We start from the raw sequence: 56,743 nt of genomic DNA on the forward strand, positions 1-56,743 counted from the left end.
AGAGATCGCGGGCATTGCCGTAGCGCAGCACATTGACGCCGCCCGCATTGGTCGACAGGGTGCCGCCGATGCGGGCGGTGCCCTCGGCGGCGAGTGACAGTGGGAACAGTCGGCCCGCTTCGGTGGCGGCGCGCTGCACGTCGGCCAAGATCATGCCCGCCTCAACCGCGATAACGTTCTCCTGCGGGTAAACTCCGCGCAGGGCGGTCATGCGCTCCAGCGAAATCACCAACGGCGCCGGCCCCCCGGCCCCCATGATCTGCCCGCCAACAAGCCCGGTGCCGCCGCCATAGGGCACCACCGGCACATGGGCTGCATGGGCTGCCCGCAGCAGCGTTGCGACCTCGTCGGTGCTGCGCGGCAGGGCGATGACCCCCGCCTGCCCGTGATAGCGGCCACGCGGCTCTTCCAGATAACGCGGTTCAGCCGGGCGCAGGGTATCGGCAGGCAGCACCGCGCGCAGATGGTCGACAAAACCGGTGTCCGCAGGGTTCAGGGTCATACGCATCTCTCCTAATGCCGTGCTGTGGGGTCGGCCCTCGCGTTGACCGCGCGCGCCGCGGCCTCAGGCCTGGCCGACCTGCGTGCGTCCGCGCCGGTCATGGCGCAGGGAAGCATATAGAACGTGGGTACGCCAGCGCCCGTTGATTTGCAGATAGGATTGCGCCACACCTTCATATTTGAAGCCCGCACTCTCCAACAGCCCGCGCGAGGCGGCGTTTTCCGGCAGACAGGCCGCCTCGATCCGGCTGAGGTCCAGCTTGGTAAAGGCGTGATGCACCACGGCCCCGATCGCCTCACGCATATAGCCGTGGCGGGCAAAGGGCTGACCGGTCCAATACCCCAATGTGCCCGCCTGCGCAGGCCCACGACGGATATTGTCGAGGGTGATTGCCCCGATCAGCAGCTGATCGCTGCGCCGGATCAGGAACAGCGGCAGCGCCGAACCGGAGCTGACCGCCCGGCGCGCCCAATAGACCCGATTGGTGAAGCTCTTGCGGCTCAGGTGATCCGCCGCCCAGCTCGGTTCCCACGGGGTGAGATAGCCCTGGCTGTGCTGGCGCAGCGCCGCCCAGTCGCGAAAATCCGCATGAACCGGCGGCCTGAGGGTCAGGCGTTCGGTCTCGATACGCACCTTGCGTCCGGTCAGCAACATCAGGCCGCGCGCCTCTCCTGCAGAGCGGCCAGCGGGGCGGCGTCGCCCACCGGACCATAGAGCGCCAAAGCCATCGAGGCGCGGTGGGCCATCTCTTCGGCCATGGCGCGCACATCGGCAGTGGTCACCGCGTCGATCCGCGCCACGGTCTCCTCAAGCGGCGGCACCTTGTCCCAGATCTGCACCAGACGGGCCAGCCGTTCGGCGCGGTTGGTGGGGCTTTCCAGCCCCATCAGCATCCCCGCCTTCATCTGCGCCCGCGCCCGGTCCACCTCGGCGTCGCTCATATCGCTGGCGGCGCGCTTCATCTCGTCGATGGTGATCTGGGCCAGTTCGTCCAGCTGATCGCCGGAGGTGCCTGCATAAAGCGTCAGCGTGCCGGTATCGGCATAGGCGCCGGTCTGGGCAAAGATGGTGTAGCACAGCCCGCGTTTTTCACGCACCTCCTGGAACAGGCGGCTCGACATGCCGCCCCCCAGTGCGCTGGAGTAGATCTGCGCGGTATAGATCGCATCGTCGCGGTAGCCCGGCCCCTCAAACGCCAGTGCGATATGGGCCTGTTCCAGCGCCTTTTCATGGCGCGCCTCACCGCCCGTGAAGCTGGCCGCTGCGGGCATAATCAACGTCTTGGGGGGCATTTTGCCAAACAGCTCTTCGGCCAGTTTGACAATGGCGTCGTGATCCACCGCACCGGAGGCTGCAAGGATCATCTGGCCGGGGCCATAATGTTCCGAGACAAAACGTTCCAGATCTTCGCGGCCAAAGGCCCGCACCCGCTCGGCGGGACCAAGGATGGTGCGGCCAATGGGCTGATCGTGATAGCTTTCTTCCTGAAGCCAGTCGAAAATCACATCATCGGGCGTATCCAGCGCCTGACCGATTTCCTGTAGGATCACGCCACGCTCAATCTCGATCTCGCGCGGGTCGAACACCGGGTTCAGAACGATGTCGGCCACGACATCCAGCGCCAGCGGTACATCCTCCTGCAACACGCGGGCGTAATAGGCGGTCACTTCGCGGCTGGTGTAGGCGTTGATATAGCCGCCAACATCCTCGATCGCCTCGGCAATCTCCAGCGCGCTGCGCCGCTTGGTGCCTTTGAACGCCATATGCTCAAGAAAATGAGCGATGCCGTTCTGCTCGATCCGCTCGTTCCGCCCGCCTGCGGTCACCCAGATGCCGATGGCGGCAGATTGCAGCCCCGGCATGGTTTCGGTGACGATCCTGAACCCGTTGGCGAGTTGGTGCTGTTGAACTGTCAATTCGCGATGTGCTTTCTGATATGTGTCTCAAGAGTGGTCAGATCATTGGCGATCCGCGTCACCCGCTCCGATCTGTCATACAGATCTGCCATGCGCGGGGGAAGAGGCGGATGAACGCCGCTGGCAGCCTCGACCGCAGCCGGGAATTTCGCCGGATGGGCGGTGGCCAGAGTCACCATCGGGACCGATGTGTCACGCTGTTCATTGGCGACTTTCACGCCGATGGCGCTATGCGGGCAGAGCAGCTCGCCCGAGGCGGCGCGTTCGGATTTGATGGTGGCGGAGGTTTCCTCCTCCGAGCAGCGACCGGACACGTAATGCTCCTGCAGGGCCTGCATGGCGCCCTGGCTCACCTCGAAACCGCCTGCCTTCAGCTCCTCCATCAGCTGAGCCACTGCCGCGCCATCTTGCCCGTAGGCATAGAACAGCGCGCGTTCAAAGTTAGACGAGACCTGGATATCCATCGACGGGGAGATCGACGGAATGGTTTCGCCCTTGTGGTAGCCCTGCCCGCTCAGGCAGCGATGCAGGATATCGTTCTGGTTGGTGGCGACCACCAGCTTGTCGATGGGCAGGCCCATCTGCTTGGCGATGAAACCTGCAAAGATGTCGCCGAAATTGCCGGTCGGCACGGTGAAGCTGATCTTGCGCTCCGGCGCGCCCAGCGACACGGCGGAGGTGAAGTAATAGACCACCTGTGCCAGCACGCGGGCAAAGTTGATCGAGTTCACGCCGGCCAGTTTCACCTCATCGCGGAAGTCGAAGTCGTTGAACATATCCTTCAGCGCGGCCTGGCAATCGTCGAAGTCACCATCCACGGCAAGCGCATGCACATTGGCATCGGTGGGCGTGGTCATCTGGCGGCGCTGCACCTCGGACACCCGGCCATGCGGATAGAGGATAAAGACATTGACCGCATCCAAGCCACCAAAGGCCTGGATCGCCGCCGACCCGGTATCGCCGGAGGTGGCGCCGACGATGGTCACGCTGTCGCCGCGCCGTTTCAGGGCGGTTTCAAACAGCTGGCCGATCAGCTGCATCGCGAAATCCTTGAACGCCAGCGTCGGACCGTGAAACAGCTCCAGCAGGAAATGGTTCGGCGCCAGCTGCACCAGCGGCGCGCGGGCGGCGTGGCCAAAGCCGTCATAGGCGCGGGCGATGATGCCGCGGAATTCCTCATCCGTGAAGCAATCCCCAAGGAAGGGGCGCATCACGCGAAAGGCGACCTCCTCGTAGGAGAGACCGGCAAGGGCCGCGATCTCATCCTTCGACATGGTCGGGATTTCCGCGGGCACGTAAAGACCGCCGTCACGGGCAAGCCCGGTCAGCATGGCGTCTTCAAAGGTCAGCTCGGGCGCCTGGCCCCGGGTCGAGATATATTTCATCGCTTCAGCCTTCGGATTTGGGGCGCGAGCGCCACAGGAAATAAGTGGTCATCGCGGCCCAGATAAGGGCCAGCGAAAACCAGGTGATCGCGTATTGCAAGTGATTGTTCTGAATGCCCGCCGTGGTCACCGGCTGTGGTGTCACCGCTGCATCTGGGGCGACGCTGCGGGCCACAATCAGCACCGGTTCAGTGTCGAGCCGCTCTGCCATATAGGCCAGATCGCGGGCATAGAGGATATTGGTGTCAACTTCGGGGGCCGGTGTGGTCCAGTCGCCTTCATCCGGCCACAGCAGGTTGCCGGTAACCGTGACCGGACCAAACGCGCGCGCGCGCTCCTTGGCGGCGGAGGCAATGAACCCGCGGTCCAGAAGCAGGCGGCGGCCCTCCTCCGTCACCAGAGGGGCGATGATGCGATAGCCGGTCTCTGCCGCCTTGGTCACCCAGAAGACATGAAGTTCGCCCGGCTCGATCCGACCGCCGACGGTGACGGCACGGTAACGGTCGTCTTCCTCGGTCGGGGTCAGCGGCAGCGCCGTCGGCGCAGCGGCGATGCGCGCCTCGATGGTCTGAAGCAGGTCTTCTTTCCACTCCAGTCTCTGGATCTGCCAGATCCCCAGCGACAGCAGCGCCATGAGGCCCAGACCGCCAACAAGGGAGAGAAAGATCAACCGTCGCATCGCGCCGTCCTTGCGAATGAGAAAGCGCGCGGAGCATGGCTCCGCGCGCTGCATGTCTTACGGGGTCAGGTCGGGATTCGAAACCTTAAACCTGTACCCGTTACAATTCGGGCGATGCCCTTAGTGGGCGAGACCGGCGGTGCCCCAGACGTAGACCGCCACGAAGAGGAACAGCCAGACCACGTCAACGAAGTGCCAGTACCAGGCGGCGGCTTCAAAACCCACGTGCTGCTCGGGGGTGAAATCCCCCTTCATCGCGCGGATGAGGCAGACGGTCAGGAAGATGGTGCCGATGATCACGTGGAAACCGTGGAAACCGGTCGCCATGAAGAAGTTCGAGTAGAACTCATCGCCGCCGAACTGCCAGCCTTCGTGCAGCAGGTGGGCATATTCATAGCCCTGCAGGAAGGTGAAGAAGATGCCCAGAACGATGCCGATGGCCAGACCCTGGATCAGCGCCTTGCGGTCGTTGTTGTGAACCAGCGCGTGGTGCGCCCAGGTCACCGCACAGCCCGACAGCAGCAGCACCAGCGTGTTGATCAGCGGCAGGTGGAAAGCATCGACCGGGTAGATCTCGGGCGCTGCATAGGCGGTGCCGACATAGGTCTCCATCGGGTAGATCGCATGTTTGAAGAACGACCAGAACCAGGCGAAGAAAAACATCACTTCGGACATCACAAAGAGGATGAAGCCATAGCGCAGGCCGATCCGCACCACCGGGGTGTGATCCCCCTGGCGTGCCTCGGCGACAACCTCTGCCCACCAGGCATAGGCGCTGTAGACCACCATGACAAAGCCGCCCCAGAACGCATAGGCGGTGATCCCGTGCATCCACAGAACCGCACCGAACAGCATGATGAACGTGCCAAGCGAGCTGAGCAGAGGCCAGATCGACGGCGGAAGAATATGATAGTCGTGATTTTTAGCGTGCGCCATTTAAGTGTCCCTCACCAAAGCGGCCTAGTTCGTGTTTGTGCCTGCCCCGGCTGTATCACCGGTTTCAAGGGCGGCATACCCTTCTGGCAGATCGATTTCATAGAATGTGTACGACAGCGTGATCGTATGCACGTATTTTCCGTCACGATCCTCGACAATTTCGGGATCGACAAAGAAGGTCACGGGCATTTCGACCCGCTCCCCCGGTTGCAACACCTGCTCCTCAAAGCAGAAGCAGGCAATTTTCTCAAAGAAGGCACCAGCCGAATAAGGCGTCACATTATAGGATGCCTGACCCGCGACCGGGCGGTCGGTGGGGTTGTAGGCCTCGTAGAAAGCCAGCCCTGTCTCGCCGATCTTGATCTTCATCTCACGCTCAACCGGGGTGAATTCCCACGGCATGTTGCGTTCCTTGGAGGCGTCAAAGCGTACGGTGATGGTCTGATCCAGAACGGTATCCGACCCCTTCTCGGCAACGCCCGTCACACCGCCAAAGCCGGTCACCCGGCAAAACCAGTCATAGAACGGCACCGATGCCCAGGCGAGGCCGCCCATCAGGACAACAACACCAACCAGCTGTACGACGGTTTTCTGTGGTCCCTGCAATGCCATCAGCCCTGCCCCTCACTCTGCTCTGCGGCGGAGGTGTTCGGGAATTTGAACCCCGCCGATGTGACCTTGACGATGGTCAGCGCCAGCACCAGCACCACAAAAGACCCCAGCAGAACGCCGACGCCGATATTGCGTCCCTTACGTCTCTGGTGCAGCTCATGTTCTTTGCGCAGGCTCATATTACCAGCCTCCCAATCCGTAGGGTTTCAGAACCGCCTCGGCCAGGATCGCGCCAAAATGCAGGAACAGGTAGAGCAGCGACAGCTTGAAGAAACTGCGCTCCACCTTGAAGTTGTCGGCCTCGCTGTCGTCTTCATCGCGGCGCGAGATCTTCCAGGCGCCATGCAGGAACAGCGCGTTCAGCACCAGCGCCACCACCAGATAGATCGGGCCACCAACGCCGGAGAAGGCGGTGCCAACAGCCAGCAGGGCCAGCAGGGCGGTGTAGATCAGAATATGTTTGCGGGTCGACCGGCGGCCATGGGTCACGGTCAGCATCGGCACGCCCGCATCGTCATAATCCGAGCGCATGAACAGCGCCAGCGCCCAGAAATGCGGCGGTGTCCACATGAAGGTCAGAGCAAACATCAGCCAGGGTTCAACGGCCATGCTGCCGGTCGCCGCAATCCAGCCGATCACCGGCGGGAAGGCCCCCGCGGCACCGCCGATGACGATATTCTGCGGCGTCGCCCGTTTCAGCCACATGGTGTAGATCACCACATAGAAGAAGATGGTGAAGGCGAGGAACGCCCCGGCAAACACGTTGGTCGCCAGCGCCAGCATGATCACCGACAGGCCCGACAGCGCCAGCCCCAACGCCAGTGCCTCGCCCGGTTCGACCTTGCCCGCAGGGATCGGGCGGCTCTTGGTGCGTTTCATCACCTGGTCGATATCAGCGTCCCACCACATGTTCAGCGCGCCGGAGGCACCGCCGCCGATGGCGATGAACAGGATGGCGCTGAAACCGATAACAGGGTGCACCCCGACCGGCGCGGCCAGCAGACCCACCAGCGCCGTGAACACCACCAGAGACATGACACGCGGTTTGAGCAGGGCAAAATAATCCCCGAACTCCGCGTCCCCCTGCTGGACGGTGCTGGCGTTGATGCTTGCGTCAGTCATGGTGCTCTCTTTTGATCGTGAACAATCTTTGCCAAAGCGGGCGCGCGACGTGGCGCGGCCCGATCCGATTTCACGTGATAGCTAGGCGGCGCCCGCCCGAAGGCAAGCGCCTGTCGTGTCGCTCAGTTGGAGGCGACCTGATAGGACTGGGGCAGACCGGCGTATTCTTCGATCGCGCCTTCCAGCCAGGCGTCATAGGCCTCCTGGCTCACCACTTTCACGGTGATCGGCATATAGGCGTGGTCCTTGCCGCAGAGTTCGGAGCACTGACCAAAGTAGATGCCTTCCTTGTCAGCCTTGAACCACAGTTCGGCCAGACGACCCGGAACCGCATCCTGCTTCACACCAAAGGCCGGGATGGTCCAGGAGTGGATCACGTCCGCGCCGGTCACCTGCATCACGACGGTCTTGCCAACTGGAACAACAACGGCGGTGTCGGTGGCCAGCAGATACTCGTCTTCGGCATAGCCGTTGGCAGCCAGATCTTCCTTGGCGAGCATGAAGCTTTCAAAGCCGAACTCGTGGTCGACATATTCATAACCCCAGTACCACTGGTAGCCGGTCACCTTGATGGTGATGTCACCCTCGGGGATTTCCTGCTGGCGGAACAGTTCCGGCAGCGAGAAGGACCCGATGAAGACCAGGATCAGGATCGGCACAACGGTCCAGGCGATTTCAATCGGCGTGTTGTGGGTGAACTGCGCCGCATTCGGGTTGGCGCGACGGTTAAAGCGCAAGATCGCATAGAGCAGCAGCCCGCCAACGAACACACAAACAGCGGTGATGATCACCAGAATCATGTAATCCAGAGAATGGATGCCTTCGGCAAGCTCGGTCGCCGCGGGCTGGAAGCCGAGGCCGCCGTCAACCGGCTTGCCAATGGTTTCCAGACCGTCTTGCGCGATAGCTGGAAGGCTCGAGAGGCCCGAAAAAAGGCCTGAAAGCATCAAAGCGTTCTTCATGTCATGTCCTGATCAGTTGATCGGTTGATCGAGTTATTCCTGCGCCGACGTCCTATGTCGGAAGTTTGATTCCACAAAACGCGCCGGACCCGTTGTCTTTGACGCTGCTAAAAATCATATTCCATCGTGCAGTTAAAGAGGAATGCTCGCGTCAAAGCGTCGCTTTCTTGATTTAGATCAAAAAAACCGAGGTCAAACCATGGATACCGCAGCCTTCCGCCCGTTTGAAACCACCCTGCCCGAGGACGAGGCCCTGGGGGTGCTGCGTCAGGCACTCGCGGGGGCCGATGATGGCGAGATTTTCGTCGAACGGCGCAAGTCGGAGGCGCTGGTGTTCGACGATGGGCGGCTGCGCAACGCCAGCTATGACGCTGCCGAGGGGTTCGGACTGCGCGCCGTCAATGGCGAGGTGGCCGGTTATGCCCATTCCACCGATGTCTCGATCTCCGGTCTGAAGCGCGCGGCCGAGACCGCACGGCTCGCCGTGGGCGATGGCGGCGGCACCATGGCCCCGCCGCCGGTGCGCACCAACACCAGACTTTATACTGAGGATGATCCGATTGGCGCCATGCCCTTTGCCGTAAAGGTAGAGACGCTGCGCGAGATCGACGCCTTTGCCCGCGATCAGGACTCGCGCGTGGTGCAGGTCTCTGCCGCGCTGGCGGCTTCGCTTCAGGAGGTGGAGATCCTGCGCGCCGATGGCACCCGGGTGCGGGACGTCCGCCCAATGACCCGGCTCAATGTCTCGGTGATCGTGGAACAGGACGGTCGACGCGAAAGCGGCTCTGCCGGTGGCGGTGGCCGCGTCGGGCTGGATGGTCTGGTCGCGCCCGCAGACTGGCAGGCCAAGGTCCGCGAGGCGCTGCGTATTGCCTGCGTGAACCTTGAGGCGGTGCCCGCCCCGGCCGGGGAAATGGATGTGGTGCTTGGCCCCGGCTGGCCCGGTATTCTCCTGCATGAGGCCATCGGCCATGGGCTGGAAGGCGATTTCAACCGCAAGGGTTCTTCGGCCTTCGCAGGTCTGATGGGCCAGCAGATCGCGGCAAAGGGCGTGACCGTGTTGGATGACGGCACCATCCCGGACCGACGCGGCTCCATCACCATTGATGACGAAGGCACCCCCAGCCAGAAAACCACCCTGATCGAGGACGGCAAGCTGGTCGGCTTTATGCAGGACCGACAGAACGCCCGGCTGATGGGGGTGGAGAGCACCGGCAACGGGCGCCGTCAGAGCTATGCCCATGCGCCGATGCCACGGATGACCAACACCTATATGCTGGGCGGCGATGCCAACCCGGACGATCTGGTGGCCTCCATCAAGGATGGCATCTGGGCAGTCGGCTTTGGCGGCGGTCAGGTGGACATCACCAATGGCAAATTTGTCTTCTCCTGCACCGAGGCCTACCGGGTGAAGGACGGCAAGGTCGGCGCACCGGTGAAGGGGGCAACCCTGATCGGCGATGGCGCCACGGCCCTGAACAAGATCCGCGCGCTTGGCAATGACATGGCGCTGGACCCCGGCATGGGCAATTGCGGCAAGCAGGGGCAATGGGTGCCGGTCGGCGTGGGGCAACCCACGGTCCTGATGGGCGGGCTGACCGTTGGCGGTTCCGCCACCTGACCTCATCCCCCCATACGCATCAGACCTAAGATCAGAATCGCCGCCGTGTCGCTAACCAGCCGACTCGGCGGCATTTTTCGTTGATTTTACGATTTGCAGCGGCCTCACAGCGGCCCTGCAAGGCCCCCCGCAGCACGGTCAAACGCCCAAAGGTTGCGAAATTTTACTTGCAGTAGAACGTGTTAGAATTGAGTTTTTTAAAAATATTGCCTTTAATTCTCTATGTTCATCACCTGTTAACCACTCAAGAGCTAATCATAGTCTTGCAACAAGGCGGAGCGCAGGATGACCGAAGAAGCACATTCTTCCACTCACCCCCCACTCCCACCCACCACGGAAGATATTCGGATTTCCTGGCTCCGCCTGTTGCGCTCAAGACGTGTTGGCGCGGTGACGTTTCACCGTCTCCTCGCGAAATATGGGTCAGCGCAGAACGCGCTATCCGCGTTGCCTGAAATGGCACGCGCCGCTGGCATTAAAGGGTATGAAACATGCTCTGTCGATGCGGCACTCGCCGAAATCAAGGCCGCAGAAGCCGCCAATGCGCGGCTTTTGTGCTTTGGTGAGGCCAATTATCCCTCACATCTGGCCGCGCTGCGCGACGCCCCGCCGCTGCTCTGGGCTGTTGGCGATCCGGCCCTGCTGCACCAGCCCACCATCGCCATCGTCGGCGCCCGCAATGCCTCCTCCCTGGGGGTACGCATGGCCCGCGCGCTGGCACGGGACCTGGGCGAAGCGGGCTATTGCATCATCTCCGGGCTGGCCCGCGGGATCGACACCGCCGCGCATATGGCGGCCCTGCGCACCGGCACCTGCGCGGTGATGGCAGGTGGTGTTGATGTCATCTACCCGACCGAAAACACCCGCCTCGCCGGGGATATTGCCGAACAGGGGCTGATGATCTCCGAACACCCGCCGGGCATGTCACCGAAAGCCCGGCATTTTCCGGCCCGCAACCGCATTATCGCAGGGGCGGCGCAGGCCGTGGTGGTGGTCGAGGGGGCCGCCAAATCCGGCTCTTTGATCACCGCGCGCGATGCGCTGGATCTGGGCCGTGATGTGCTGGCCGTGCCCGGCCATCCGTTTGATGCCCGCGCGGCTGGCTGCAACATGCTGATCCGCGACGGCGCCCAGCTGGTGCGCAACGCGCAGGACGTGATCGAGGCGCTGCCGCCAATGGATCTGTCGCACCGTGTGGTGGCGGAACTGTCGGATCGCCCGGTGCCACCGCCGGAGGCCGCCGCCAGCGCCCGCCTCGCCGAACTGCCGCCACCACCGAAGGAGCGGCGCAATCTGCGCGACACCGCAGCGCTGCACCAACAGATCCTCGACCGGCTCGGCCCCGCCCCGACGGCGGAGGATCAACTGGTCCGCGATCTGGCGATCCCCTCGCGTGATTTGGCACCGGCGCTCACCGATCTGGAGCTGTCCGGCGCCGTGGCCCGCGCGGCGGGCGGAATGCTGGTTCGCAGTGATTTCGATGCGACGTCAGACAGCACGGCCACGCCCAAGCCCCAGCGCTGATTGACGCATCAGCCCCCGGTCATTCGATGCCGGATTGACAATCTCCCCTTGCACCCCACATGTTGCCCCGCCATAGAGCGCCCGCAGCCCGTCCCATAGAGGTTTTCGAATTTATGCCCGTTGTTGTTGTAGAATCCCCAGCTAAAGCCAAGACAATCAACAAGTATCTTGGCTCAGACTACACGGTTCTGGCCTCATACGGACATGTGCGCGACCTGCCTGCAAAGAATGGATCGGTCGAACCGGACGATGATTTTGCGATGACCTGGGAGGTTGGCGCCGACAGCCGCAAACACATCAAGGCCATCGCCGACGCGCTGAAAGACGACAACGCCCTGATCCTCGCGACCGACCCCGATCGCGAAGGCGAGGCGATCAGCTGGCACCTGCAGGAAGCGCTGACCAAGCGCCGCTCGATCAAGAAGGACACCGCCGTCAGCCGCGTCACCTTCAATGCGATCACCAAGGAAGCCGTCGCCGAGGCGATGAAGAACCCCCGTCAGGTGGATATGCCGCTGGTCGAGGCCTATCTGGCGCGGCGCGCGCTGGACTATCTTGTCGGCTTCAACCTGTCGCCGGTGCTATGGCGCAAGCTGCCCGGTGCCCGCTCTGCCGGGCGCGTGCAGTCGGTCTGCCTGCGCCTGATCGTTGAGCGCGAGCTGGAAATCGAAGCCTTCAACCCGCAGGAATACTGGTCGGTAAAGGCGAGCCTTTCAACGCCGCGCGGCCAGGAATTCGAAGCCCGTCTGACGGTTCTGGGCGGCGACAAGCTGGACAAATACAGCCTGGCCAATTCCACCGCCGCCGAACTCGCCGTTCAGGCAGTTGCCAGCCGCGAGATGGTGGTGCAGTCGGTCGAGGCTAAACCCGCCTCCCGCAACCCCTCCGCGCCTTTCATGACCTCGACCCTGCAACAGGAAGCCAGCCGCAAATTCGGCATGGGCGCCAAGCAGTGCATGAATGCAGCACAGCGTCTCTATGAGGCAGGCTACATTACATATATGCGAACCGACGGCATCGACATGGCGCCCGAGGCCGTGCAGGAGGCCCGCGCCGAAATCGCCAAACGCTACGGCGCCGAATATGTGCCGTCATCGCCGCGCATCTACAAGAACAAGGCCAAGAACGCGCAGGAAGCGCATGAATGTATCCGCCCCACCGAGATGGGCCGCGATGCCAAGAGCCTGAAGGTCTCCGAAGATGATCAGCGCAAGCTTTATGACCTGATCTGGAAGCGGACCCTCGCCTGCCAGATGGAAGGCGCACGTCTCGAACGGACCACGGTTGATATCGGCTCCAAGGACGCGCAGGTGGTGCTGCGTGCCACCGGTCAGGTGATGCTGTTTGACGGGTTCCTGCGGGTCTATGAAGAGGGCCGCGACGATGTCGTGGACGAAGACGACAAGCGCCTGCCCCAGATCATGCAGGGCGAGGCGCTGAAGTTCGCGCCCACGCTGGGGCCACAGGCGGAAAAGGCCGATACCGGTGCCGCCATCCTCTCCGACAGCAAATCCGTGCTGGGCCTGCAACACCACACCCAGCCACCGCCGCGCTTCACCGAGGCAACATTGGTCAAACGCATGGAAGAGCTGGGGATCGGGCGCCCCTCCACCTATGCCTCTGTCATCACCACGATTCAGGACCGCGAATATGTCCGCAAGGACAAGAACCGCCTGTTCCCCGAAGACAAGGGCCGGATTGTCACCATCTTCCTGCTGAATTTCTTCCGCACCTATGTCGGCTATGAATTCACCGCCAATCTGGAAGGCGAGCTGGATGACGTCAGCGCCGGCCAGCGCGATTACAAGGATATTCTGGGCAAATTCTGGCGCGATTTCTCGGCAGCCATTGCCGAAACCTCAGATCTGCGCATCACCGAGGTGCTGGATGTGCTGGACGCAGCACTTGCGCCGCAGCTTTATCCCCCGCGCGAGGATGGCGGCGATCCGCGTATCTGCCCCAAATGCGGCGCGGGCCAGCTGCACCTCAAGACCTCGCGCACCGGCGGTTTTGTCGGCTGCGGCAATTATCCCGAATGCAACTACACCCGCCCGATCTCCGGCGAGGGTGCAGAAGGCTATGAGCGGATCCTGGGCGAAGACGACGGTGATGAGATCCACCTGAAATCCGGCCGCTTCGGGCCTTATGTGCAGCGCGGCGAGGCGACGCCCGAGAACAAGAAGCCGCCGCGTTCGTCGCTGCCCAAACAGGGGCGCGACTTCCTGCCGGGCTGGGGCCCGAATGAGATCGGGCTGGAACAGGCGGTGACCCTGCTGACCCTGCCCCGCGAGGTTGGTCAACATCCCGAAGGCGGCGTGATTCAGGCCAATCTGGGCCGCTTTGGCCCCTATATCGCGCATCAGAAACCGGATGAGGACAAGCCGGTCTATGTCAATCTCAAGGAGACACTCGATGTGTTTGAGATCGGCATGAACCGCGCGGTTGAAATGCTGGCGGAAAAGCGCGCCAACCCCGGTCGCGGCCGTCGCGCCGCAGCCAAGGCGCTGAAGGAGCTTGGCGAGCACCCGGAAAGCGGCGGTGCCATCAGCATCATGGACGGGCGCTACGGGCCATATGTCAAATGGGAGAAGGTCAATGCGACCCTCCCGAAGGATGTCGAGCCCAAGGATGTGACGGTCGAGATGGCGCTGCAGCTGATCAGCGAGAAGGCCGGCAAATCCGGTGCCAAGAAAAAGGCTCCGGCCAAGAAAGCGGCGGCAAAGAAGACCCCCGCGAAGAAAACCACGACCAAAAAGACCACCAAGAAGAAAGCCGCCGAAGCCAGCAGCGACGAAGGCTGATCCTTTCCGCCGGTGCCGGGATCGGGATCCTGTGGCAGCCGCCCGACCATTGTTGCGGCGGCCATCAGCGCCCCCGGTCGGCCCGGTCTGGTGCCGAGGCCCGATCGCAGCTGCTCCCGCCCGGTCAGCCCCGTCTGACGACGGACCTCGACCCGTTGGGCATAGCGCCGCTGGCGCGGCGCCCGGGGGCATGCAGCCGCAGGCGTCGGCAGCGCCGGGCGGCCCGTGGCGCGGGCCGCTCCGTAGAAATACCTGTCTTTCTCCGTATCGTTGACTCTGCCTGCGGCGGAGGTCAGAACTTTGCCAACCTGGCTGATGATCAAGGGAGATGGATATGAAGAAGGTTTATTCCAACGCTGCCGAAGCGCTGGACGGTGTTCTGCACGATGGCATGTTCATCGCCGCAGGCGGGTTCGGGCTCTGCGGTATTCCGGAACTGCTGTTGCAGGCGATCAAGGATGCGGGCACCAAGGATCTGACCTTTGCCTCCAACAACGCCGGCGTCGATGATTTCGGCATTGGCATCCTGTTGCAGACCCGACAGGTGAAAAAGATGATCTCCTCCTACGTCGGGGAAAACGCCGAATTCATGCGCCAGTATCTCAGCGGCGAGCTGGAGCTGGAGTTCAACCCGCAAGGCACGCTGGCCGAACGTATGCGCGCCGGCGGCGCGGGCATCCCCGGTTTCTTCACCAAGACCGGCGTCGGCACCGTGATTGCCGAGGGCAAGCTGGAGAAGCAGTTCCCCACCGGCCCCGATGGCGCGATGGAGGATTACATCATGGAGGAAGGCATCTTTGCCGACCTCGCCATCGTCAAGGCCTGGAAGGCGGATGAGACCGGCAACCTGGTGTTCCGCAAGACCGCGCGCAACTTCAACGCGCCCGCCGCCACCTGCGGCAAGATCTGCGTGGCCGAGGTTGAGGAAATCGTCCCCACCGGCAGCCTTGACCCGGATTCGATCCACCTGCCCGGCATCTATGTGCACCGCATCATTCAGGGCGATCACGAGAAACGCATCGAACAGCGCACCACGCGCCCGGCAGCAAAGTAAGGAGACCGCGACATGGCATGGGACCGCAATCAAATGGCCGCCCGCGCGGCACAGGAGCTGCAGGACGGCTGGTATGTGAACCTCGGCATCGGCATTCCGACGCTGGTCAGCAACCACATCCCCGAAGGCGTCAACGTGACGCTGCAATCGGAAAACGGCATGTTGGGCATGGGCCCCTTCCCGGTTGAGGGCGAGGAGGACGCCGACCTGATCAACGCCGGCAAGCAGACCATCACCGAACTGCCGCAGACCGCCTATTTCGACTCGGCACAGAGCTTTGCGATGATCCGTGGCGGCAAAATCGCCATGGCGATCCTTGGTGCGATGGAAGTGGCCGAAAACGGCGATCTGGCGAACTGGATGATCCCCGGCAAGCTGGTGAAGGGCATGGGCGGCGCGATGGATCTGGTCGCAGGCGTCGGCCGTGTGGTGGTGGTGATGGACCACACCAACAAACATGGCGACAGCAAGGTTCTGAAAGCATGTACCCTGCCGCTGACCGGCAAGAGCGTGGTCGACCGCATCATCACCAATCTCGGCGTGCTGGATGTGGTCGAGGGTGGCCTGAAGATCGTCGAGACCGCCGAGGGCGTTAGCGAGGAAGAGCTGCGCGCCGCCACCGAGGCGACCATCGTCAACTGATCGCCGCAAAGCTGGTTCCAAAGCATATAGAATGAGACGGCCCGCCAGTTCCGCTGGCGGGCCGTCTGGTTTCAGACGCCGGCTGGCGCTTCTGTGGTGCCCGCCTCCGGGCCTTCGCGCGGCCGCAGCGACGACCACAGCGGCAGCTCCACAGGGTTCAGCAGCTCATACATATGAACTCGCGTGTCATGCCAGTTGACGCTCATCTCGCGGCCATCTTCAAACACCATGACACAATAGGCCTCCCCCTGCGGATCGCAGCTGTCCCGCCCCAGCAGGGTGACGATGACCGGGTCGACCAGATGACGTTTGAACAGGACTTGCGCCTTGACGGTCTTGCCCGACAGATGCAGCGCCCCGGCAAGTAGCGCCACTGCCACCAGAATATGCCCAAAGCCGGACAGATGTCCGAGCGGATTGGCCTGCGCCAACCCCGGACCAAAGGCGACAAAGACCAGCCGCCCGAAAAAACCGACAAATGCGATGGTGCCGAACATCATGATATTACCCGTCACAACATGCGAGCCCGCGGCCAAAGCCGTCGGATCAATCCCTAAATCCAATGCCTGTCTCCGAAATAACTCAAGGTAGAATACAGGCGCGATAAATCAGCCAATTCGGGCGAAAAAATGATCCCATCGGCAGAGCGCGAATATTTTTCGATAAATTGATCCTGACCTGCGCAGAGTTTGGCGGAATCGGATCCGGCTAGTTCATCCGGCGAAAGACACAGCCGTCGGTGATCAGCTCCGGCGGCGTCATGCAAAGCCCCCGCGCCACCTGAAAGGCCGCCAGCACCTTGGGCACGTAATCGCGCGTCTCGGCATAGGGCGGCACCCCGGCATGGCTGCGCACAGCGCCCTCGCCCGCGTTATATCCCGCCAGAACCAGAATCGGATCGCGGTTGAATTCGCCCATCAGCCAGTTCAGGTATTTCACTCCGCCCGCGATATTCTCTGCGCTGTCCAGCGCGTCGCCAACGCCGAAACGTGCGGCGGTGTCCGGCATCAGCTGCATCAGCCCCTGCGCGCCGACGCGGCTGACCGCGTCGGACCGGCCTGCCGATTCCACCGCGATCACCGCCAGGACCAGCGCGGGCGACACATCCGTGCCGACACTGGCCGTCAGGATCTGCACTCCCCGCGCGCTGGCAATGTCCTGCATCAACTGCAACCGGGGGGCGGCAACCGGGGTGTCGCCATCCAGCGCCCGCAGCGCCTTGGCCAGCCGCCCCGGCCCGCTGTCCTCCAGCCTGTCTGAGATGTCCTGCCAGAAACCGGTGTAGCGCCCGCTGTCCGCAGCAGCAGCCGGAACCGCGCCGCCACTGGCAGGCGCCGCAACCGGTGCGGCAGGCGGATCAATCTGGATGGTAATCCGCTGCTTGGTTCCCGGTTTCGGCGGGCGCACGCGTTTGGCCTCAAACTCAGGAAAGGGCGCCGGGGTCACCTTGCCCGGCTCCTGCGACCGGGCAGGCGTCGCGCTGCCAGCCCAGAGCACCGCCAGAATCACCAGCGTCGCCACATTGCCACAGATGACTGCGCTGCCCGCGACTGGCAGGCCCGACAACTGGCTCATGCCCTGCCGCTGAGCCGCAATAAGACGGACCAGACGGCGGCGAATGGACTGAAGAAGACTCATGGGGCTGCTCTGCCTCTCCTTTTTCGCAGATGAGACTCGCCGAAGCCCCGGCAAAAATCCAGTTTTGCGCCTCAGATTCTGGCAGATTTGCCATATTTACCAAGATCTGCCGCCTCGAAGCCACGGGTATTGACAAGAGGTAAAATTAATAAGCGTGAAAATTCAATGTCTTACCAGAATACTCGGCAAAAAGTTAAAGTAGGGCAAATGAGTCCGCGTTTCAGCCCAAATCCTGCCACGCTCCGCTGGCTATATAGCTTCACACCAAGTCGAACAGAGCCGAGCAGGAGAGAGCAGGCTCACAACGGACGGCAAGGTCGAAACACACTTTTAGATCCTTTGGAGGGACGTACCATGATCAAATTCATCAAAAACTTCCGTAAAGACGACTCTGGCGCCGTGACCGTTGACTGGGTTGTTCTGACCGCCGCTGTGGCCGCTCTGGCAGGTGTTGTTTACACCTCGATCGAAAACGGCGCGTCGAACCTGACCTCGGCAACCGGCTCCTACCTGGGCACCAAAGGTCCGTCCGACTCCTAAGTCGCTTATGACCTGACGAGTTTGAGGGCCGCGCCTTTTGCCTAAGGCGCGGCCCTTTGCCCAAGGAACCTTCGGCTTACGAGGTCCATTATGAACAGGTTCAAGCATTTCATTGCCAAAGACGACGGCGCAGTCACCGTTGACTGGGTGGTTCTGACCGCTGCGATTGTCGGATTGGTCGTTCTGATCGCCGCCTCCATGGAGGATGGCGCATTGGGGCTGGCCGATCTGCTGGCCGCCTATATGACCAACTGGTCGTTCAGCTGATCCGGTAGTGGCCGAGGCAACTCGGCAGCCAGACAGAGATTTAAGGTGCGCCAGGCGCGCAACAGGACAGAACGTCCGCCTTAGGCAACGGTTTGACCGACCCAGGCGCCGGTATTGCGTCTGCAATGCCGGCCGCAACTGATGAGAGGTACCACCATGCGTGCAGTATTCGGACTTGTCCTCATTGTCGGAGTCGCCCTCGCCGGGGGGGCTGTGATGATGGCCAAGAACTATATCAGCGCTTACCAGAACGAACTCGCCCGTGAGCGCGCCTCGCGGGGGGAAAACATCCCATTGGTCGATATCTTTGTCGCCAATGACCAGCTGAAGTACGGCGAGCGACTGACCAAGGAACATATCCGCTCCGTTCGCTGGCCCGAAAACGCGATTCCCGAAGGCGCCTTCCTGACCATGGATGCGCTGTTCCCGCCGCAATACCCCGATGATCATCGCGTGGTGCTGCGCCGCATGGAAAAGGATGAGGCGATTCTGGCCGTCAAAGTCACCAAACCCGGTGAGGACGCAGGCATCACCTCGCGCCTGTCCAAGGGGATGCGCGCCTTTGCCATCCGCGTCGATGTCTCCTCCGGCGTGTCCGGCTTCCTGCGTCCCGGTGACCGTGTCGATGTCTACTGGACCGGATCGCTCAATGATCAGGCCGGTGGCCGCAATGGTGAATTCACCCGTCTGATCCAGACCAATATCGAACTGATTGCCGTGGATCAGACTGCAGGTGGCGATCTGGATGGTGCCGTGATTGCCCGCACCGTCACAGCCGCTGTCCGCCCCGAGCAGGTTGCGGCCCTCGCCCAGGCCCAGTCCACCGGCCGTCTGTCGCTCTCCCTTGTGGGGGCTGGTGACGACACGGTTGCATCGGTGATCGAGGTTGATCAGCGCAGCCTGCTGGGGCTCAGCGCCATCGAAGCGCCGCAGCAGGCCGAGCAGGAAAAAGTCTGCACCATCCGCACCCGTCGCGGCGCCGAGGTGGTAGAGATCCCGATTCCCTGCACCAACTGATCAGCACCGCGCCTTTCCTGCAAAGGTTTCAGATAGATAACAGATCGAACGTCGCCCCCTTCGGGGCGGCGTTTTTATGTGATTGTTGCTGTCACCCCACAGGTCAGCCACGGTCGCTGCATCCCGGAAGCCTTTGATTCTTGCAAAAATTCGCCGATACGCGCAGAGTGTCCCAAACAATGGGCAATAAGACCCTGTATTGAGGCGTGATCGGAAAGGCAGGTCACATGGCTTTTAGACGGTATGTAGCGGCGGCCCTCACCGGGCTCGCGCTGGTGTGTTTCCCGGTTGCGGATGCGGCCTGGGGCAATGGCCTGCGCGTGGTCAAAAAGGGTACGGCGGCCAATCTTGAGGTGCCGATGAACCGGGCGGTCGTGGTCGAAAGCGATGTGCCCTTCTCCGAGCTCAGCATCGCCAATCCCAGCATCGCCGATATCTCCTCGCTTTCGGATCGCACAATCTACGTGCTGGGCAAGGCGCCGGGTCTAACCACGCTGACCCTGCTCGATGCCTCCGGTCGTCTGATCACCAATGTCGACGTGCGCGTTGCCGCGGATGTCAGCGAATTCAAGGAGCGGCTGCGGCAGATCCTGCCCGGCGAGCGGATCGAGGTCCGTACCGCCAATGACGGTATTGTCCTGTCCGGCGTTGTCTCCAGCTCGTCGCGATTGCAGCGGGCGCTTGATCTGGCCGAACGCTACGCCCCGGAACGGGTCAGCAACCTGATGTCGGTGGGCGGTGTCCAGCAGGTCATGCTGAAGGTCCGTTTTGCCGAGATGCAGCGCACCGTCTCGAAGTCGCTCAGCGCCTCGCTTGGCGTGAAGGGCGGCAACAGCGTCGGCGTCAATGGCGGCACCAGCACACTCAACACCCAGGGCGCGCTGACCAACAGCCTGTCCGGCAATATCCCTGCGGGCAACGACAACACCGGTGCCTTTGTCTTTGGCTTCAACGCCGGGGCCTTTCAGGTGAACCTGCTGCTGGAGGCGCTGGAACAGAAAGGTGTCGTGCGCACCCTGGCTGAGCCGAACCTGTCGGCCCTGTCCGGGCAGGAAGCCAAGTTCCTCGCCGGGGGGGAATACCCCATTCCCGTCGCACAGGAAGACGGCATTATTACGATTGAATTCAAACCCTTCGGGATCGAGCTGAACTTCGTTCCGCGGGTGGTGGACGCCGATGTCATCAACCTTGAAATGAAGGCCGCCGTCTCCGCTATTGATCCCACCAACTCGATTGAGCTGAACGGGCTGAATATCGCCGCCTTCTCGCGGCGCGAAACCTCCACCACGGTGGAGCTGCGCGACGGCGAGAGCTTTGCGATTGCCGGCCTGATCCGTGATGAGTTCCGCGACAACTCTTCGCAGCTGCCATGGATTGGCGACGTGCCGGTCCTCGGCTCGCTGTTCCGCAGCGCCAACTACCAGCGCGCGCAGACTGAACTGGTGATCATTGTCAGCGCCCATCTGGTTACGCCGACACGGGGCGAGGCGCTGAGCCTGCCCACCGATCGGATCCGCCCACCCAGCGAAAGCGAGCTGTTCCTGATGGGCCGCGTGGCCAAGGGACAAAAAGGCCCCGCCAGCGAGGTCGCCAAGCAGGACTTCAACGGCTCTTACGGCTATGTGATGGATTGAGCAGAGGAACATGGGGCAGATGATCAGATATGCAGCACTCCTTGGCCTGTCCCTGACAGTGGCCGCCTGCGGATATGAAGCGGGCGAACCGCTGGACCGCTCGGTCTTTGGCAATGCGACCAATTCCAACGCCGCCGTGATGGCCGGAGAGCGGGACTTTGCGATCCAGCTCGCCACCCGGTTTGCCGAGGAAGTGCCAAATACGATCACCTTTGCCTTTGACAGCGCGCAGCTGGATGGCAACGCCCGCGCCGTGCTGGATCAGCAGGCCCATTGGATCAGACAGTTCCCGGAGGTGCGATTCCGTGTCTTCGGCCATACCGACGCCGTCGGCTCTGCCAGCTACAACAAGGCCCTGGGCCTGCGCCGCGCCCGTGCCGCCGTCGCCTATCTCGTCTCGCGGGGCATCAGCCGCAGTCGCTTGGAGGCAGTCGTGTCCTTTGGCGAAACGCAGCCTCTGATCCCCACCTCCGACCGCGAACGCCGCAACCGTCGCACCGTGACTGAGGTCAGCGGTTTCCTGAAGCGCCATCCCACTGTTCTGGATGGAAAATATGCGCAGATCATCTACCGCGAATATGTCGAAAGCGCGGTGCCACGCACCTCTCTGACCAGCGAACGGTCGATCAGGACCACCCTGGAATAAGCGCAGGACGACAGGGTTGACCGCGGTTAACCCTGTTCAGGCTTCATTAGGAATTCCCCACAAATGGGCCGCCTTGGCCCCAATCTCGCCCAGATCTTCACCGACATTGTTCTCAAGAGGTAATGTGCGTCCAAATGCCGGACGTGCGTGCTAGCGTGCTCTGGCCAACATGGTGCGACACGCCCCGAGAGAAGGATTACGGTGATGAGCAGTGGTATGCCGCAGACAGAAGCGAACGCGATTGTTGCCTGCACGATCAGCCGCGACGTGCAGAACTTTGACCTGCTGATCGAAGACATGGAAGCCACCATGGGCGAAGCCTGGGGCGATCTCGGCTTTACCGAGGCGCTGGCCTTCTTCAACCAGAGCGAAGCCGAAGCGCTGGAATTTGTGGCGCTGGCGCTGGACAGCGCCGACGAAGACAATCTGCAATTGATGGGCACCATCATCACCGAGGCAAAGTCCCGCAATATCAAGGTGATCCTGATTGCCGAGGACGTGACCCCCGCCGCACTGCACAGCCTGCTGCGCCAGGGGGCTGATGAATTCATCCCCTACCCGCTGCCCGAGGGGGAGCTGCAGGCCGCCATCGAACGGCTGCGCCTGGCCGAGGCCGAACGCACCGCCCAACCGCAGCACGCTCTGAAAACCGGCAGCCAGCGCGACGGCGCGGTCATCGTTTGCCACGGTCTGGCCGGCGGCAGCGGTTCAACCACGCTGGCGGTAAATCTCGCCTGGGAGCTGGCGCAGCTTTCCACATCGGAGACCCCGCGCGTCTGCCTTCTGGATTTTGACCTGCAATACGGGTCCGTCGCAACCTATCTCGACCTGCCGCGCCGCGAGGTGGTGATGGAGATGCTGAGCGATACCGAGAATCTCGACGAAGACATCTTTGGCCAGGCGCTGGTCACCTATGAGGACAAACTACAGGTGCTGACGGCGCCGGTGGATATGATCCCGCTGGAATTCATCACCCCCGAAGATATCGAGCGGGTGGTAACGCTGGCGCGCAGCCATTTTGATTTTGTCGTCATCGACATGCCCCGCACACTGGTGCAATGGTCTGAAACCGTTCTCAATATGGCGCATGTCTACTTCTCCATGGTCGAGCTGGACATGCGGTCGGCGCAGAATGCGCTGCGCCTGAAACGCGCTCTGCAATCGGAGGAGCTGCCGTTTGAAAAGCTGCGCTTCGCATTGAACCGCGCACCGAAGTTCACCGACCTCAGCGGCAAGAGCCGCGTCAAGCGTATGGCGGAATCCTTGGGTATTTCCATCGACCTGCAGCTGCCCGACGGCGGCAAACAGGTTGCGCAGGCCTGCGACCACGGCACCCCGCTGGCCAGCTCGGCCGCCAAGAACCCACTACGCAAGGAAGTTCTGAAACTTGCCCAATCGCTGCATGACCTCGGTCAAAGCGACGCTGCGGCGGCCTGAACCCAGATTTAACCAGGGGCGTTCCTTTCATGTTCTCGAAGTATAAAAAACAATCCGCCACCCCCCGCGCTGCGGCGCAGCCGGCGCCCGTGGCCACGCCCGCCCCGCAAAAAGCCGCCGCGGCCGTCTCCATGCGCCGACCAATGGTCGGCACTCCCGCCGAGGCCGCCCCGGCGGACAAGGAACGCAAGCGCAAGGAGCGGATGGGTGAGATCAAGATCCAGCTCCACCGCGAGCTGCTGGACAACCTGAACCTCGCAGCACTGGAACGCGCCAGCGAGGCGGAACTGCGCGCCGAGATTTCCTCCATCGCCACCGAAATCCTTGAGGAAAAAGGCATCGTTCTCAACCGTGAGGACCGCCAGACCCTGACCAAGGAGCTCTATGACGAGGTCACCGGCCTTGGCCCGCTGGAAACCCTGCTTCAGGACGATACGGTCAACGATATCCTTGTGAACGGCCCGCATCAGGTTTTTGTCGAACGCGACGGCAAGCTGCAGATGTCGGATGTCACATTCAAGGATGAAAAGCACCTGATGCGGATCATCGACAAGATCGTCTCCGCCGTGGGTCGCCGTGTCGATGAAAGCAACCCTTACGTGGACGCCCGTCTTGCCGACGGCTCGCGCTTTAACGCCATGGTGCCGCCGGTCGCGGTCGATGGTTCGCTGGTGTCGATCCGTAAATTCAAAAAGGACAAGCTGGGCATTGACGATCTGGTCAGCTTCGGCGCCTTCACCGAAGAGATGGCCGCCTATCTTCAGGCCGCTGTCTCCACGCGCCTGAATGTCATCGTTTCGGGCGGGACCGGCTCTGGTAAGACCACCACGCTCAATGCGCTGTCGTCCTTCATCGACAATGCCGAACGCATCCTGACCATCGAGGATACGGCGGAACTTCAGCTGCAACAGACCCATGTGGGCCGGATGGAAAGCCGCCCGCCCAACGTCGAGGGTCGCGGCGAGGTTTCCCCCCGCGACTGTCTCAAGAACGCCCTGCGGATGCGCCCGGACCGGATCATCGTGGGCGAGACCCGCGGCGAGGAGGTCATCGACATGCTGCAGGCGATGAACACCGGCCACGACGGGTCCATGACCACGATCCACGCCAACTCCGCCCGCGACGGTATCTCGCGCCTGGAAAACATGATCGCCATGGCCGGCATCGAAATGCCGATCAAGGCGGTACGCAGCCAGATCGCATCGGCGGTCAACATCATCGTGCAGGCCTCGCGCCTTCAGGACGGGTCGCGCCGCATGACCTCGATCACCGAAATCACCGGCATGGAGGGCGATGTGATCTCGATGCAGGAAATCTTCCGCTTCCAACGCGTCGGCCTGACCCCGGACAACAAGATCATCGGCCATTTCACCGCCACCGGCGTGCGCAGCCACTACTCCGAGCGCTTCCGCCTCTGGGGCTATGACCTGCCCGCGTCGATCTATGAACCCACCGTGATGGAGGCCCGCTGATGCAACTGAGTGCAGAACCGATCATCTACGGCCTGATCTTCATCGGCGTCTTGGTGCTGGTCGAAGGTCTCTACCTGGTGACATTCGGCAAATCCATCAGCCTCAACAGCCGCGTGAACCGCCGTCTGGAAATGATGGACAAGGGCGGCAACCGCGAACAGGTGCTGGAACAGCTGCGCAAGGAAATGCGCCAGCATATGAGCGCCAAGTCGATCCCGCTCTATTCGCTGCTGGCTGAACGCGCTCAGAAGGCGGCCATCGCCTTCTCACCGCGCCAGCTGATCATGATCATGGGCGGCGTCGCGGCCATCGCCTTTGTCGGTCTCAGCGTCGGCACCAGCGCCGAACTGCCGCTGCGCCTGCTGGCCTCGGTGATCATCGGCGTCGGCGCCGTGTTCTTCTGGGTCAACAAAAAAGCCGCCAAACGCATGGCGATGATCGAAGAACAGCTGCCCGATGCGGTCGAACTGATGGTGCGCTCCCTGCGCGTCGGCCATCCGTTTTCCTCTGCCGTGCAGATCGTCGCCAATGAGGTCGAAGACCCGCTGGCCACGGAATTTGGCGTGATCGCCGACGAAAGCGCCTATGGCCGCGATGTCGGCGAGGCGCTGAAGGAAATGGCCGAACGTCTGGACATGCAGGACATGCGCTTCCTTGCCGTGGCCGTCACCATCCAGCAGCAATCCGGTGGCAACCTCGCCGAGGTGCTGGCCGGTCTGGCCAAGGTGATCCGCGCCCGCTTCCGCCTGTTCCGCCGCGTGAAGGCCATCACCGCCGAGGCGCAGTGGTCCGGCAAATTCCTCTCCGGCTTTCCGCTGTTCTGTCTGGGCGGCATCCTGGCTAAGGATCCGGGCTATTACGACAGCGTGATCGACCATCCCTGGTTCATTCCCGCCTGCTTTGTTGTGGGCGCCATGCTGACCGTCAACCTCTTCGTCATGCGGATGCTGACGAACATCAAGGTGTGAGGCAATAATCATGACATCCCTGAGCGATATCAACGACCTGCTGACCTCCCATCTTGGCCCCTTCGGCCCGCTTCTGGTGGTCGGGCTGATCGGCCTCTTCATGATTCTGCTGGCGATTCCGCTGCTGCTGAACCAGCCCGAGGATCCGCTGAAGAAGCTGCAAAAAAGCATGTCGGCCAGCACCCAGACCAAACCGAAAAAGGAACGTCTGCGGCAGGCAGATCGCAACGAGCAGCTGCAGAAATTCGCCTCCTTTCTGGAGCCGCAGGACGCCGCCGAACTCTCCAAGATGGAGCTGAAGCTGCGTCAGGCCGGCTATCAGTCCAAGGACTCGGTCCGCTTTTTCCACTTTGCACAGTTTGCCCTTGGCCTCATCGGTCTCGCCGCGGGTCTGTTCTATGTCTACGTGCTGAATGCGGACATGGAATATGACAGCCAGCAGATGGTGATCCGCATCATCGGCCCCGGTGCCGCCGCCTATATGCTGCCGAAATACTGGATCACCCGCCGCATCGAGGAGCGCAAACAGGAGATCACCTCGGGCTTTCCTGACGCGCTGGACATGATGCTGGTCTGCGTCGAGGCAGGTCAGTCGCTGGATCAGGCGATTGTGCGCGTGGCCAAGGAACTGCATGCCTCCTACCCGGCGCTGGCCGAGGAATTCGAGGTGGTCGCCCAGGAGATGAAGGCCGGCAAGGACAAGGATAAGGTCATGCGCGACATGGGCACCCGCTGCGGCGTGCAGGATGTGTCCTCCTTTGTGACCGTGATGATCCAATCCGCCACCTTCGGCACCTCGATTGCGGAGGCACTGCGGGTCTATGCCAGCGAAATGCGGGACAAGCGCGTCATGCGCGCCGAAGAGGCCGCAAACAAGTTGCCAACCAAAATGACCCTTGCCACAATGACCCTGACGGTGCCGCCGCTGCTGATCATTCTGGTCGGACCCTCGGCACAGGGCATCGCCAATCTGGGCAATATGAGCAAATAACACATGATGACATTGGGTTGGGCCATCCCCTCCCGTCTCTATCGACTGATCCCCGCCACCCTCGCGCTTGCGTTGGTGGCGGCTTGCATGTCGCCGGGCGGAAAACCGGATCCAAAGGATCCCCTTGGCGCGCCCGCCCTGCCCGGCGTTGATCCCCGTGGCACCGCCGAAAGCGGGCTTATTGTCGGGCACCGTCTGATGGCCGCCGCCGAGTATGAGCTGGCGCTGGATGCCTTTACCCGCGCCGCATTGGAAGAGGGTCTCAGCGCCGAGGTGCTCTCTGGCCTCGGGACCGCGAATCTGGGGCTGGGCCGTCTAGGTCAGGCCGAAACCCAGCTGCGCCGCGCGGTCGCAAAGGATCCCGACTGGCCTGCGGCGATGAACAATCTCGGCGTCGTGCTGATGGAGCGGCAGAAATACCCGGAGGCCGAGCAGACCCTGCGCCGCGCCTTTGCCCTCGATAATGGCGAAAGTGACGCAATCCGTGAAAATTTCCGCCTTGCCCTCGCAAAACTTGATCAGAACACGCATAGTGATCCGCAACAAAAAGGCTATGCACTGGTGCAACGCGGAGGGGGCAGCTACCTGATTCGCACGTCCCAGTGACGCAAGGCCTAGAGGCAGAGCAGCACAGAGGACGCAAAAAATGCGCCAGCAGATTTTCGTATCCGCATGTCTGGTCGGTGGGCTTGTCCTGTCGGCCTGCGCCAAGGACGACACCGAAGCCGTGGACCGCGCCTTTCAGGAGGTGAATGTGGTTGACGAGAGCAATCTCAACGATGTGATGCTGACGGTTGCCGATCCAAACGAAGCCGTCACCTATTTTCAGCGCACCGTCAAATCCGCACCCGACCGGATCGACCTCAACCGCGGGCTGGCTATCTCGCTGATCCGCGCCAAGCGCAACACCGAAGCGGTTGCCGCCTGGAAAAAAGTCGTCTCGCTGCCCGAGGCCACCGATGAGGACCGTATCGAACTGGCCGACGCGCTGATCCGCACCAGCAACTGGGACGAGGCCAAGGCCACCCTCGACAAGGTGCCGCCCACCCATGAGACCTACAAACGCTACCGGCTGGAGGCGATGGTCGCCGACTCGGAACAGGACTGGAAACGCTCCGACAGCTTTTACCAGACCGCCGTCGGCCTCACGACACAGCCCGCCCGCGTGATGAACAACTGGGGCTATTCGAAACTGACCCGTGGCGATTACGCCGAAGCCGAGCGCCTGTTCGGCGATGCCATCCGTCAGGATCAGTCGCTGTTCACCGCCAAGAACAATCTGGTGCTGGCCCGTGGCGCGCAGCGCAACTACACGCTGCCGGTGATCCCGATGGATCAGGTCGAACGCGCCCAGCTGCTGCACACGCTGGCGCTATCGGCTGTAAAACAGGGCGACGTGCAGACCGGCGAAAGCCTGCTGCGGCAGGCGATCTCGACCCATCCGCAGCATTTCGACGCGGCGGCGCGCGCACTTGCTGCGCTGGAAAACGGCTAAGACCGGAGCCCCCACCCTATGCTGATCTCGGCCCATGTCGCCCTGTGGTTCCTGCCCTTTGTGGTGCCGCTCTGCTGTGTGGTCGCGCTGAATGACCTGCGCCATATGCGGATCCCGAACTGGACCGTGGATCTTCTGGCCGTGATCTTTGTCCTTGTCGGCCCCTTCCTGATGAGCTGGACGGACTATGGCTGGCAGTTGCTGCATCTGCCCATCGGCATCGGCCTTGGCTTCCTGTGCTACAGCGCGGGCATGGTCGGCGCAGGGGACGCCAAATTCGCCGGTGCCGCAGCCCCCTTTGTGGTGTTTGGCGATCTCTCGGTGGTGGTGATGATCTTCTCCGCCATGCTGCTGGCCGGGTTCCTCACCCATCGCATCGCGAAATACACCCCCCTGCGCCGTCTTGCCCCGCATTGGAAGAGCTGGGAGGTCGGCAGCAAGTTTCCAATGGGCCTCTGCCTTGGCGGCACGCTGGTCGCCTATCTGCTGCTCGGCAGCCAGCTGGGTCAGAGCGCCCCGGTCTGAGGCATCCCGGTCCAGATCGCCCCCGACTGACAATTTCCTAAAATGCCCCGCATGTGGTCGGCCCCTTCGCGGAAATGCACCAGCTTTGCCCCGCTTGTGCCACAGTGCTGAATAAACTCTTGTCTGAACAGTCGGGCGCCACCGGGCGCAACATTGAACAATCGAGACAGGCAGGCCGCAGCATGAACATGCAGACATCCGCCGTAGTGGCACCCCCTACCCCGCGCGGGCTGGAGCAGATGCAGCTCCCGATGGTGATGATGCGGGATATCCTGCTCAAGACCATTTTCCGCAAGACCTGCGAAAACGTCAGCGAAATCGCCGCCGCCATCTGCCTGCCGATCCCGGTGACGCAGGAACTGGTCGATATCGCCCGCGAACAAAAGCTGCTGGAGGCAACCGGTACGCTCAACGCCAACAGCGGCAATGAAATGGGCTATCAGCTGACCGAGGCGGGCAAAGCCCGCGCGCTGGATGCGCTCAGCCAGTCCGAATATTACGGCGCCATGCCGGTGCCGCTGCACATCTACCGTGAACAGGTCAAACGCCAGTCAATCCGCAATATTCTGGTCACCCGCCAGCAACTGCTCGGTGCGATGGGCCATCTGGTCCTGCCCGACAGCCTGCTCGATCACCTCGGCCCCGCTGTCAGCGCCGGCCGCTCGATCCTGATGTATGGCCCGCCCGGCAACGGGAAATCCTCCATCTCCAACGGCATCCGCGACGCGCTGGGGGATCACGTCTACGTGCCGCGCGCGATTGAATATGCCGGTCAGGTGATCACGGTCTATGATCCCATCGTGCACACTGCCGTGCCGCTGCCCGAGGACGACCCCAACAGCCTGCGCCGCGCCCGCCGCTTTGACAGCCGCTATGTCTGCTGCGAACGGCCCACGGTGGTGACCGGGGGCGAGCTGTCCCTGTCGATGCTGGATCTGGTCTACAACCCAACCGCGCGCACCTATCAGGCGCCGCTGCAACTGAAATCCACCGGCGGCATCTTCATCGTCGATGACCTGGGCCGCCAGGCGGAATCACCGCAGGCGCTGGTCAACCGCTGGATCGTGCCGCTGGAAGAGGGCCGCGATATCCTCTCCCTGCAATCGGGCGAGAAATTCGAGGTGCCCTTTGACACGCTGGTGATCTTCTCCACCAACTTCCACCCCAATGAGATCTTCGATCAGGCGGCGCTGCGGCGGATCTTTTTCAAGATCAAGATCGACGGGCCGAATCAGGAAAACTTCCTCAAGATCTTTGCCATGGTTGCCCAGAAGAAAGGCGTGCCCCTGGACGAGGCGGCGCTGGTGCATCTTCTGAAACGCAAATATCCGACCATCGACAATATCTACGCCAACTATCAGCCGGTGTTCCTGATCGACCAGATGAAGGCGATCTGCGATTTCGAAGGCATCCCCTATCAGATGTCTCCCGACCTCATCGACCGCGCCTGGGCCAATATGTTCGTCAAGGACGAACACATCGTCAAATGAGCCACCTCAAAGTTTTTTGATAAACTTTGGCCAGAACGTTTAGAAAAGTTCTGCCACCGCGCCTAGATAAGTCGGATGAGCAGTCTTCCCGATGTCATCACCGCCTGGTTCCACGACCGTGGCTGGACCATTCACCCGCACCAGCAGGAGATGCTGGCGCGCGCGGATGATCCGACAACGCTGCTGATCGCCCCGACCGGCGGCGGCAAGACGATGGCGGGTTTCCTGCCCACTCTTGCCGATCTTGCAACCGGCGAACACCGCGGGCTGCACACACTCTACGTCTCGCCGCTGAAGGCGCTGGCGGCGGATATCAAACGCAACCTGCGCACCCCGGTCGAGGAGATGGGCCTGCCCATCCGCATTGATGACCGCACCGGTGACACGCCCGCCTCCCGCAAGCGCAGCCAGCGCGCCGACCCGCCGCATATCCTGCTCACCACACCTGAAAGCCTCGCGCTGCTCACCTCCTATGAGGACGCGCCGCGGATGTTTGCGGGACTGAAACGGGTGGTACTGGACGAGATCCACGCCCTCGCCGAGAGCAAGCGCGGCGACCAGCTGATGCTCGCCCTGACCCGGCTTCAGGCGATCTGTCCGGACATGCGCCGCGTCGGCCTTTCGGCCACCGTCGATGATCCCGCCGCCATCGCGCAGTATCTGGCCCGCCACCCGGATCCCTGCGATATCGTTCTGGCCGACCCCGGCCCCGCCGCCGATATCCAGATGCTGCACACGGATGCAGCCCCGCCCTGGTCCGGGGGCGGCGCTGCCCATGCCATCCCCGCCGTGCTTGAGCAGATCAAGGCGCATAACACCACGCTGATCTTCCACAACACCCGCGCCCAGGCAGAGATCTTCTTTCACAACCTCTGGCTTGCCAATGATGACGCGCTGCCGATCGGCATTCACCATGGCTCACTCGACCGGATGCAGCGGGACCGGGTCGAGGCAGCGATGGTGCGCGGAGAGCTGCGCGCAGTGGTCTGTACCGGCTCGCTTGATCTGGGCATCGACTGGGGGGACGTCGATCTGGTGATCCAGATCGGCGCGCCGAAGAACGTGAAACGGCTGGTCCAGCGCATCGGCCGCGCCAACCACCGCTACAATGCCCCCTCCAAGGCGCTTCTGGTGCCGGCCAACCGGTTTGAGGTGGTGGAATGCCGTGCCGCCCTTGAGGCGGTGGAGGCAGGCACGCTTGATGGCAGCCCGCGCACACCCGGCCCCCGCGACGTGCTCTGTCAGCACATCCTGATCCGCGCCTGCGCCGGTCCCTTCGCCGCCGATGACCTTTATGCCGAGGTCACGGGAGCCGGCGCCTATGCCAGCCTCAGCCGGGCTGAGTTCGACGCCTGCCTCGATTTCTGTGCCACCGGCGGTTACGCCCTCCGGGTCTATGACCAGTGGCAACGGCTGCTGCAACGTCCCGACGGGATGTGGCAGCTGCGCGACCCCCGCGCCGCCCGCCGCATCCGCATGAACATTGGCACCATTCAGGACGCCGACCTCCTGAAGGTCCGACTCAAACGCAGCCGCGGCGGCAAACCGCTTGGCGAGGTCGAAGAGAGCTTTGCCGCCACCCTCACCCCGGGCGACACCTTCCTCATCGGCGGCCAGATCGTGCGGTATGAATCGCTGCGCGAAATGACGGTCGAGGTCAGCCGCAATGCCAGCCGGAAACCGAAGGTCGCGGTCTTCTCCGGCACCAAATTTGCCACCTCGACCCAGCTCAGCACCCGCATACTCGATATCCTGCAACGCGACAGCTGGCCCGATCTGCCACCGCACACCGCCGACTGGCTGGCGCTACAGCGCGAGGTCTCACAGATGCCCCGCCGGGGCCAGCTGCTGCTCGAAAGCTTTCCCTTCCGGGGCCGCGAACACCTCTGCATCTACGGGTTTGCCGGGCGCAATGCGATGCAGACCCTCGGTCTGTTGCTGACCAAACGGATGGAAGAGCTGTCGCTCGATCCGCTTGGCTTTGTCGCCACCGATTATGCCACGCTGATCTGGGGACTCAGCCCGGTTGACGACCCCGCCCCGCTGTTCGATCCTGCCGAGCTGCGCGCGGGTCTGGACGGCTGGCTCGCGGGCAATGCGGTGATGAAACGCAGCTTCCGCGCGGTGGCCACCATCGCGGGGCTGATCGAACGCAACACCCCCGGCCAGCGCAAGAACGGACGACAGGCGACATTCTCCTCCGACATCCTCTACGACACGCTCCGTAAATATGATCCCGATCACCTGCTCTTGGACATCACCCGGCAGGAGGCGCTTGGCGGGCTGGTGGATTTCGGCCGCATCGAGGAACTGCTCAGCCGCATCAAGGGAAACATCACCCTCAACCGGCTGTCGCAGATCTCACCGCTGGCCGCGCCGCTGCTGCTGGAGGCAGGCAAGGTCCCGGTGAAAGGTGCCGCCCAGGAAAAGCTGCTGCAACGCGAAACCGAAGAGCTGATGCGCAGCGCCGGGCTGGCAGAGCTGGCTCCGCCCGGCGCGCCGTCACCCTGACGGCTGAACCTGCCATCTTGCACCGTCCCGCAAAACCGGCGATCAGAGCAGCCATGACCGGCTATGATCTCTCCCTCGCAGGCCAGCGCCTCACCGCGCTTGGTGCTGGTGCGCTCTGGTGGCAGGCGCAGGGGCTGCTCTGTGTCTCCGACCTGCATCTGGGCAAATCCGAACGCCAGCTCCGGCGCGGCGGCCCGGCCCTGCCCCCCTATGAAACCCGCGATACCCTTCAGCGTCTTGCAGCGGTGCTTGACCAGACCCGTCCCGAAACGGTCATCTGCCTCGGCGACAGCTTCGACGATGACGCGGCGGCAGCCGCCTTGTCAGATGCCGACCAAACCCGTCTCGACCAGCTGATCGCGGCTCATCGCTGGATCTGGATCACCGGCAATCACGACCCTGCCCCCAGCGGGCTGGCGGGCGACGCCTGTGACAGCCTGACCCTCGGCCCGCTGCTGTTTCGTCACATCGCCGACCCCACCTTCAAGAGCCACACCGGCGCTGAGACCCCGGGCGAAACTGCCGCCGAGATATCCGGCCACTACCATCCAAAGGCGCGTCTGCGCGGCAGCGCCCGGCCTGCGTTCCTGGCCGATCACCAGCGCCTGATCCTGCCCGCCTTTGGCACCTATACCGGCGGTCTCTGCACCACCAACCCGGCGCTCTCGGATCTCATGGCGCCGCGGGCGCTCGCCATCCTCACCGGCCCGCGTCCGCTGCCCTGCCCGATGCCACGCTGACCCGCCGCGGCGGATCTGCGCGCAGCGTCACCTCCCCATCGCAGCACGCGCGGTCTATGCTGGCTGCACATGCGAAAGGGACAGCCATGATCGAACAGCGCATCCGCGACAGCTTTGCCAGACAGAGCATGATGCAAACATTGGGTGCCGAGGTTGCCAGCGTCGGCACCGGCACCGTCACCATCTCCGCGCCCATCCTGCCGGGCAGCCGCCAGCAGCACGGCGTCGCCCATGCGGCGCTCAGCTTTGCCATCGGAGACAGTGCCGCAGGCTATGCCGCTCTGACCCTGATGCCCGAGGACAGCGAGGTGATGACCGCCGAGATGAAGATCAACCTTCTCGCACCGGGTGCAGGCGATATGCTGCGCGCCACGGGCCAGGTCATCAAACCCGGCCGCCGTCTGATCATTGTCACCGCCGAGGTCCACGCCATCACCGGAGAGGAGGAAAAACTGATCGCCCTGTTGCAGGGCACCATGGTGCCAGTCGCGGCCTGATCCGCGCGCCCTGATCCGCGGGTTTTTCCCACCTGTCACTTTTCCAAAAAATACTCCCGCCGGAGGCATCCGACGGGAGCAGCAGATCTCAGCCATCCGCAGATGGCAGGTCGGTTCTGATCAGGCGGTCAGCCCTTCCGGCTCCGCCAGACCATTGGCGCGGCAGCAGGCCGTCACGGTATTGGCCAGCAGGCAGGCGATGGTCATCGGGCCGACGCCACCGGGCACCGGGGTGATTGCGCCGGCGCGCGCGGCCGCACTCTCAAAATGCACATCGCCCACCAGACGGGTCTTGCCCTCGCCTTTTTCCGGTGCGTCGATCCGGTTGATGCCCACGTCGATGACGGTGGCGCCTTCCTTGATCCAGTCGCCAGGCACCATTTCAGGACGGCCCACAGCAGCGACAACAATATCGGCGCGGCGGACAACTTCCGGCAGATCCTTGGTGCGGCTATGTGCGATGGTCACGGTGCAGCTGTCGCCCAGCAACAGCTGCGCCATCGGCTTGCCAACGATATTGGAGCGGCCAATGACAACAGCGTCCATGCCCGACAGCGAGCCATGATAGTCGCGCAGCATCATCAGACAGCCAAGCGGCGTGCAGGGCACCATGCTTTTCTGACCGGTGCCCAGCAGGCCCACGTTGGAAATGTGGAACCCGTCCACGTCCTTTTCTGGCGCGATGGAGTTGATGATCAGGTCTTCGTTCAAATGACCCGGCAGCGGCAGCTGCACGAGGATGCCATGCACCGAGGGATCCTTGTTCAGCTGATCGACCACCGCCAGCAGGTCCTCTTCGGAGGTGTCGGCCTCCAGCTTGTGCTCAAAGGAGTTCATGCCCGCTTCAACGGTCTGCTTGCCCTTGGAGCGCACATAGACCTGGCTTGCCGGATCTTCACCCACCAGAACCACCGCCAGACCGGGGGTGATGTCATGCTCTTCCTTCAACCGGGCCACGTGGCCTGCCACCTTCTCGCGTACGGTGGCGGCAAAGGCCTTGCCGTCGATGATATTCGCTGCCATTGCTTCTGTCCTCTTGCTGCGCGCCGCTCCGGGCCGCGTTACTCCTCGCGAATGATCTGTGCCTCGCGGGCTATCGACCATTCCACAAGCTGGCGCCACAGGCGCTCGACCAGATCGGGATCAAGCCCTGCCGTGCTGGCCGTCATCCGGGCATTCCCGACCACTTCTTCGACACGGGCCGGTATGCGCGCGGGCCAGTTATTGGCCGCCTTCAGCTCGATCGCACGGTCGATATAGCCCGCCCGCTCGGCCAACAGGGCAATCAGCTCCCGGTCCAGCCTGTCGATCTGCTGCCGCAGCGCCGGCATATCGGCACAGTCCTGCGGCGGGTGTCGTTCGCTCATCTTTAAACTCCTGCGGCCCGAGGGGATCCTCGGGCCGCAGATTGCCTATTTCAGGCCTTAGAACAAGCCTTCGATCTGGCCTGCGTCATTCAGGCGGATCGTTTCCGATGCCGGTTTGCGGGGCAGACCCGGCATGGTCATGATCTCGCCGCAGACCACGACGATGAAACCGGCCCCCGCCGACAGGCGAACTTCGCGCACGGGAACCGAATGGCCGGTCGGCGCGCCGCGCAGGTTCGGATCGGTGGAGAAGGAATACTGCGTTTTCGCCATGCAGACCGGCAGGTTGCCATAGCCAGCCGCTTCCCATTCCTTCAGCTGGTTGCGGATCTTCTGATCGGCCAGCACCTCGTCGGCGCGGTAGATGCGCTTGGCGATGGTTTCGATCTTCTCGAACAGCGGCATCTCGTCGGGGTAGATCGGCGAGAAGTTGGCCTTGCCGGAGTCGGCCAGCTCAACCACCTTATGGGCCAGATCGGCGGAGCCTTCGGAGCCCAGCTCCCAGTGGCGCGACAGCACCGCTTCGACGCCATGGGTGGCGCAGTAATCCTTGACTGCCTGCACTTCGGTCTCGGTGTCGGTGACAAAGTGGTTGATCGCAACCACCACCGGCACGCCAAAGGATTTGACGTTCTCGATATGACGGCCGAGGTTGGCACAGCCCTTGTTGACCGCTTCGACGTTTTCCGCGCCGAGGTCGGCCTTGGCCACGCCACCGTTCATCTTCATCGCGCGCACGGTCGCAACCAGCACCACAGCCGAGGGTGCGATGCCTGCCTTGCGGCATTTGATGTTCATGAACTTCTCAGCGCCAAGATCCGCACCAAAGCCTGCTTCGGTGACAACATAGTCAGCCACTTTCAGCGCGGTCTTGGTTGCGATCACGGAGTTACAGCCGTGGGCGATATTCGCGAAGGGACCACCGTGGACAAACGCCGGGTTGTTTTCCAGGGTCTGCACCAGGTTCGGCTGCATCGCGTCTTTCAGCAGAACGGTCATCGCGCCTTCTGCCTTGATGTCGCGGCAGTAAACCGGGGTCTTGTCGCGGCGGTAGGCCACGATGATGTCGCCCAGGCGCTTTTCCAGGTCCTTCAGGTCGTTGGCGAGGCAGAGGATCGCCATGACTTCGGAGGCCACAGTGATGTCAAAACCGGTTTCGCGCGGGAAGCCGTTGGAGACGCCACCAAGGGAGGCGGTGATCTGGCGCAGGGCGCGGTCGTTCATGTCGACCACACGACGCCATGCAACACGGCGGATGTCGATATCGCACTCATTGCCCCAGTAGATGTGATTGTCGATCATCGCCGACAGCAGCGAGTGGGCCGAGGTGATGGCGTGGAAGTCACCGGTGAAGTGGAGGTTCATCTCCTCCATCGGAACAACCTGCGCGTAACCGCCACCTGCGGCGCCGCCCTTCATACCGAAGTTCGGGCCCAGCGAGGCCTCGCGGATACAGATCATCGCGTTCTTGCCGATGCGGTTCAGACCGTCACCCAGACCAACGGTAGTGGTGGTCTTGCCTTCGCCCGCAGGCGTCGGGTTGATCGCGGTCACCAGGATCAGCTTGCCGTCTTCCTTGCCCTGAACCGAGTTGATGAAGTCCTGGCTCACCTTGGCCTTGTCGTGGCCGTAGGGCAGCAGATCATCGCTGGAGATGCCGATCTTGGCGCCAATTTCCTGGATCGGACGCTTCTGCGCCTCGCGGGCGATTTCGATGTCACTCTTGTAGCTCATGGCCGGTTTCCTGAATTGTGATGTCGCGAGTTACATGGGCACAGCCGTGCCGGTTTCCCGCAAGACTTAGCCCTTCTGCGACATTCCATGCGCGTGATTTCCGACATGATCAGGCATTGAAACGGCGTTCGCTCCCCCTAGGGCATCCAAAGATTGCCAATCGTGCCGCGTCAACGCCTATCGGCAACCAGCGGCGCAGACATGCCCCGACTCAGGGTGCCCAGGCAGGCTGGTCCGGCACAAACAGGCGCAGGCTTTCGCCCTGCCTCAGCACGCCAGGCCGCTCGACCCAGGCCACCACACCGCGTCTGCCGGTGGCTGCTGGCTTGAACTTCGGACCAAAGCCCGCGTGGTCCTTCTCGATCTCCTTGGCCGGGAAAATGCAGGGCCGGTTCTCAAGATCGACCGTCAGCGTCACCCCATCCGGCCCCTGCAAGCGACTGGAGGGTGGCAGATGGCTAAGGTCGGGAATCCCGCGCACCACCAGCGTCGCCCCAAGGTGGACGGGATCAATCCGCTCCATCCCCATATCTGCGGCGATCAGCGCCAGCTCTTCCTCCGACAGGATGCTGATCTGGCGCAGGTTGCGGATTTCCGTGCCCTCGGGATGCAGATTGCGCACCCGCACACAGGAGGCGCGCAACGCGCCCGCGTGGCGCTCGCCTTCGATGCCGTCAAACCCCAGCGTCAGCGCGTCCCGCGGCTCGGACCGCAGCCCACCGGTGGCAGCCGGAACATAGCCGATCCAGGTCACTTGTCCCTGAAACTCCGTTTCGCGCATCACTGGCATGGGGCATCTCCATCAGGCTCATTTCATTCAGGAATTTCCGCCACCATAGGGGCGGCATCCGGTTCTGGCCAGCCCCGCCGCTCGGCTTTTCGCGCGCAGTTCAGTCATCAAAAAACCCGGCCACCCTCAGGGTGACCGGGTCTGATATTACACGGTGTTCAGCGCCGCGCCGTCAGGACGACGGTTCCGGTGCCATGCCATCATCCGACGCAGGCTTCTTCGGCTTGGCCTTGGGGATCGCGGTGACCGAGGCGCTACCGGTATCGGTGTCATCATCCTCGTCCTCGCCTGCCTGCGGCGGCTCGCCATTCATAACGCGTTTGATCTCGTCACCGGTGAGGGTTTCAAATTCCAGCAGCCCCTGCGCCAGACGTTCCCATTCCTCGTTCTTGTCCTTGAGGATCTGCAACGCCTGTTCATAGCCCTGCTGGATAAAGCGCTTCACCTCATCCTCGATCAGCTCCTTGGTGTTGGCAGAGACCGAGAAGCCCGCCGTATTGCCGGAATAGCCTTCGTGCGCTTCGGCATAGTCGATGTTGCCGACCTTGTCCGACATGCCCCAGCGCAGCACCATGGCACGCGCCAGCTGGCTGGCCTGCTGGATGTCGCCGGCCGGACCGTTGGAGACATGATCTTCGCCGTATTTGATGACTTCCGCCGCCTTGCCCGCCATGGTCATCGCCAGCTTCTGCTGGCATTCGTCACGGTGATAATTCAGACGGTCCATTTCCGGCAGCGACACAACCATACCCAGCGCACCACCGCGCGGAATGATCGTCGCCTTATAGACCGGATCGCACAGCGGCAGCGCCATGCCGACAACCGCGTGACCGGCCTCGTGGTAGGCGGTCTTTTCCTTCTGGTCCTGGGTCAGCACCATCGAGCGGCGCTCAGCCCCCATCATCACCTTGTCCTTGGCCGATTCGAAATCTTCCATGGTGACAAAACGGCGGCCAACACGGGCGGCCATCAATGCGGCCTCATTGACGAGGTTGGCCAGATCCGCACCGGAGAACCCCGGCGTACCACGCGCGATGATGCGCAGATCAACGTCAGGGCCAAGCGGCGTCTTGCGGGCATGAACGCCCAGGATCTTTTCGCGGCCCTTGATGTCGGGGTTGCCGACGGTCACGTTCCGGTCAAAACGGCCCGGACGCAGCAGCGCCGGGTCCAGCACGTCCTTGCGGTTGGTGGCGGCCAGAATGATGACGCCTTCATTGGCCTCAAAACCGTCCATCTCCACCAAGAGCTGGTTCAGCGTCTGTTCACGCTCATCATTGCCGCCGCCATAGCCGGCGCCACGATGGCGACCGACGGCGTCGATTTCGTCGATGAACACGATACAGGGCGCGTTTTTCTTGGCCTGTTCGAACATGTCGCGCACGCGGGAGGCACCGACGCCGACAAACATCTCGACAAAATCGGAACCGGAGATGGTGAAGAACGGCACGCCCGCCTCGCCTGCAATCGCACGCGCCAGCAGCGTCTTACCGGTACCCGGAGGGCCCACCAGCAGGGCGCCTTTGGGGATCTTGCCGCCGAGGCGCGAGAATTTCTGCGGGTTGCGCAGGAATTCGACGATCTCTTCCAGCTCTTCCTTGGCCTCGTCGATGCCAGCGACGTCGTCAAAGGTGACGCGGCCATGCTTCTCGGTCAGCATCTTCGCCTTCGACTTACCAAAGCCCATGGCGCCGCCTTTGCCGCCGCCCTGCATCCGGTTCATGAAATAGATCCAGACACCGATCAGCAGCAGGAAGGGCAGCAGGGTCAGCAGGAACGACTGGAACCCGGACTGCTGCTGCTTCTCGGCGCGGACCGGAATGTTGTTGTCGATCAACAGGGCGGTCACCTCGGCGTCGCCGGGTTTGATGGTCATGAAATTCTGCCCGTCCGACGTGGTATAGCGAACCTGTTCACCATCCAGCGTCACGGTGCTGACATTGCCATTTTCAACCGCGCTGACAAAATCAGAAAAAGTCTTCTCTCGGCTCTGCATCGTGCTGCCCGAACCACTGAACAAGTTGAACAGCGCCAAGACGAGCACAAACAGAACAACCCAAAAGGCGATATTGCGTACGTTGCCCAAGGAAAGTCTCCCAAAATGCGAGGCGCACCTGGCAGGCCGCCTTCGTTGCCTCTAAAATAGGGATACTTCAGTGAGGTTCAATGCGATAAAAGAGCTGTGAAGAACTCTTCGCTGTTCTGAACCAGTTCTGCGGACCATCCGTTGCCAAATCCTGCCAATGGGGCGGCAACCAGCTCCCCCCCCCGCCACACGGCCGGCGTGGCATGAAGCACCTCGCCCGGAACCTCGGCACTGCGCCAGTCGGGACAGTGCTGCAGGCCGTCAGAGCCCAGGGCGCGCACCTCATGGTCCTTCACCTCGCCGCCAAAAACCCGCCAGCGCCCGTCCCAGAGCCGACCGGGCCGGGTCATCTCATCGGCCACCGGGTTATATTCGCGGCAGACCCATGTGCGCTGTTTGCGGGTGATCATCCGGCAGCCCCCCAATGTGAAGGATCCGCCACGACGCACCGCCTCGCGGGCCTGCACCATCGGCTCACGCCGTGGCGGATGCACCGCCCCGCTGACCCATTGCACGGATCGCACCAGCAGCCGGTGGGCAATTTCGTCCGGCAGCGTACGAAACTGGCGCTGGTCGATGACAATCGCGCCATCGCGCACCTCGGCCATGTCGCGGGCGGCCAGGAACGTATACCAGTCCAGCGCTTCGCGGGCGGCGCCCATATTGCGGGCAACGGCGGCCAGCCGCTGCACGGTCAGCCCCAGCGGCGCCAGCGCATCCATCGCCTGACGCACCCGCACCCGCTCGAAACGCAGATCCTCGTTGCTGGGGTCCTCAACCCACTGCCCTCCCCGCTCCCGCAGGTAGCCACGCAGCTCTTCGCGCGTCACCTCCAGAAGCGGCCGCAGCAGGGTGATCCCCTCGATCGCGCGGCTGCGCGGCATCGCAGCCAGACCGGACACCCCCGACGACCGCCCCAGCCGCATCAGCAGCGTTTCGGCCTGATCATCGGCCGTATGCCCCAATGCAACCACCGGGATGTCATTCAACTGCGCCCATGCGGTCAGCAGCGTATAGCGCGCGTTGCGGGCCTGCTCCTGAAGATTGCCCGCCTGCTGCGCAGAAGGCCGGTCAACCCATTGCAGGATATCATGCGCCAGACCCAGTTTGGCAGCCACATCCGCCACCATCTGCGCCTCCTCGCCCGAGCTCGCGCGCAGCCCGTGATCAACAGTTGCGACACAGATTTCCACGCCCAGATCGGCAAAACACTCATGCAGCGCATACATCAGCGCCATCGAGTCGCCGCCGCCTGACACCGCAACGCCCAGCCGTTCGGGCAAGGCAGACCGGAACTGCTCCTGCACAATGGCAAGGATATCCCGGTCCCTGCGCGTCAATTGCAGGCCAGTTTTGCGCGTTCCGCCTCCGCTGCGGCGGTTTCGGCTGCACCGGGAAAGCGGCTGCCGACCTCTGCCAGGGTCACGCAGGCCTGGCTGGTCTGACCCAGCCGCCCCAGTGCCGCGCCCAGTTCGTACAATGCCTTCGGCGCGGTCTCTCCTGAGGAGTTGCCGGAGAATGACGCCAGATAGGCCCGCGCGGCCTCGCGGGTGTCACCCAGCCCGTCCAGCGCCTTGCCGCGATTGTATTCCACCGCTGCGGCCAGCGGGCTGCCGGGATAAGCCAGTGTGAACGCCGCGAATTTCTCCGCAGCCTCCTGATAGGCGCCGCTGTCCAGCGCGGCCTTGGCGGCGTCGAAATCCGTCTGCTCGCCCACCGCCAGCTCCGACGTCGTATCGACCGAAGTGCCCGGCGGCGTGGCGGGCAGCGCAGGTGCCCCGGCGGCGGGCAGCTCACCGCCGCCCAGCGTGCTGGTTTGCCCCAGTTTCGAGACATCGCCGCCTTCCAGTTCCACCAGACGGAACTCCAGGTCACCAATCCGGTTGGTGCCATCCTGCACCACCTGATCGATCCGGTAGGAGAGCTGTTCGGTCTGCGCGGTCAGCCGCTGCAGCTCCGCCTCGATGGCGCTGACGCGGTCCAGCACACTGTCGCCCGCGACATTGGTCTGCGGGCTGCCGGTGGTCGACATTTCCCGCTTCAACCGCTGGATTTCGACGTGCAGCACGGTGAGTTCCTGCCGGATATCGGCAAGGGTCTGTTGGTCCTGCGCCCGGACGGCAAGCGGCGGCACAGCCAGGGTCAGCGCAAGGGCGGCAATCGCAAGAGGACGCAGTCGCATGGTCACTTACCCCGTCAGGCCACCCGCCAGCACGGTGACCGCGCGACGGTTCTTGGTGTAGCAGGCCTCGTTCGAGCAGATCTCCAGCGGGCGCTCCTTGCCAAAGCTGACAACCTGCAGACGACCGCCCGCAACCCCTTGGGAAATCAGGTATTCGCGGGCAGCATTGGCCCGGCGCGCACCCAGTGCAAGGTTATATTCGCGGGTGCCCTGCTCATCGGCGTGGCCTTCGATTGTGACCACATAATCCGGGTTGGCCGTCAGCCAGCGCGCCTGCCCCTGCAGAACGCTCTGAGCGGCAGGTGACAGGGTCGATTGATCGACCGCAAACAGCACCCGGTCGCCGACCGTCTGCTGGAAGTAGGCCGGGCTGCTGGGATCCAGCTGCCCCGCAGCGCCCGCCCCGGCCCCTGCACCAGGCCCACCGGCCCCGGCTGCATCATCCCAGGGGTTGCCCGTACAGGCGCTCAGCCCCAACGCCGCTGCCACCAGCACTGCTTTTGTCAAACCGCTCATGATATCCGCCTCGTCCCATTTCCAATTGTTGCACCAGATTTACCACAGGCCCGATGCCGCTGCCACTTTGGTCTTTGTTAACAGGGCGCGCGCCGGACCATTATGGCAGGCGCGCGACACTTCAGTTCTGCAAGGGCGACCACGCCGGATCCGACGCGCCATCGGGGGTGCGGACCGGTTTCAGGTTGCGCCCCGATACATCCACCGAATAGAGCAGCGCCCGGCCGCTGGCCCCTTGGGTTTCACGGGTAAACATGATCACCCGGCCATTCGGGGACCAGGTCGGCCCCTCATCTAGGAAGGAGGCCGTCAGCAGGCGTTCCTCGCTGCCATCGGTCCGCATCACGCCGATATGGAACCGGCCCTTGTTCTGCTTGGTAAAGGCGATCATGTCACCGCGCGGCGACCACACCGGAGTGCCGTAGCGCCCCGCGCCAAAACTGATCCGCCGGGCCTCGCCGCCGGTTGCCGCCATCACATAGAGCTGCGGCGCGCCGGAACGGTCGCTTTCAAAGACGATCTGGCTGCCATCGGGGGAAAACGACGGGGCGGTTTCGATCGACGGCGCACTGGTCAGCCGGGTCCGGGTGCCGGTGTCGATATCCATGGTGAAGATATCGGTATTGCCGCCCTGCGACTGCGAGTAGACCACGGTGCGCCCATCCGGCGCAAAGCGCGGCGCAAAGCTCATGATGCCATTGTCCGCCGACAGCACCCGACGCTGCACGCTGCCCACATCCAGCACATGGATCTGCGGAAAGCCGCTCTCGTAGCTGGTGTAGAGCACCCGGTCGCCGGTGGGTGAGAACCGCGGCGCCAGCACGATGGAGGCGCTGTTGGTCAGATATTGCACATTGGCGCCATCGTAATCCATCACCGCCAGCCGCTTGCGCCGGTCGTCCTTTGGCCCGCTTTCGGAAACAAACACCACCCGGCTGTCGAAATACCCGCTTTCGCCGGTGATGCGGCTGTAGATCACATCCGCCACCTTATGGGCCATGCGCCGCCAGCCGTCGGTGGTGCCGGAAAACTGCAGACCGGTGCCCAGCTCCTTTTCGGCAAAGACGTCATAGCCCCGGAACCGAACCGTCAGCCGGTTGCCATTCACGCTGAGAGCGCCGGTGATCAGCGCCTGTGCATTCACCGCTTTCCAGTCGGCATAGCCGATCGCCGCATCGAAATCGGTGACCTTGGCAATATGGGCCGAGGCCGGGACTTCACGAAACAGGCCGGTGCCGCTCAGATCCGCGGCAATCACCCGCGAAATCTCACGCGCCAGTTCGGCGGCGGCAGGGGTTTCCGGCACAAAGCCGGGCACCGCATAGGGCAAGGGTTCGATCACCCCGTCGGTGATTTCGATCCTCAGCGGGCCATCCTGTGCCTGCGCAGGCAAAACCGGTGCCATCACCGCCGCCCCCAGCAGGGTCGCGCTCATCACGAGCGTTGCCAGATATGTCCTCATTTGATCCGCATCCTTTCGGGATTGAAGGTCATTTCGATATTACGCCATTGCGCATATTTGTCAGACGGAAGTTGGAAACCACGCGCACCGCAGCGCAGAATCGCCCGCCGCGCCGCGCCAAAGGCCTGATTGGCCGCAGCCCCCGATCCGCCGGTGCTGGAAAGCATCCGAATACTGCCCTCCTCGGGCCGGCCGTCCGGTGTCAGCGCGACCGAGACCACCACGGTGGTGCGCAGCGCCTCCGATGACAGCGAGCCGACGTTCCAGCATTGCTGCACGGCCACCCGCAGCGCATCCTTTTCGCCACTGGTCAGCGGCGGGCCCGAGGGTTCCGGCGCTGCCACCTCACCACCACCGGCAAGGGCTGCGGCCAGCGCATCCTCCACCGCATCAGAGCGATCCGGCATGGGGTCAGGCTCGGCCGGCTCAGTCGTGGCAGGTTCCGGTTCGGGCTGTGCGACAGGCTCCGGCCGCGTCGGCCGCGCTGGCCGGGTCCGGGGCCGCAGTGACTGCGCAGGTGCAGCGCTGGCCACCTGTTCGGTCTGCGCCTCGACCTCCTCGGTCACGATCCGGTCGTTGGCCGCCGCCTCTGCCGTGGCCTGCTGGGACTCCTGGGCAGGCTCGGAACCAACCTCATCGGAGACCTCTGGCTGGGCCACATCATCAATCCGGGTGTCCGGCTCCGGTGGTGCCACCGGGGTCGGGGCGACGCGATCCAGCGGGCGCAGCTGCGGGCGCTCGGCCAGCTGCGGTGTCACCGTCGTCGTGTCCGGCACGTCGGGCGGCGCGGGCGCGGCCACCGGCGGTGTCGGCTCAACCGGCTGCGGCTCCGGGCGCTCGGCCAGTTCGGTGTCAGGCTCGGGCGGGGTCACCGGCTCAGGCTGGCTGATCTGCGGTTCGGGCTCCGGCTCCGGCGGTGGCGTGACCTGCGGTGCAGGCTCAGGCTCAGGCTGGGTCAGATCGCCGGCGGTATCGGCCACCACTGGCGCGGCGCGCTGCTGGCTCAGCCGGGCGAATTCCTCGGTCGAGATGATCGACACATCCTGCACCGCCATCGGCAGCGGCTCGGACGGGAACCAGGCGCCGAAAACGACCCAGCCCGCCAGCAGCGCATGGCCTGCAACAGAGATCTTGGTTCCGGTCTGCACACCCGTGCCCCGCCTATTGCCCGCTGTCTTCGACAGACCGCCCATCAAGGGTTGGACCACCCACATCGGTCACCAGACCAACGCTGGAAAACCCACCGGCATTCAGCGCCCCCATCACCTGCATCACCGCCTCATAGGGGATAGCCCCATCCGCACGCAGGAACACCTGATCGGAGGTCCGCTCCGCCGCGATAGCGCGCAGTTTGGCGATCAGCTCATCCGGGGCCACGGCAGTGGTCTGGATCTGGATCTCGCCGCTGGCGGTCATGGTCACGGTCAGCGGCTCTTCCTCATCGCCGGGCAGCGCGCCTGCGGCGGTCTTTGGCAGCTCCACCGGCACGCCCACCGTCATCAGCGGGGCCGCCACCATAAAGATGATCAGCAGCACCAGCATCACATCGACAAAGGGCGTGACGTTGATTTCCGCCATCGGCCGCGCACGGCTGCGCCGCCGTCCCCGGCGGCGCCCGTTGGCGGCATTGGGTTGAACCGAGGCGCCCATGGATCAGGAATCCAGCTGGCGGCTGAGGATGGTGGAAAACTCATCGGCAAAGGCTTCGTAGCTGCCGATGATCCGGTCGCTGTCCGCGCTCAGCTTGTTGTAGAAAATCACCGCAGGAATCGCAGCCAGCAGCCCCAGACCCGTCGCCATCAGCGCCTCGGCAATGCCCGGCGCCACAACGGCGAGGTTGGTATTCTGCTGCTCTGCGATCTCGATAAAGGCGGTCATGATGCCCCAGACGGTGCCGAACAGCCCGACAAACGGTGCGGTGGACCCAACAGTGGCCAGGATCGACAGACCACTCTGCACATGTTCGCTTTCCTTGGCGATCGCCACATCCATCGACCGCTCGATCCGTGCCTGCGCACCCGCAATCAGCGCCCCGTCGGTGCGATGACTGCGCCGCCATTCGGTCATCCCGGCGGCAAAGATCCGCTGCGACTGCCCCTTGGGCTGCGGGCCGATCTGGTCAAACAGACCATCCAGCGGCTCACCGGACCAGAAGGCACGGTCGAACTCCGCCGCCTCCCGACGGGCCAGACGATAGTTGATGAGTTTCTGCAGGATGATCGCCCAGGACCAAACGGAGGCGACAACCAGCATCAGCATCACCAATTTGACCGTCAGGGTCGCCCGCGCGAATAGCCCCCACATGGAGAAATCAATCTCCTGCGCCAACGCCAGAGTTTCTGCTTCCATGGACCTGCTCTATGTTTTTGGCCGTTTTCCAGCCGTTTTCCGGCTTTCATTTGGCAAAAGGCTATCGCAGTTCAAGGTCAAAAGCCAATGAAACAGCCGTGACAGCAGGAATTGTTACAGCAATGCGCGAATCTCTGCCGGCAGGCGGATCGGCGCGCCGGTCCCGGCATTGACGCAAACCACCGTAACGATGGCGCGAAACAGCTCCGTCTCGCCGCGAAACACCCGCTGCGACATGGTGAGCCGCGCAGGGGTGACCTTCTGCACCTCGGTCTCGATCCGCAGCTCTTCGTCGAATTTGGCAGGGGCGAGGTAATCCGCCTCGATCCGCCGCACCACCCAGATCAGCCCTGCCTCGCGCATGGCGTTCTGATCATTGCCGAGGTTGCGCACCCAGTCACTGCGCGCCCGCTCGATAAACCGCAGGTAATTGGCGTGATAGACAATCCCGCCCATGTCGGTGTCTTCGTAATATACCCGAACCGGAAAGCGATGGATCATTCTGCCGGGCCTCCTGCCCCGTTTTGCGCTGGCGCGCGGCTCAGTGGCTGGCCTGACCAGAGGCGTCGGCCGAGGGTTCAATCGGTGCCTGCAGCCGGGCAAAGAGCCGCAGCGCATGGGCGCTGTCGGATGCCGCAAGCGGCATCATCCGATCATAGGCCGCCGCAATCACCCCGGCGATATCCGGGCGCAGAATGGTGGCGCCCGTCTCCGGCAGCACCGCCAGCGGCGAGGTCTTGGCAAAAGCGCTGTCGCCCCACATCAGGATCGCCTGCACCGCCTGCGTCAGGGCGAGCGTTTCGGCAGGCAGCTTTGCCATCGCGCCGCCCATGCGCAGAAAAACGAAACAGGCCTGAATGGCCCCCTGATCGTCAAAGCGGAAGGCGCGGTACTGGCTGGCATCCGCCGCCTTCAGCCGCTCAAGCAGCGGATCAAGCCCCGGGATCAGCCGGTCCAGATCCGGCACCCCCATCAGCTCGTCCCAGTCGCGAAAGAAAAACACCATGAGGTTGGAGCCCAGCTCGGGATCGGTCTCCGCCATCTGATGCCCTGCAAGGGTCACCACCGCCTCGATCGCCCCCTTGACGGTCGCCAGCGTGCTGTCCTCCACGCCAAAGACGATCGGCGCAATCGGCCGCCCCCAACGGGCAAAGGCATAAGAGCCATCGGCACGGGTAAACAGGGCTTCGATCTCGGCTGGGGTCATCATGCGGCTCTCTAGTCGGACTGCGGTCTTGAATGGGCTTAATGCCCGCTCACGGGATCAACGGCAAGGGTTGCAACCGGGTATCACTGTGCATCTTCTGGCCCAAAATATCCCCGCCGGAGGCAGCGCCGCGTCTGGCGCGGCGCTTCATTCAGGCCTTGGCACTTAGGTCAGCAGGCGTGACCAAATGTTTCGCACGCGAAACATACGCTAAAATTGAGTCCAATTCTTCAAACCCATTTTAACACTTTCAGACTGTTTTGACGCCAATCCGCGACAGCACTGACGCGCCTGCGCGGCAGATGAGCCGCTATAGCAACAGGTCGCCCTGCCCCCGTGGCGGCGTCAGCCCAAGGTGGGTCCAGGCCTTATGCGCCAGCATCCGCCCGCGCGGCGTGCGCTGGATCAGACCCTGCTGCAACAGATAGGGCTCGATCACCTCCTCCAGCGCATCACGGCTTTCGCTCAGGGCCGCCGACATGGTCTCGATCCCGACCGGACCACCGCCATAATTCTCGGCAATCATCCGCAGATAGCGGCGATCCGCGCCATCCAGACCCAGCTGATCCACCCCCAGCCGCGTCAGCGCACCATCGGCCAGTTCCCGGGTGATGGTGCCATCGCCCTCGACAACCGCGAAGTCCACGACGCGGCGCAGGAGCCGGCCGGCGATCCTGGGGGTGCCGCGGGCGCGCCGCGCGATCTCACGGGCGCCGTCGTCATCTGCGGGGGCGCCCAGCTTGCGGGCGTTGCGACTGACGATCTCAAAGAGCTCGTCGATGGTGTAGAATTGCAACCGGGTTGGAATGCCAAACCGGTCCCTGAGTGGCGTGGTCAACAGGCCCATGCGGGTGGTGGCCCCAACCAGGGTAAAGGGCTGCAGCTCGATCCGCACGGTGCGCGCCGCCGGGCCTTCGCCGATCACCAGATCCAGCTCGAAATCCTCCATCGCGGGGTAGAGCACCTCTTCCACCGCCGGGTTCAGCCGGTGGATCTCGTCGATGAACAGCACGTCGCGGGATTCCAGATTGGTCAGGATCGCTGCCAGATCGCCCGCCTTGGCCAGAACCGGCCCGGAGGTCATGCGGAAGTTGACGCCCAGTTCGCGGGCGACGATCTGCGCCAGGGTGGTCTTGCCCAAACCGGGGGGGCCATGAAACAGCGTGTGGTCCATCGCCTCGCCGCGGCGGCGCGCACTTTCGATAAACACACGCAGATTGGCGCGGGCTTCGGCCTGACCGATGAATTCGCCCAGCCCCTGCGGGCGCAGGGCGCGGTCGTTTTCGGCGGCGCTGTCTTCGGGCAGAGGCGCGGGACGCAGGGTGGGATCGGCGTCAATCATTCTGATGACTCCAATCTGGTTTCTTTAAACCCTACTCCGATCGGCAGGCCGGGCAGTGCCCGTCCGCCCGCAGACGGGCACTGTCCTATTTTTTTCAATACTCTCACACCATCAGCCTTTCGGTGCCAGCAGCCGCAGGGCGGCGCGGATCAGCTCGGCCTCATTGGCGTCTGGATAGGTGGCGGCCGCCTCGGCCACGGCGGCGGCGGCATCGGAGGGACCATAGCCCAGATTGCCAAGCGCAGAGAGCGCCCCCGCAGAAGCAGCTGCGGCACCGGAGGGGGCCTTGGGTGGCGCTTTGCGGGGTTTCCTGGCCGTGCTCACCGGCTCGGCGGGTTCGACCACATCCAGCCCCGGCCCATCCATGGCGTCGACGACGGTGCCACCCATCGCCATGACACCCGGCGCCTTGTCTTTGAGATCCAGCACAATGCGCTGCGCGGTCTTGGGGCCGACCCCTTTGGCGGCCTTCACCGCCGCCCAATCCCCCAGCGCGATCGCGCGGCTGACCCCATCGGGGCCAAGCGCGCCGAGAATGGCAAGCGAGACTTTCGCCCCCACCCCCTGCACTGAGGTCAGCAGGCGATGCCATTCCTTTTCAACCAGCGAAGGGAAGCCATAGAGCTGCATCAGGTCCTCACGCACCACCATATCGGTATAGAGCGCGACCGCCTCGCCGACGCCCGGCAGTGCGGCCATGGTGCGGTCGGAGCAATAGACGATATAGCCGACGCCGCGCACATCAATCAGCACGTGATCGCTGCTGCGGTACTCCAGACGCCCGGTGAGTTTTCCGATCACGCGCGCTTCTCCTTCAGCTGGCGTTGTTGCGTGCCCCCATAAAACGCATGACAGATGGCAATGGCCAGAGCATCCGCTGCATCGGCGTTCTTGGGCAGGCAGCCGGGCAGTTGCAGTTTGACCATATGCAGGATCTGTTCCTTAGCCGCATGACCGACCCCGACCACGGTTTTCTTCACCCGGTTGGGGGCATATTCACCCACCGGAAGACCGGCCTGCGCCAATGTCATCAGGGCGACGCCCCGCGCCTGGCCCAGTTTCAGCGTGCCGGCACCATCCTTGTTCACGAAGGTCTGTTCGATGGCGGCCTGATCGGGGCGGTAGGCCGCGATCACCTCGATGACCTGATTGTGGAGCGACAGCAGCCGTTCGCCCAGATCATCGCCATCGGAGGTGCAGACGCCGTTGGCGATATGGCTGAGACGGGTGCCGCGTGATTCGATCACCCCCCAACCGAGGTTTCGCAACCCCGGATCAATGCCCAATATTCGCATGTCTGCCCTATCCCTGCCCGGTGTGGAGGTCTGATTTTGCTCAGGATTAGCACAAAAGGCGAACATGTCCAATTGCTTTACAGGCCTGTGCGATGTGCCCTGCGGGGATGCCGCGCGGCACCTGTGGCGCAAAAACACGTGAATCCTGTTCCGAAAACGACCCTCTCCGGCGGGGAAACCGACATTCCTGTCCAAGAGGTAAAAACTCGGCCTTTTCCCTTGTTTTTATGGATCATAAGCCATGCAAAAAGCGCATATGACACATGCAATTTCAGCGATTGTCAGCCGTCATGCAGATGACTAAGTGCCGTCCATCGCCACAGGGCGAAGAGTTCAATTCAACCTCCGAAAGGACGAGGACATGGCTGCATTTGACACCACCCGCACCACCTATGGCACCAGCAGCCTGTTTGGCCGCTTCAGCGCCATGATCACCGGCCTTCTGGGCGCGGCTATCGACTGGAACGACGCGCGCGCCACCCGCCAGACCCTGGGTCAGCTGAGCGACCGCGAACTGGCCGATATCGGCCTGTCCCGCGCGGATATCGATCGCGTTGCCGAGGGCAAGCCGGTCTTCTGAGGTTGGCACCTCGGTCTGGATCATCCAGAGCCTATCATCCGAGAGACATGAAAAACGCCGCCTCCTGATGGAGTGCGGCGTTTTCTGGTTGCTTTGGTCTGCACGTCGATGCCGAGGCGTAACCCTGCTGCGTCGGACATGACCGCGCGGCCGGATTGTGTCGGATGCCCCCCAGCGCCCGACACATGGCCCGCCAGCCTGTCCCTCTACCGCAGCACAGGTCCGATCTTCTCGGCCAGGAACTGTGACACTGGATCCCGCTGCATGACAAATGCACCGGCTTTTTCCAGCCCCGTTCCCGCCCGCAGCTGGTCGACACGATAGTCGTAGCTGCCAAATCCCAGCGCTGCCATCAAGAAGCCCTTGAACAGCAGAAACGCCGCGACAAACAGGATCAATGATCGGCCGGAGATCCGCGACTGCACCCGTCGCGGCGCCACCACGATCAACCCATCCGCGCGCACTTTGGCAGTATAGCCGCGCGCCATGGCCCCGTGTTTGCGTTCCAGCCGGTCAAGCCGAGCATAGAAATTGTTACTGTGTTCACCCATAACCAAAACCCTGCAATGGCTCCCACCATCCACATATTAATGTTTAGGTAGGGAATGGGACCATTTTGGGGCGGGTCATTAAAATGCTCAACAAACTTGAACGATTCAGCCCTTTTTCTGCAAAAGCAGCGTCGTCCAGTCACCAATCTCGGTGCGTTCCACAAGATTGATGCCGTTCTGTGCATAAACGCCCTGCACCTCATCGGCCTGTTCGTTCAGCAAACCGGAGAGAATCGCATAGCCACCGCCGCGCAGATGGCCGGCCACATCCGGGGCCAATGCAACCAGAGGGCCTTTCAGGATATTGGCGAAGATGAGATCGTAAGGGGCCGCCTCGGCCAGTGCCGGGGCGTCGAAACCGGCGGCTTCCAGACATTGCACACGGCCTTCCATGTCATTGGCCTTCAGATTGGCCTCGGCAACGTCCACGGCGACCTGATCAATGTCGCTGGCCAGGATCTGCCCATCCCAGACGCGCGCCGCAGCCATCGCCAGCACCGCCGTGCCACAGCCGATATCGGCGACTTTCCCGGCGACGAAGCCGTCGTCGATCAGCTTGTCCAGCGCCTTCAGGCAGCCAAGGGTGGTGCCGTGATGGCCAGTGCCGAAGGCCATCGCCGCCTCAATCAGAAGCGGAATGCGATCAGCGGGCAGCTTGTCGGCATCATGGCTGCCGTAGACGAAGAAACGGCCCGCTTCCACCGGCGCCAGTTCGCGCCGCACATGGGCGACCCAATCGGTCTCGGGCAGTTCAGAGATCACAAAAGGCTGGGCATCGAACATGGTCGCCAGCAGCGCCAGACCGGCCTCATCCGGGGTCTCGGTGAAATAGCCGCCGACCTCCCACAGGCCGGAGCCGTCCTCGACCTCGAACACGCCCAGACCGGTGGGTTCCGGGATCAGGCGCTCCATCGCCTCGCCAAGCGCTTCGGCGGGGGCTTTTCCAGTCAGGGTGGTGAGGGCGGTAAAGGTGGGCATGGCGGTCTCCGGGCAATGGTTGCACAGCGCCTAGGCCCGTCGGCGGCGCAGGTCAAGAGCCGTGACCCTGCCCGCCCCGCTTTGGGACTGGGGCGCGGGCCGCGCGTGTCATTCTGCCGGGGCGGTGCCCTGCCACTTGGCAAAGATCGTCTCATTGCCGGGTTCGGGATGGCGCGGGATCAGCAGCGACAGCATCAGCGAGATCATCGCCATCCCAGCCGCCAGCGCAAAGACCGCAGCAGGAGACACCACCCAGAGCAACCCCAGCGTCACTGGCAGCACCACCGCGGCGATATGGTTGATGGTAAAGGCCACCGCAGCGGTCGGCGCAATATCTGACGGGTCGGCGATCTTCTGGAAATAGGTCTTCAGCGCCAGCGCCAGCCCAAACAGGATATGGTCTACAACGTAAAGCACCCCCGCCAGAACCACGCCCCAGCTGAACCAGTAGAGCCCGCCATAGGCGGCAAAGACCAGCGCCAGCCCGGTGTATTCAAAAATCAGCGTGCGGCGCTCGCCGAAGCGGGCGACAGCGCGCCCCAGCAGCGGTGCCGCAATCATATTGACCACCAGGTTGATCAGATAGAGGCTGGTCAGCTCATGCACGGCAAAGCCGAATTTCTCCACCATCATGAAGCCGGCAAAAACCACAAAGATCTGCCGCCGCGCCCCGGCCATGAACTGCAACGCATAGTAGAGCCAGTAGCGGCGGCGCAGGATCAGGCGTTTGGTCTGCGGATGCGGCGCGTCGAATTGCGGATAGGCCAGCAGGCAGAACAGCGCCATCGCAGTGGTGGTGCCCCCCGCCAGCAGGAAGACGATATTATAGGTCAGGCCCAGCGGCTCCCACAGCAGGGCAATCAGGCTGTAGACCACCAGCGTTGCCGCGGATCCCGCCGCCACCAGCCAGCCCAGGATCTGTGGCGCCCGCAGCTTGGGCAGCCATTGCAACTGTAGCGACTGATTCACCGTCTCATAGTAATGAAACCCGATCGAGCTGAGCAGCGTGATGGTCAGCAGCCCGCCAAGGCTGGGAAACCACGCCGTGACGGCGGTCGCCAGCCCCAGCATCATCAACGAGACCAGCCCCAGCACCTGTTCGCGCACAAACAAGATCACCGCGATCACCCCGATGGCGAGAAACCCCGGAATCTCGCGCACCGTATGCAGCAGGCCGATGTCAGCCCCGTCGAAATTCGCGGCCTCGATCACAAAGTTGTTGAGCAGCGCGCTCCAGGTGTTGAAGGCAATCGGCATGGTCAGCGCCATCACAAACAGCAAGGTCGTGGGGCGGCGCCAGAGCGGCAGGGACGCCGCAGCTTCGGTGGGGACAGGTTTGAACATGCCCACGGCTCTACGCCGATCGGCTGCCGCTGGCGAGAAAAAAAGCCGCCCGCACATCTGATCTGCATCAATGCACGAGTGTATCGGAAATCATATTCACAAAGCGGAATTTCATGAAAGGTGGCTGCGGGTGGACGGATTTATCGGATTTGTCGAATGGGTTGGCGAACCCGGCGCGGCGGCCCTGCTCGGGGCTTTGACCGGTGGCATCTTTGGCGTGGCCGCGCAGCGCTCACGGTTCTGCCTGCGGGCCGCCACGGTGGAATTTGCCCGGGGCCGGATGGGGGACCGGGTCTCGGTCTGGCTGCTGACGTTTTCGACCGCGCTGGTCTGGGTGCAGGCTGGTCGGCTGCTGGGCTGGATCAATACCGATGAGGCGCGGATGATGGCGGTGCCGGGCAGCTGGTCCGGCGCCATCATCGGCGGGCTGATCTTTGGCATCGGCATGGTGCTGGCGCGGGGCTGTTCGGGTCGGCTGCTGGTGCTGGCCGCGAGCGGAAACCTGCGCTCGGTGGTGTCGGGGCTGATCTTTGCCGTGACCGCCCAGATGAGCCTTTCCGGGCATCTGGCACCCCTGAGGGATTATCTGGCCGGGCTGTGGATCACCTCCGGCGGGCGCAATCTGGATCTGCTGACCGCAGCCGGTCTGCCGGAGTGGTCCGGGCTGGTCATCGGCCTGCTAACGGCACTCCTTGCGCTGGGTTTATCCGCACAGAACCGCATCGGCGCGGGTCGGCTGATCTTTGCCTCCGGGGTCGGCTTTGCGGTGGCGCTTGGCTGGGCGCTGACCTCGGCGCTTGCACAGGTGGCCTTTGATCCGGTGCAGATCGAAAGCGCGACCTTCACCGGCCCCTCGGCACGGATGCTGATGTTTTTCCTCGATCGCGCCTCGGTTCTGGAGTTCGATATCGGGCTGGTTGCAGGGGTCTTTGGCGGCGCGATGCTGGCGGCTGCCGTTGGTGGAGAGATGCGCCTGCAGGCGTTTGACGACGCTGCCACGATGCGCCGGGCGATGATTGGCGCGGCCCTGATGGGCTTTGGCGGCATGTTGGCAGGTGGCTGCGCCATCGGTGCGGGTGTCACCGGCGGATCGATCTTTGCGGGCACCGCCTGGCTTGCGCTGTTTTCCATGTGGGTCGGGGCGGTGCTGACCGATGTGCTGACCGATCAGCGGCGGATATCGGCGCTGGCCTGACCACATGCGAGGCGCTGCCTCGCGCTCCGGGATATTTGACGCCAGAAGATGACAAGCCGCAGATATCTTCTGGCCGGAAATATCCCGGGGGAGGCCGCAGGCCGGGGGCAGCGCCCCCATCGGATTCCTCAGAAGAAATTCTGCGGGTCGATATCGACGGAGAGACGCAGATCCGCCTTGAGACGTATCGGACCAATCCAGCGGGCGATTGCATCCTGTAGCGGCGTCCCCTTGTCGGCCTTCACAAGCAGGCGCACCCGGTGGCGGCCGCGGATCCGCGCTATGGGCGCCGGTGCCGGACCAAAAACCTGCGCGCCGATCTGGCGCAGTGGCATGTCATTGCGCGCCAGTGTCAGGCCAAGATCCATCACCGCAGGCAGATCCGGCCCCGACAGGATGATGCCCGCCATCCGCCCATAAGGCGGTACGCCTGCGGCGTGACGTTCGGCCGCTTCGGCCTTCCAGAAGGCTTCCTCATCGCCGGAGAGGATCGCGCGGATGACCGGGTGTTCGGGCTGGAAGGTCTGCATCAGCGCCTCGCCCGGCCTGTCGGCGCGCCCGGCCCGCCCCGCGACCTGCCGCATCAGCTGGAACGTTCGCTCCGCCGCGCGCAGATCCGACCCTTGCAGGCCAAGATCCGCGTCAATCACGCCGACCAGTGTGAGCAGCGGGAAGTTATGCCCCTTGGCCACCAGTTGGGTGCCGAGGATGATATCGGCCTCCCCTGCGGCGATCTCCTCGATCCGTTGCTTCAGGGCGCGGGCCGAGGCGAAGAGATCGGAGGACAGGACCGCGATCCTCGCTTCGGGGAACAGCGCGGCGGTTTCTTCGCCCAGCCGCTCGATACCGGGGCCGACGGGGGCCATCTTGCCCTCGACCTGACAGGTCGGGCAGGCGTCCGGTACGGGTTTGGTCTCGCCGCATTGGTGGCACATCAGCCGCTTCATGAAACGGTGTTCAACCATGCGGGAATCGCAGTGGTCGCAGGTCACATGGCCGCCGCAGGCGCGGCAGATGGTGACCGGTGCAAAGCCACGGCGGTTGAGGAACAGGAGCGATTGTTCGCCGCGTTCCATGCGGGCTGTCATTGCCTGTTTCAGTGTTGGTGAGATCCAGGTCGAGGCGGGCAGTTTTTCCGCCCTCATGTCGATCGCGCGCATCTCTGGCAGCACCGAGGCGCCAAAACGAGAGGTGAGATCCAGACGGCTGTATTTGCCTGCCTCGGCATTGGCCCAGGTCTCCAGCGAGGGCGTGGCCGACGCGAGCACCACCTGCGCCGAACACATGGCCGCGCGCAGCACCGCCATGTCGCGGGCATTATAACAGACACCTTCGTCCTGTTTGTAAGAGGTGTCATGTTCCTCATCCACAATGATGAGGCCGAGGTTCTGATAGGGCAGAAACAGCGCCGAGCGCGCGCCGATCACCAGCTGCGCCTTGCCCTGCCCGACCATGCGCCAGACCCGGCGACGTTCGGTCATCGTCGCGCCCGAGTGCCATTCGGCGGGCGTCGCACCAAAGCGCTGCTCGACCCGTTTCAGAAATTCTGCCGTCAGGGCGATTTCCGGCAAGAGCACCAGCGCCTGGCGCCCTGCGCGCAAGGTTGCGGCGACCGCCTCCAGATAAACCTCGGTCTTGCCGGAGCCGGTGACGCCCTTCAGCAGTGTGGTGCCGTAGCGGCCACTGGCGACCCCCTCGCCAAGTGTGGCGGCGGCGGCGGCCTGATCGTCGGTCAGGGTCTTGCCGGGCAGGTCCGGGTCGAGGCGCGGATAGGGCAGATCACGCGGCGCGTCCTCTTCGCGCAGGGCGCCCTGTTTCACCAGCCCCTTGACCACCGAGGTTGTGACCCCGGCAAGATCCGCGAGTTCCTTCGCCGTGAAGGCCAGGCCGCCGTATTCCGCCACCGCCGAGAGTACCCGTTCGCGGGCATCGGTCATGCGGTCGGGCATCTGGCCGGTGGGGCGCAGCACCTTGCGCATGGAAACGGGATCCGAGAGGCCCGGTGCGCGGGTCGCGAGCCGCAGCATCGCGGGCAGCGGCGTCAGCGTGTAATCGGCGGATTTGGCGAGGAACTGGCGCATTTCATCGCGCATCGGGGCCACATCCAGCACCCTGTTCACCGGGCGCAGCTTGGCCGAATC

The 56,743-nt window shown here is 63.1% G+C and carries 56 protein-coding genes (2 of these 56 cut by a window edge); 23 read left to right on the forward strand and 33 right to left on the reverse strand.

All coding sequences use genetic code 11. The features are described from left to right. The 10 genes from VWZ81_RS17295 to coxB form a co-directional block, all read right to left on the reverse strand. On the reverse strand, positions 1-502 hold the start of the coding sequence (locus VWZ81_RS17295) for an FAD-binding oxidoreductase (protein WP_416543171.1). The gene continues 923 nt to the left of window position 1, outside the view; the window shows 502 of its 1,425 coding nt (coding positions 1-502); it begins with the start codon at positions 500-502; the stop codon falls past the left edge of the window. A 63-nt stretch (positions 503-565) separates the two neighbouring features. After that, the gene (locus VWZ81_RS17300) at positions 566-1,156 is read right to left on the reverse strand and encodes a GNAT family N-acetyltransferase (protein ID WP_260105589.1); all 591 of its coding nucleotides are present in this window, start codon (positions 1,154-1,156) and stop codon (positions 566-568) included. Next, positions 1,156-2,418, reverse strand: a complete 1,263-nt coding sequence (locus VWZ81_RS17305) for a M16 family metallopeptidase (RefSeq protein ID WP_416540593.1) — start codon at positions 2,416-2,418, stop codon at positions 1,156-1,158. The genes VWZ81_RS17300 and VWZ81_RS17305 overlap by 1 nt, the downstream gene beginning before the upstream one ends. Further along, positions 2,415-3,803, reverse strand: a complete 1,389-nt coding sequence (thrC, locus tag VWZ81_RS17310; protein ID WP_416543170.1) for a threonine synthase — start codon at positions 3,801-3,803, stop codon at positions 2,415-2,417. The genes VWZ81_RS17305 and thrC overlap by 4 nt, the downstream gene beginning before the upstream one ends. A 4-nt stretch (positions 3,804-3,807) precedes the next feature. After that, complete coding sequence (locus VWZ81_RS17315; protein WP_416543218.1) at positions 3,808-4,482, reverse strand: SURF1 family protein; 675 nt, start codon at positions 4,480-4,482, stop codon at positions 3,808-3,810. 120 nt (positions 4,483-4,602) lie between these two features. Next, positions 4,603-5,418: a cytochrome c oxidase subunit 3 gene (locus tag VWZ81_RS17320; RefSeq protein WP_340544658.1), complete on the reverse strand. Its 816-nt coding sequence runs from the start codon at positions 5,416-5,418 to the stop codon at positions 4,603-4,605. A 24-nt stretch (positions 5,419-5,442) separates the two neighbouring features. Next, positions 5,443-6,030, reverse strand: a complete 588-nt coding sequence (locus VWZ81_RS17325) for a cytochrome c oxidase assembly protein (RefSeq protein ID WP_340544656.1) — start codon at positions 6,028-6,030, stop codon at positions 5,443-5,445. Beyond that, entirely contained in the window at positions 6,030-6,209 is a 180-nt protein-coding gene (locus tag VWZ81_RS17330) for a hypothetical protein (protein ID WP_014873724.1), read from the reverse strand. The genes VWZ81_RS17325 and VWZ81_RS17330 overlap by 1 nt, the downstream gene beginning before the upstream one ends. Position 6,210: 1 nt before the next feature. After that, a complete protein-coding gene (cyoE, locus tag VWZ81_RS17335) occupies positions 6,211-7,152 on the reverse strand; it encodes a heme o synthase (protein WP_340544654.1) in 942 nt (313 codons plus the stop codon). A 122-nt stretch (positions 7,153-7,274) separates the two neighbouring features. Then, the gene (gene coxB / locus VWZ81_RS17340; RefSeq protein ID WP_416534684.1) at positions 7,275-8,114 is read right to left on the reverse strand and encodes a cytochrome c oxidase subunit II; all 840 of its coding nucleotides are present in this window, start codon (positions 8,112-8,114) and stop codon (positions 7,275-7,277) included. Between the two features lie 199 nt (positions 8,115-8,313). Here coxB and tldD point away from each other — a divergent pair, with 199 nt between their 5' ends. The 5 genes from tldD to VWZ81_RS17365 all read left to right on the forward strand — a co-directional run bounded on the left by tldD (position 8,314) and on the right by VWZ81_RS17365 (position 15,756). After that, entirely contained in the window at positions 8,314-9,735 is a 1,422-nt protein-coding gene (tldD, locus tag VWZ81_RS17345; RefSeq protein ID WP_340544652.1) for a metalloprotease TldD, read from the forward strand. Between the two features lie 285 nt (positions 9,736-10,020). Continuing rightward, positions 10,021-11,259 carry a DNA-processing protein DprA gene (gene dprA, locus VWZ81_RS17350; RefSeq protein ID WP_416542499.1) on the forward strand — a complete coding sequence of 413 codons (1,239 nt, stop codon included), beginning with the start codon at positions 10,021-10,023 and terminating at the stop codon, positions 11,257-11,259. A gap of 113 nt (positions 11,260-11,372) precedes the next feature. Next, a complete protein-coding gene (gene topA / locus VWZ81_RS17355; protein ID WP_416542500.1) occupies positions 11,373-14,060 on the forward strand; it encodes a type I DNA topoisomerase in 2,688 nt (895 codons plus the stop codon). A gap of 334 nt (positions 14,061-14,394) precedes the next feature. Then, positions 14,395-15,114 carry a CoA transferase subunit A gene (locus VWZ81_RS17360; RefSeq protein ID WP_340544649.1) on the forward strand — a complete coding sequence of 240 codons (720 nt, stop codon included), beginning with the start codon at positions 14,395-14,397 and terminating at the stop codon, positions 15,112-15,114. Between the two features lie 12 nt (positions 15,115-15,126). Continuing rightward, complete coding sequence (locus VWZ81_RS17365) at positions 15,127-15,756, forward strand: 3-oxoacid CoA-transferase subunit B (protein ID WP_416542501.1); 630 nt, start codon at positions 15,127-15,129, stop codon at positions 15,754-15,756. 71 nt (positions 15,757-15,827) lie between these two features. On the opposite strand, the gene VWZ81_RS17370 is transcribed toward VWZ81_RS17365, so the two are convergent. Together VWZ81_RS17370 and VWZ81_RS17375 are read right to left on the reverse strand one after the other, a co-directional pair. Then, the gene (locus VWZ81_RS17370) at positions 15,828-16,319 is read right to left on the reverse strand and encodes a hypothetical protein (protein WP_416542502.1); all 492 of its coding nucleotides are present in this window, start codon (positions 16,317-16,319) and stop codon (positions 15,828-15,830) included. Between the two features lie 145 nt (positions 16,320-16,464). Further along, complete coding sequence (locus tag VWZ81_RS17375; protein ID WP_416542503.1) at positions 16,465-17,394, reverse strand: lytic transglycosylase domain-containing protein; 930 nt, start codon at positions 17,392-17,394, stop codon at positions 16,465-16,467. Positions 17,395-17,748: 354 nt separating this feature from the next. Here VWZ81_RS17375 and VWZ81_RS17380 point away from each other — a divergent pair, with 354 nt between their 5' ends. The 16 genes from VWZ81_RS17380 to VWZ81_RS17455 all read left to right on the forward strand — a co-directional run bounded on the left by VWZ81_RS17380 (position 17,749) and on the right by VWZ81_RS17455 (position 33,624). Beyond that, entirely contained in the window at positions 17,749-17,934 is a 186-nt protein-coding gene (locus tag VWZ81_RS17380) for a hypothetical protein (RefSeq protein WP_014873714.1), read from the forward strand. A 90-nt stretch (positions 17,935-18,024) separates the two neighbouring features. After that, positions 18,025-18,201: a hypothetical protein gene (locus VWZ81_RS17385; RefSeq protein ID WP_340544635.1), complete on the forward strand. Its 177-nt coding sequence runs from the start codon at positions 18,025-18,027 to the stop codon at positions 18,199-18,201. 156 nt (positions 18,202-18,357) lie between these two features. After that, complete coding sequence (cpaB, locus tag VWZ81_RS17390) at positions 18,358-19,218, forward strand: Flp pilus assembly protein CpaB (RefSeq protein WP_340544634.1); 861 nt, start codon at positions 18,358-18,360, stop codon at positions 19,216-19,218. 227 nt (positions 19,219-19,445) lie between these two features. Continuing rightward, complete coding sequence (locus VWZ81_RS17395; protein WP_340544633.1) at positions 19,446-20,852, forward strand: type II and III secretion system protein family protein; 1,407 nt, start codon at positions 19,446-19,448, stop codon at positions 20,850-20,852. A 19-nt stretch (positions 20,853-20,871) separates the two neighbouring features. After that, positions 20,872-21,498, forward strand: a complete 627-nt coding sequence (locus VWZ81_RS17400) for an OmpA family protein (RefSeq protein WP_340544632.1) — start codon at positions 20,872-20,874, stop codon at positions 21,496-21,498. Positions 21,499-21,702: 204 nt separating this feature from the next. Further along, positions 21,703-22,935: an AAA family ATPase gene (locus VWZ81_RS17405; RefSeq protein ID WP_416542504.1), complete on the forward strand. Its 1,233-nt coding sequence runs from the start codon at positions 21,703-21,705 to the stop codon at positions 22,933-22,935. Positions 22,936-22,964: 29 nt separating this feature from the next. Then, positions 22,965-24,407 carry a CpaF family protein gene (locus tag VWZ81_RS17410; RefSeq protein ID WP_416542506.1) on the forward strand — a complete coding sequence of 481 codons (1,443 nt, stop codon included), beginning with the start codon at positions 22,965-22,967 and terminating at the stop codon, positions 24,405-24,407. Continuing rightward, complete coding sequence (locus VWZ81_RS17415) at positions 24,407-25,375, forward strand: type II secretion system F family protein (protein WP_340544629.1); 969 nt, start codon at positions 24,407-24,409, stop codon at positions 25,373-25,375. Before VWZ81_RS17410 ends, VWZ81_RS17415 begins: the two co-directional genes overlap by 1 nt. A gap of 10 nt (positions 25,376-25,385) precedes the next feature. Continuing rightward, the gene (locus VWZ81_RS17420) at positions 25,386-26,366 is read left to right on the forward strand and encodes a type II secretion system F family protein (RefSeq protein WP_340544628.1); all 981 of its coding nucleotides are present in this window, start codon (positions 25,386-25,388) and stop codon (positions 26,364-26,366) included. A 3-nt stretch (positions 26,367-26,369) separates the two neighbouring features. Beyond that, on the forward strand, positions 26,370-26,972 hold the full coding sequence (locus VWZ81_RS17425) for a tetratricopeptide repeat protein (RefSeq protein WP_340544627.1): 603 nt from the start codon (positions 26,370-26,372) through the stop codon (positions 26,970-26,972). A 40-nt stretch (positions 26,973-27,012) separates the two neighbouring features. After that, positions 27,013-27,861 carry a tetratricopeptide repeat protein gene (locus tag VWZ81_RS17430; protein ID WP_340544625.1) on the forward strand — a complete coding sequence of 283 codons (849 nt, stop codon included), beginning with the start codon at positions 27,013-27,015 and terminating at the stop codon, positions 27,859-27,861. 18 nt (positions 27,862-27,879) lie between these two features. Further along, positions 27,880-28,386, forward strand: coding sequence for an A24 family peptidase (locus VWZ81_RS17435; protein WP_416537316.1), 507 nt, complete (start codon positions 27,880-27,882; stop codon positions 28,384-28,386). 182 nt (positions 28,387-28,568) lie between these two features. After that, positions 28,569-29,876, forward strand: a complete 1,308-nt coding sequence (locus VWZ81_RS17440) for an ATPase (protein ID WP_340544623.1) — start codon at positions 28,569-28,571, stop codon at positions 29,874-29,876. 75 nt (positions 29,877-29,951) lie between these two features. Further along, on the forward strand, positions 29,952-32,387 hold the full coding sequence (locus VWZ81_RS17445) for a ligase-associated DNA damage response DEXH box helicase (protein ID WP_416542507.1): 2,436 nt from the start codon (positions 29,952-29,954) through the stop codon (positions 32,385-32,387). Positions 32,388-32,440: 53 nt separating this feature from the next. After that, positions 32,441-33,127, forward strand: a complete 687-nt coding sequence (pdeM, locus tag VWZ81_RS17450) for a ligase-associated DNA damage response endonuclease PdeM (protein WP_416542508.1) — start codon at positions 32,441-32,443, stop codon at positions 33,125-33,127. 86 nt (positions 33,128-33,213) lie between these two features. Continuing rightward, entirely contained in the window at positions 33,214-33,624 is a 411-nt protein-coding gene (locus VWZ81_RS17455) for a PaaI family thioesterase (RefSeq protein ID WP_340544618.1), read from the forward strand. 120 nt (positions 33,625-33,744) lie between these two features. Here VWZ81_RS17455 and folD read toward each other — a convergent pair whose 3' ends face one another. The 17 genes from folD to ruvC all read right to left on the reverse strand — a co-directional run bounded on the left by folD (position 33,745) and on the right by ruvC (position 49,954). Continuing rightward, positions 33,745-34,647 (reverse strand): bifunctional methylenetetrahydrofolate dehydrogenase/methenyltetrahydrofolate cyclohydrolase FolD, encoded by a 903-nt coding sequence (folD, locus tag VWZ81_RS17460; RefSeq protein WP_416542509.1) that lies wholly within the window; start codon positions 34,645-34,647, stop codon positions 33,745-33,747. A 38-nt stretch (positions 34,648-34,685) separates the two neighbouring features. Further along, entirely contained in the window at positions 34,686-34,991 is a 306-nt protein-coding gene (locus VWZ81_RS17465; protein ID WP_340544616.1) for a chorismate mutase, read from the reverse strand. 57 nt (positions 34,992-35,048) lie between these two features. Next, positions 35,049-36,725 carry a formate--tetrahydrofolate ligase gene (locus VWZ81_RS17470; RefSeq protein ID WP_340544615.1) on the reverse strand — a complete coding sequence of 559 codons (1,677 nt, stop codon included), beginning with the start codon at positions 36,723-36,725 and terminating at the stop codon, positions 35,049-35,051. A gap of 211 nt (positions 36,726-36,936) precedes the next feature. After that, the gene (locus tag VWZ81_RS17475) at positions 36,937-37,515 is read right to left on the reverse strand and encodes an MOSC domain-containing protein (protein WP_416542510.1); all 579 of its coding nucleotides are present in this window, start codon (positions 37,513-37,515) and stop codon (positions 36,937-36,939) included. A gap of 172 nt (positions 37,516-37,687) precedes the next feature. Continuing rightward, positions 37,688-39,601: an ATP-dependent zinc metalloprotease FtsH gene (gene ftsH / locus VWZ81_RS17480; protein ID WP_340544613.1), complete on the reverse strand. Its 1,914-nt coding sequence runs from the start codon at positions 39,599-39,601 to the stop codon at positions 37,688-37,690. 77 nt (positions 39,602-39,678) lie between these two features. Next, positions 39,679-40,884: a tRNA lysidine(34) synthetase TilS gene (gene tilS, locus VWZ81_RS17485; RefSeq protein WP_416537329.1), complete on the reverse strand. Its 1,206-nt coding sequence runs from the start codon at positions 40,882-40,884 to the stop codon at positions 39,679-39,681. A gap of 53 nt (positions 40,885-40,937) precedes the next feature. Further along, the gene (ybgF, locus tag VWZ81_RS17490; RefSeq protein WP_416542511.1) at positions 40,938-41,783 is read right to left on the reverse strand and encodes a tol-pal system protein YbgF; all 846 of its coding nucleotides are present in this window, start codon (positions 41,781-41,783) and stop codon (positions 40,938-40,940) included. Between the two features lie 6 nt (positions 41,784-41,789). Beyond that, complete coding sequence (pal, locus tag VWZ81_RS17495) at positions 41,790-42,299, reverse strand: peptidoglycan-associated lipoprotein Pal (protein ID WP_340544610.1); 510 nt, start codon at positions 42,297-42,299, stop codon at positions 41,790-41,792. 121 nt (positions 42,300-42,420) lie between these two features. Then, positions 42,421-43,761: a Tol-Pal system beta propeller repeat protein TolB gene (gene tolB, locus VWZ81_RS17500; RefSeq protein WP_416542512.1), complete on the reverse strand. Its 1,341-nt coding sequence runs from the start codon at positions 43,759-43,761 to the stop codon at positions 42,421-42,423. Further along, positions 43,758-44,909 (reverse strand): energy transducer TonB, encoded by a 1,152-nt coding sequence (locus VWZ81_RS17505; protein ID WP_416542513.1) that lies wholly within the window; start codon positions 44,907-44,909, stop codon positions 43,758-43,760. Before VWZ81_RS17505 ends, tolB begins: the two co-directional genes overlap by 4 nt. 13 nt (positions 44,910-44,922) lie before the next feature. After that, positions 44,923-45,411: a protein TolR gene (gene tolR, locus VWZ81_RS17510; RefSeq protein WP_416542514.1), complete on the reverse strand. Its 489-nt coding sequence runs from the start codon at positions 45,409-45,411 to the stop codon at positions 44,923-44,925. Positions 45,412-45,414: 3 nt separating this feature from the next. After that, a complete protein-coding gene (gene tolQ / locus VWZ81_RS17515; protein ID WP_027247939.1) occupies positions 45,415-46,110 on the reverse strand; it encodes a protein TolQ in 696 nt (231 codons plus the stop codon). Positions 46,111-46,224: 114 nt separating this feature from the next. After that, positions 46,225-46,611 carry a tol-pal system-associated acyl-CoA thioesterase gene (ybgC, locus tag VWZ81_RS17520; protein WP_340544603.1) on the reverse strand — a complete coding sequence of 129 codons (387 nt, stop codon included), beginning with the start codon at positions 46,609-46,611 and terminating at the stop codon, positions 46,225-46,227. A 40-nt stretch (positions 46,612-46,651) separates the two neighbouring features. Continuing rightward, the gene (locus VWZ81_RS17525) at positions 46,652-47,320 is read right to left on the reverse strand and encodes a hypothetical protein (protein WP_340544602.1); all 669 of its coding nucleotides are present in this window, start codon (positions 47,318-47,320) and stop codon (positions 46,652-46,654) included. Between the two features lie 307 nt (positions 47,321-47,627). Then, positions 47,628-48,659 (reverse strand): Holliday junction branch migration DNA helicase RuvB, encoded by a 1,032-nt coding sequence (gene ruvB / locus VWZ81_RS17530; RefSeq protein ID WP_340544600.1) that lies wholly within the window; start codon positions 48,657-48,659, stop codon positions 47,628-47,630. Between the two features lie 111 nt (positions 48,660-48,770). Beyond that, positions 48,771-49,460: a Holliday junction branch migration protein RuvA gene (ruvA, locus tag VWZ81_RS17535; RefSeq protein ID WP_416534705.1), complete on the reverse strand. Its 690-nt coding sequence runs from the start codon at positions 49,458-49,460 to the stop codon at positions 48,771-48,773. Next, positions 49,457-49,954 (reverse strand): crossover junction endodeoxyribonuclease RuvC, encoded by a 498-nt coding sequence (gene ruvC, locus VWZ81_RS17540; RefSeq protein ID WP_340544597.1) that lies wholly within the window; start codon positions 49,952-49,954, stop codon positions 49,457-49,459. Before ruvC ends, ruvA begins: the two co-directional genes overlap by 4 nt. Positions 49,955-50,315: 361 nt before the next feature. Here ruvC and VWZ81_RS17545 point away from each other — a divergent pair, with 361 nt between their 5' ends. Further along, positions 50,316-50,534 carry a DUF1127 domain-containing protein gene (locus VWZ81_RS17545; RefSeq protein WP_340544595.1) on the forward strand — a complete coding sequence of 73 codons (219 nt, stop codon included), beginning with the start codon at positions 50,316-50,318 and terminating at the stop codon, positions 50,532-50,534. Between the two features lie 206 nt (positions 50,535-50,740). On the opposite strand, the gene VWZ81_RS17550 is transcribed toward VWZ81_RS17545, so the two are convergent. The 3 genes from VWZ81_RS17550 to VWZ81_RS17560 form a co-directional block, all read right to left on the reverse strand. Beyond that, a complete protein-coding gene (locus tag VWZ81_RS17550) occupies positions 50,741-51,085 on the reverse strand; it encodes a hypothetical protein (protein WP_260086218.1) in 345 nt (114 codons plus the stop codon). A gap of 105 nt (positions 51,086-51,190) precedes the next feature. Next, the gene (locus VWZ81_RS17555) at positions 51,191-52,063 is read right to left on the reverse strand and encodes a 50S ribosomal protein L11 methyltransferase (protein WP_416542515.1); all 873 of its coding nucleotides are present in this window, start codon (positions 52,061-52,063) and stop codon (positions 51,191-51,193) included. Between the two features lie 108 nt (positions 52,064-52,171). Continuing rightward, positions 52,172-53,407 carry an MFS transporter gene (locus VWZ81_RS17560; RefSeq protein ID WP_340544592.1) on the reverse strand — a complete coding sequence of 412 codons (1,236 nt, stop codon included), beginning with the start codon at positions 53,405-53,407 and terminating at the stop codon, positions 52,172-52,174. A gap of 130 nt (positions 53,408-53,537) precedes the next feature. Between VWZ81_RS17560 and VWZ81_RS17565 the strand changes: the two genes are divergently transcribed. Then, on the forward strand, positions 53,538-54,602 hold the full coding sequence (locus tag VWZ81_RS17565) for a YeeE/YedE family protein (protein WP_416542516.1): 1,065 nt from the start codon (positions 53,538-53,540) through the stop codon (positions 54,600-54,602). Between the two features lie 128 nt (positions 54,603-54,730). Here the strand turns inward: VWZ81_RS17565 and VWZ81_RS17570 are convergent, their stop codons facing one another. Continuing rightward, positions 54,731-56,743: the 3' portion of a primosomal protein N' gene (locus VWZ81_RS17570; RefSeq protein ID WP_340544588.1), read on the reverse strand. Its footprint extends 183 nt past the window's final position; the window shows 2,013 of its 2,196 coding nt (coding positions 184-2,196); its start codon lies off the right edge, out of view; it ends in the stop codon at positions 54,731-54,733.

Source organism: Phaeobacter sp. JH20_34 (assembly GCF_048056095.1).
GTDB classification, from domain to species: Bacteria; Pseudomonadota; Alphaproteobacteria; order Rhodobacterales; family Rhodobacteraceae; genus Phaeobacter; species Phaeobacter bryozoorum.

Excerpts from the sequence above, each read along its gene's own strand:
- VWZ81_RS17300 (WP_260105589.1), bottom strand. The coding sequence starts at position 1,156 with ATGTTGCTGACCGGACGCAAGGTGCGTATCGAGACCGAACGCCTGACC.
- thrC (WP_416543170.1), bottom strand. The coding sequence starts at position 3,803 with ATGAAATATATCTCGACCCGGGGCCAGGCGCCCGAGCTGACCTTTGAA.
- VWZ81_RS17315 (WP_416543218.1), bottom strand. The coding sequence starts at position 4,482 with ATGCGACGGTTGATCTTTCTCTCCCTTGTTGGCGGTCTGGGCCTCATG.
- VWZ81_RS17320 (WP_340544658.1), bottom strand. The coding sequence starts at position 5,418 with ATGGCGCACGCTAAAAATCACGACTATCATATTCTTCCGCCGTCGATC.
- VWZ81_RS17325 (WP_340544656.1), bottom strand. The coding sequence starts at position 6,030 with ATGGCATTGCAGGGACCACAGAAAACCGTCGTACAGCTGGTTGGTGTT.
- VWZ81_RS17330 (WP_014873724.1), bottom strand. The coding sequence starts at position 6,209 with ATGAGCCTGCGCAAAGAACATGAGCTGCACCAGAGACGTAAGGGACGC.
- cyoE (WP_340544654.1), bottom strand. The coding sequence starts at position 7,152 with ATGACTGACGCAAGCATCAACGCCAGCACCGTCCAGCAGGGGGACGCG.
- coxB (WP_416534684.1), bottom strand. The coding sequence starts at position 8,114 with ATGAAGAACGCTTTGATGCTTTCAGGCCTTTTTTCGGGCCTCTCGAGC.
- tldD (WP_340544652.1), top strand. The coding sequence starts at position 8,314 with ATGGATACCGCAGCCTTCCGCCCGTTTGAAACCACCCTGCCCGAGGAC.
- dprA (WP_416542499.1), top strand. The coding sequence starts at position 10,021 with ATGACCGAAGAAGCACATTCTTCCACTCACCCCCCACTCCCACCCACC.
- topA (WP_416542500.1), top strand. The coding sequence starts at position 11,373 with ATGCCCGTTGTTGTTGTAGAATCCCCAGCTAAAGCCAAGACAATCAAC.
- VWZ81_RS17360 (WP_340544649.1), top strand. The coding sequence starts at position 14,395 with ATGAAGAAGGTTTATTCCAACGCTGCCGAAGCGCTGGACGGTGTTCTG.
- VWZ81_RS17365 (WP_416542501.1), top strand. The coding sequence starts at position 15,127 with ATGGCATGGGACCGCAATCAAATGGCCGCCCGCGCGGCACAGGAGCTG.
- VWZ81_RS17375 (WP_416542503.1), bottom strand. The coding sequence starts at position 17,394 with ATGAGTCTTCTTCAGTCCATTCGCCGCCGTCTGGTCCGTCTTATTGCG.
- VWZ81_RS17380 (WP_014873714.1), top strand. The coding sequence starts at position 17,749 with ATGATCAAATTCATCAAAAACTTCCGTAAAGACGACTCTGGCGCCGTG.
- VWZ81_RS17385 (WP_340544635.1), top strand. The coding sequence starts at position 18,025 with ATGAACAGGTTCAAGCATTTCATTGCCAAAGACGACGGCGCAGTCACC.
- cpaB (WP_340544634.1), top strand. The coding sequence starts at position 18,358 with ATGCGTGCAGTATTCGGACTTGTCCTCATTGTCGGAGTCGCCCTCGCC.
- VWZ81_RS17395 (WP_340544633.1), top strand. The coding sequence starts at position 19,446 with ATGGCTTTTAGACGGTATGTAGCGGCGGCCCTCACCGGGCTCGCGCTG.
- VWZ81_RS17400 (WP_340544632.1), top strand. The coding sequence starts at position 20,872 with ATGATCAGATATGCAGCACTCCTTGGCCTGTCCCTGACAGTGGCCGCC.
- VWZ81_RS17405 (WP_416542504.1), top strand. The coding sequence starts at position 21,703 with ATGAGCAGTGGTATGCCGCAGACAGAAGCGAACGCGATTGTTGCCTGC.
- VWZ81_RS17410 (WP_416542506.1), top strand. The coding sequence starts at position 22,965 with ATGTTCTCGAAGTATAAAAAACAATCCGCCACCCCCCGCGCTGCGGCG.
- VWZ81_RS17415 (WP_340544629.1), top strand. The coding sequence starts at position 24,407 with ATGCAACTGAGTGCAGAACCGATCATCTACGGCCTGATCTTCATCGGC.
- VWZ81_RS17420 (WP_340544628.1), top strand. The coding sequence starts at position 25,386 with ATGACATCCCTGAGCGATATCAACGACCTGCTGACCTCCCATCTTGGC.
- VWZ81_RS17425 (WP_340544627.1), top strand. The coding sequence starts at position 26,370 with ATGATGACATTGGGTTGGGCCATCCCCTCCCGTCTCTATCGACTGATC.
- VWZ81_RS17430 (WP_340544625.1), top strand. The coding sequence starts at position 27,013 with ATGCGCCAGCAGATTTTCGTATCCGCATGTCTGGTCGGTGGGCTTGTC.
- VWZ81_RS17435 (WP_416537316.1), top strand. The coding sequence starts at position 27,880 with ATGCTGATCTCGGCCCATGTCGCCCTGTGGTTCCTGCCCTTTGTGGTG.
- VWZ81_RS17440 (WP_340544623.1), top strand. The coding sequence starts at position 28,569 with ATGAACATGCAGACATCCGCCGTAGTGGCACCCCCTACCCCGCGCGGG.
- VWZ81_RS17445 (WP_416542507.1), top strand. The coding sequence starts at position 29,952 with ATGAGCAGTCTTCCCGATGTCATCACCGCCTGGTTCCACGACCGTGGC.
- pdeM (WP_416542508.1), top strand. The coding sequence starts at position 32,441 with ATGACCGGCTATGATCTCTCCCTCGCAGGCCAGCGCCTCACCGCGCTT.
- VWZ81_RS17455 (WP_340544618.1), top strand. The coding sequence starts at position 33,214 with ATGATCGAACAGCGCATCCGCGACAGCTTTGCCAGACAGAGCATGATG.
- folD (WP_416542509.1), bottom strand. The coding sequence starts at position 34,647 with ATGGCAGCGAATATCATCGACGGCAAGGCCTTTGCCGCCACCGTACGC.
- VWZ81_RS17465 (WP_340544616.1), bottom strand. The coding sequence starts at position 34,991 with ATGAGCGAACGACACCCGCCGCAGGACTGTGCCGATATGCCGGCGCTG.
- VWZ81_RS17470 (WP_340544615.1), bottom strand. The coding sequence starts at position 36,725 with ATGAGCTACAAGAGTGACATCGAAATCGCCCGCGAGGCGCAGAAGCGT.
- VWZ81_RS17475 (WP_416542510.1), bottom strand. The coding sequence starts at position 37,515 with ATGCCAGTGATGCGCGAAACGGAGTTTCAGGGACAAGTGACCTGGATC.
- ybgF (WP_416542511.1), bottom strand. The coding sequence starts at position 41,783 with ATGCGACTGCGTCCTCTTGCGATTGCCGCCCTTGCGCTGACCCTGGCT.
- pal (WP_340544610.1), bottom strand. The coding sequence starts at position 42,299 with ATGAGCGGTTTGACAAAAGCAGTGCTGGTGGCAGCGGCGTTGGGGCTG.
- tolB (WP_416542512.1), bottom strand. The coding sequence starts at position 43,761 with ATGAGGACATATCTGGCAACGCTCGTGATGAGCGCGACCCTGCTGGGG.
- tolR (WP_416542514.1), bottom strand. The coding sequence starts at position 45,411 with ATGGGCGCCTCGGTTCAACCCAATGCCGCCAACGGGCGCCGCCGGGGA.
- tolQ (WP_027247939.1), bottom strand. The coding sequence starts at position 46,110 with ATGGAAGCAGAAACTCTGGCGTTGGCGCAGGAGATTGATTTCTCCATG.
- ybgC (WP_340544603.1), bottom strand. The coding sequence starts at position 46,611 with ATGATCCATCGCTTTCCGGTTCGGGTATATTACGAAGACACCGACATG.
- VWZ81_RS17525 (WP_340544602.1), bottom strand. The coding sequence starts at position 47,320 with ATGATGACCCCAGCCGAGATCGAAGCCCTGTTTACCCGTGCCGATGGC.
- ruvB (WP_340544600.1), bottom strand. The coding sequence starts at position 48,659 with ATGATTGACGCCGATCCCACCCTGCGTCCCGCGCCTCTGCCCGAAGAC.
- ruvC (WP_340544597.1), bottom strand. The coding sequence starts at position 49,954 with ATGCGAATATTGGGCATTGATCCGGGGTTGCGAAACCTCGGTTGGGGG.
- VWZ81_RS17545 (WP_340544595.1), top strand. The coding sequence starts at position 50,316 with ATGGCTGCATTTGACACCACCCGCACCACCTATGGCACCAGCAGCCTG.
- VWZ81_RS17550 (WP_260086218.1), bottom strand. The coding sequence starts at position 51,085 with ATGGGTGAACACAGTAACAATTTCTATGCTCGGCTTGACCGGCTGGAA.
- VWZ81_RS17555 (WP_416542515.1), bottom strand. The coding sequence starts at position 52,063 with ATGCCCACCTTTACCGCCCTCACCACCCTGACTGGAAAAGCCCCCGCC.
- VWZ81_RS17560 (WP_340544592.1), bottom strand. The coding sequence starts at position 53,407 with ATGTTCAAACCTGTCCCCACCGAAGCTGCGGCGTCCCTGCCGCTCTGG.